Annotated in this window: 50 protein-coding genes and 1 tRNA gene (2 of these 51 only partly in view); 27 read left to right on the forward strand and 24 right to left on the reverse strand. The window is 72.7% G+C overall.

All coding sequences use genetic code 11. The features are described 5' to 3' along the window. Positions 1-1091, forward strand: the 3' portion of a protein-coding gene (locus tag O7599_RS21590; RefSeq protein WP_281617248.1) for a class I SAM-dependent DNA methyltransferase. 889 nt of this gene lie to the left of the window's left edge; the window shows 1091 of its 1980 coding nt (coding positions 890-1980); the start codon falls outside the window, past its left edge; it ends in the stop codon at positions 1089-1091. 307 nt (positions 1092-1398) lie between these two features. On the opposite strand, the gene O7599_RS21595 is transcribed toward O7599_RS21590, so the two are convergent. From O7599_RS21595 to O7599_RS21620, 6 genes are all read right to left on the reverse strand, one after another. Further along, the gene (locus O7599_RS21595; protein WP_281617249.1) at positions 1399-2079 is read right to left on the reverse strand and encodes a hypothetical protein; all 681 of its coding nucleotides are present in this window, start codon (positions 2077-2079) and stop codon (positions 1399-1401) included. Continuing rightward, the gene (locus O7599_RS21600; protein ID WP_281617250.1) at positions 2076-2636 is read right to left on the reverse strand and encodes a hypothetical protein; all 561 of its coding nucleotides are present in this window, start codon (positions 2634-2636) and stop codon (positions 2076-2078) included. Before O7599_RS21600 ends, O7599_RS21595 begins: the two co-directional genes overlap by 4 nt. 688 nt (positions 2637-3324) lie before the next feature. After that, a complete protein-coding gene (locus O7599_RS21605; protein WP_281617251.1) occupies positions 3325-4158 on the reverse strand; it encodes a hypothetical protein in 834 nt (277 codons plus the stop codon). Between the two features lie 89 nt (positions 4159-4247). Beyond that, complete coding sequence (locus O7599_RS21610; RefSeq protein ID WP_281617252.1) at positions 4248-4928, reverse strand: DUF488 family protein; 681 nt, start codon at positions 4926-4928, stop codon at positions 4248-4250. Between the two features lie 243 nt (positions 4929-5171). Next, positions 5172-5245, reverse strand: a tRNA-Pro gene (locus O7599_RS21615). A gap of 12 nt (positions 5246-5257) precedes the next feature. Continuing rightward, complete coding sequence (locus O7599_RS21620) at positions 5258-6229, reverse strand: metallophosphoesterase (protein ID WP_281617253.1); 972 nt, start codon at positions 6227-6229, stop codon at positions 5258-5260. A 97-nt stretch (positions 6230-6326) separates the two neighbouring features. Between O7599_RS21620 and O7599_RS21625 the strand changes: the two genes are divergently transcribed. Continuing rightward, positions 6327-6794 carry a GatB/YqeY domain-containing protein gene (locus O7599_RS21625; RefSeq protein ID WP_281617254.1) on the forward strand — a complete coding sequence of 156 codons (468 nt, stop codon included), beginning with the start codon at positions 6327-6329 and terminating at the stop codon, positions 6792-6794. Positions 6795-6848: 54 nt separating this feature from the next. Here O7599_RS21625 and O7599_RS21630 read toward each other — a convergent pair whose 3' ends face one another. After that, positions 6849-9143 carry a transglycosylase domain-containing protein gene (locus O7599_RS21630; RefSeq protein ID WP_281617255.1) on the reverse strand — a complete coding sequence of 765 codons (2295 nt, stop codon included), beginning with the start codon at positions 9141-9143 and terminating at the stop codon, positions 6849-6851. A 387-nt stretch (positions 9144-9530) separates the two neighbouring features. Between O7599_RS21630 and O7599_RS21635 the strand changes: the two genes are divergently transcribed. Then, a complete protein-coding gene (locus tag O7599_RS21635) occupies positions 9531-9887 on the forward strand; it encodes a WhiB family transcriptional regulator (protein ID WP_281617256.1) in 357 nt (118 codons plus the stop codon). A gap of 181 nt (positions 9888-10068) precedes the next feature. On the opposite strand, the gene O7599_RS21640 is transcribed toward O7599_RS21635, so the two are convergent. Beyond that, complete coding sequence (locus O7599_RS21640) at positions 10069-11265, reverse strand: ArsA family ATPase (RefSeq protein ID WP_281617257.1); 1197 nt, start codon at positions 11263-11265, stop codon at positions 10069-10071. After that, positions 11262-12245, reverse strand: coding sequence for an ArsA-related P-loop ATPase (locus O7599_RS21645; RefSeq protein ID WP_281617258.1), 984 nt, complete (start codon positions 12243-12245; stop codon positions 11262-11264). Before O7599_RS21645 ends, O7599_RS21640 begins: the two co-directional genes overlap by 4 nt. Before the next feature lie 96 nt (positions 12246-12341). On the opposite strand from O7599_RS21645, the gene O7599_RS21650 reads away from it, so the two are divergent. From O7599_RS21650 to O7599_RS21665, 4 genes are all read left to right on the forward strand, one after another. Further along, positions 12342-12497: a DUF4177 domain-containing protein gene (locus O7599_RS21650; RefSeq protein WP_181790812.1), complete on the forward strand. Its 156-nt coding sequence runs from the start codon at positions 12342-12344 to the stop codon at positions 12495-12497. Further along, positions 12497-12964, forward strand: a complete 468-nt coding sequence (locus tag O7599_RS21655) for a RidA family protein (protein WP_281617259.1) — start codon at positions 12497-12499, stop codon at positions 12962-12964. Before O7599_RS21650 ends, O7599_RS21655 begins: the two co-directional genes overlap by 1 nt. A gap of 152 nt (positions 12965-13116) precedes the next feature. Then, positions 13117-13998, forward strand: coding sequence for an NUDIX domain-containing protein (locus O7599_RS21660; protein WP_281623466.1), 882 nt, complete (start codon positions 13117-13119; stop codon positions 13996-13998). Positions 13999-14071: 73 nt separating this feature from the next. Beyond that, entirely contained in the window at positions 14072-14905 is an 834-nt protein-coding gene (locus O7599_RS21665; protein WP_281617260.1) for an MBL fold metallo-hydrolase, read from the forward strand. Between the two features lie 27 nt (positions 14906-14932). Here O7599_RS21665 and O7599_RS21670 read toward each other — a convergent pair whose 3' ends face one another. After that, positions 14933-15607 (reverse strand): Crp/Fnr family transcriptional regulator, encoded by a 675-nt coding sequence (locus O7599_RS21670; protein ID WP_181788951.1) that lies wholly within the window; start codon positions 15605-15607, stop codon positions 14933-14935. A gap of 422 nt (positions 15608-16029) precedes the next feature. Here O7599_RS21670 and O7599_RS21675 point away from each other — a divergent pair, with 422 nt between their 5' ends. Both O7599_RS21675 and O7599_RS21680 read left to right on the forward strand, forming a co-directional pair. Then, positions 16030-17034, forward strand: a complete 1005-nt coding sequence (locus tag O7599_RS21675; RefSeq protein WP_281617261.1) for an ATP-binding cassette domain-containing protein — start codon at positions 16030-16032, stop codon at positions 17032-17034. Continuing rightward, the gene (locus O7599_RS21680; RefSeq protein WP_281617262.1) at positions 17031-17858 is read left to right on the forward strand and encodes an ABC transporter permease; all 828 of its coding nucleotides are present in this window, start codon (positions 17031-17033) and stop codon (positions 17856-17858) included. Before O7599_RS21675 ends, O7599_RS21680 begins: the two co-directional genes overlap by 4 nt. Here O7599_RS21680 and O7599_RS21685 read toward each other — a convergent pair. From O7599_RS21685 to O7599_RS21695, 3 genes are all read right to left on the reverse strand, one after another. Beyond that, positions 17840-21316, reverse strand: a complete 3477-nt coding sequence (locus tag O7599_RS21685) for a BTAD domain-containing putative transcriptional regulator (protein WP_281617263.1) — start codon at positions 21314-21316, stop codon at positions 17840-17842. The genes O7599_RS21680 and O7599_RS21685 overlap by 19 nt on opposite strands. Before the next feature lie 230 nt (positions 21317-21546). Then, on the reverse strand, positions 21547-22401 hold the full coding sequence (locus tag O7599_RS21690; RefSeq protein ID WP_281617264.1) for a geranyl diphosphate 2-C-methyltransferase: 855 nt from the start codon (positions 22399-22401) through the stop codon (positions 21547-21549). Between the two features lie 191 nt (positions 22402-22592). Next, positions 22593-23789, reverse strand: a complete 1197-nt coding sequence (locus O7599_RS21695) for a family 2 encapsulin nanocompartment cargo protein terpene cyclase (protein ID WP_281617265.1) — start codon at positions 23787-23789, stop codon at positions 22593-22595. A gap of 223 nt (positions 23790-24012) precedes the next feature. On the opposite strand from O7599_RS21695, the gene O7599_RS21700 reads away from it, so the two are divergent. Both O7599_RS21700 and O7599_RS21705 read left to right on the forward strand, forming a co-directional pair. After that, positions 24013-24636, forward strand: a complete 624-nt coding sequence (locus tag O7599_RS21700) for a TetR/AcrR family transcriptional regulator (protein ID WP_281617266.1) — start codon at positions 24013-24015, stop codon at positions 24634-24636. Between the two features lie 198 nt (positions 24637-24834). Next, positions 24835-26358 carry an MFS transporter gene (locus tag O7599_RS21705; RefSeq protein WP_281617267.1) on the forward strand — a complete coding sequence of 508 codons (1524 nt, stop codon included), beginning with the start codon at positions 24835-24837 and terminating at the stop codon, positions 26356-26358. A 39-nt stretch (positions 26359-26397) separates the two neighbouring features. On the opposite strand, the gene O7599_RS21710 is transcribed toward O7599_RS21705, so the two are convergent. From O7599_RS21710 to O7599_RS21720, 3 genes are all read right to left on the reverse strand, one after another. Beyond that, complete coding sequence (locus O7599_RS21710; RefSeq protein ID WP_281617268.1) at positions 26398-27375, reverse strand: zinc-binding dehydrogenase; 978 nt, start codon at positions 27373-27375, stop codon at positions 26398-26400. Between the two features lie 156 nt (positions 27376-27531). Further along, complete coding sequence (locus O7599_RS21715; RefSeq protein ID WP_281617269.1) at positions 27532-28668, reverse strand: flotillin family protein; 1137 nt, start codon at positions 28666-28668, stop codon at positions 27532-27534. 10 nt (positions 28669-28678) lie between these two features. Next, the gene (locus O7599_RS21720; protein ID WP_281617270.1) at positions 28679-28930 is read right to left on the reverse strand and encodes a hypothetical protein; all 252 of its coding nucleotides are present in this window, start codon (positions 28928-28930) and stop codon (positions 28679-28681) included. Positions 28931-29078: 148 nt separating this feature from the next. On the opposite strand from O7599_RS21720, the gene nth reads away from it, so the two are divergent. The 3 genes from nth (at position 29079) to O7599_RS21735 (ending at position 32098) form a co-directional block, all read left to right on the forward strand. Further along, positions 29079-29909: an endonuclease III gene (gene nth / locus O7599_RS21725; protein ID WP_281617271.1), complete on the forward strand. Its 831-nt coding sequence runs from the start codon at positions 29079-29081 to the stop codon at positions 29907-29909. Between the two features lie 224 nt (positions 29910-30133). Further along, complete coding sequence (locus O7599_RS21730; RefSeq protein ID WP_281623467.1) at positions 30134-30886, forward strand: CoA pyrophosphatase; 753 nt, start codon at positions 30134-30136, stop codon at positions 30884-30886. Positions 30887-30898: 12 nt separating this feature from the next. Then, on the forward strand, positions 30899-32098 hold the full coding sequence (locus tag O7599_RS21735; protein ID WP_281617272.1) for a MarP family serine protease: 1200 nt from the start codon (positions 30899-30901) through the stop codon (positions 32096-32098). A gap of 411 nt (positions 32099-32509) precedes the next feature. Here O7599_RS21735 and O7599_RS21740 read toward each other — a convergent pair whose 3' ends face one another. The 5 genes from O7599_RS21740 to O7599_RS21760 form a co-directional block, all read right to left on the reverse strand. Then, the gene (locus O7599_RS21740) at positions 32510-33436 is read right to left on the reverse strand and encodes an alpha/beta hydrolase (RefSeq protein ID WP_281617273.1); all 927 of its coding nucleotides are present in this window, start codon (positions 33434-33436) and stop codon (positions 32510-32512) included. Then, positions 33433-34008 carry a phage holin family protein gene (locus O7599_RS21745; protein ID WP_281617274.1) on the reverse strand — a complete coding sequence of 192 codons (576 nt, stop codon included), beginning with the start codon at positions 34006-34008 and terminating at the stop codon, positions 33433-33435. The genes O7599_RS21740 and O7599_RS21745 overlap by 4 nt, the downstream gene beginning before the upstream one ends. Positions 34009-34037: 29 nt before the next feature. Continuing rightward, positions 34038-35435, reverse strand: coding sequence for a Na+/H+ antiporter NhaA (nhaA, locus tag O7599_RS21750; RefSeq protein WP_281617275.1), 1398 nt, complete (start codon positions 35433-35435; stop codon positions 34038-34040). A 262-nt stretch (positions 35436-35697) separates the two neighbouring features. Further along, positions 35698-37653 (reverse strand): acetate--CoA ligase, encoded by a 1956-nt coding sequence (gene acs / locus O7599_RS21755; RefSeq protein WP_281617276.1) that lies wholly within the window; start codon positions 37651-37653, stop codon positions 35698-35700. Positions 37654-37786: 133 nt separating this feature from the next. Then, positions 37787-40321, reverse strand: a complete 2535-nt coding sequence (locus tag O7599_RS21760) for a SulP family inorganic anion transporter (RefSeq protein ID WP_281617277.1) — start codon at positions 40319-40321, stop codon at positions 37787-37789. 450 nt (positions 40322-40771) lie between these two features. Here O7599_RS21760 and O7599_RS21765 point away from each other — a divergent pair, with 450 nt between their 5' ends. Beyond that, a complete protein-coding gene (locus tag O7599_RS21765) occupies positions 40772-41935 on the forward strand; it encodes a hypothetical protein (RefSeq protein ID WP_348652558.1) in 1164 nt (387 codons plus the stop codon). On the opposite strand, the gene O7599_RS21770 is transcribed toward O7599_RS21765, so the two are convergent. After that, positions 41923-42945, reverse strand: a complete 1023-nt coding sequence (locus tag O7599_RS21770) for an ATP-binding protein (protein ID WP_281617278.1) — start codon at positions 42943-42945, stop codon at positions 41923-41925. The genes O7599_RS21765 and O7599_RS21770 overlap by 13 nt on opposite strands. 86 nt (positions 42946-43031) lie before the next feature. On the opposite strand from O7599_RS21770, the gene O7599_RS21775 reads away from it, so the two are divergent. Further along, positions 43032-43892, forward strand: a complete 861-nt coding sequence (locus tag O7599_RS21775) for a Fic family protein (RefSeq protein ID WP_281617279.1) — start codon at positions 43032-43034, stop codon at positions 43890-43892. Positions 43893-44334: 442 nt separating this feature from the next. On the opposite strand, the gene O7599_RS21780 is transcribed toward O7599_RS21775, so the two are convergent. Then, positions 44335-45165 (reverse strand): HAD family hydrolase, encoded by an 831-nt coding sequence (locus O7599_RS21780; RefSeq protein WP_281617280.1) that lies wholly within the window; start codon positions 45163-45165, stop codon positions 44335-44337. A gap of 530 nt (positions 45166-45695) precedes the next feature. Between O7599_RS21780 and ssd the strand changes: the two genes are divergently transcribed. The 8 genes from ssd (at position 45696) to O7599_RS21820 (ending at position 51988) form a co-directional block, all read left to right on the forward strand. Then, positions 45696-46865, forward strand: a complete 1170-nt coding sequence (gene ssd / locus O7599_RS21785; RefSeq protein ID WP_348652559.1) for a septum site-determining protein Ssd — start codon at positions 45696-45698, stop codon at positions 46863-46865. Between the two features lie 296 nt (positions 46866-47161). Then, the gene (locus tag O7599_RS21790; RefSeq protein WP_281623469.1) at positions 47162-48307 is read left to right on the forward strand and encodes a TadA family conjugal transfer-associated ATPase; all 1146 of its coding nucleotides are present in this window, start codon (positions 47162-47164) and stop codon (positions 48305-48307) included. After that, positions 48304-49161: a type II secretion system F family protein gene (locus O7599_RS21795; protein WP_281617282.1), complete on the forward strand. Its 858-nt coding sequence runs from the start codon at positions 48304-48306 to the stop codon at positions 49159-49161. The genes O7599_RS21790 and O7599_RS21795 overlap by 4 nt, the downstream gene beginning before the upstream one ends. After that, complete coding sequence (locus O7599_RS21800; protein ID WP_281617283.1) at positions 49145-49966, forward strand: type II secretion system F family protein; 822 nt, start codon at positions 49145-49147, stop codon at positions 49964-49966. The genes O7599_RS21795 and O7599_RS21800 overlap by 17 nt, the downstream gene beginning before the upstream one ends. Before the next feature lie 37 nt (positions 49967-50003). After that, positions 50004-50204, forward strand: coding sequence for a DUF4244 domain-containing protein (locus O7599_RS21805; protein ID WP_281617284.1), 201 nt, complete (start codon positions 50004-50006; stop codon positions 50202-50204). Positions 50205-50280: 76 nt separating this feature from the next. Further along, on the forward strand, positions 50281-50601 hold the full coding sequence (locus O7599_RS21810; protein WP_281617285.1) for a TadE family type IV pilus minor pilin: 321 nt from the start codon (positions 50281-50283) through the stop codon (positions 50599-50601). Beyond that, on the forward strand, positions 50579-50947 hold the full coding sequence (locus O7599_RS21815; protein ID WP_281617286.1) for an Rv3654c family TadE-like protein: 369 nt from the start codon (positions 50579-50581) through the stop codon (positions 50945-50947). Before O7599_RS21810 ends, O7599_RS21815 begins: the two co-directional genes overlap by 23 nt. Before the next feature lie 54 nt (positions 50948-51001). Then, entirely contained in the window at positions 51002-51988 is a 987-nt protein-coding gene (locus O7599_RS21820; RefSeq protein ID WP_281617287.1) for an aldo/keto reductase, read from the forward strand. 68 nt (positions 51989-52056) lie between these two features. Here the strand turns inward: O7599_RS21820 and O7599_RS21825 are convergent, their stop codons facing one another. Continuing rightward, entirely contained in the window at positions 52057-54654 is a 2598-nt protein-coding gene (locus tag O7599_RS21825; RefSeq protein ID WP_281617288.1) for a DEAD/DEAH box helicase, read from the reverse strand. 158 nt (positions 54655-54812) lie between these two features. On the opposite strand from O7599_RS21825, the gene bldG reads away from it, so the two are divergent. From bldG to O7599_RS21840, 3 genes are all read left to right on the forward strand, one after another. Next, positions 54813-55154 (forward strand): anti-sigma factor antagonist BldG, encoded by a 342-nt coding sequence (bldG, locus tag O7599_RS21830; protein ID WP_018835875.1) that lies wholly within the window; start codon positions 54813-54815, stop codon positions 55152-55154. A gap of 121 nt (positions 55155-55275) precedes the next feature. After that, entirely contained in the window at positions 55276-55752 is a 477-nt protein-coding gene (locus O7599_RS21835) for an ATP-binding protein (protein WP_281617289.1), read from the forward strand. A gap of 574 nt (positions 55753-56326) precedes the next feature. Continuing rightward, on the forward strand, positions 56327-56523 hold the beginning of the coding sequence (locus O7599_RS21840; protein WP_281617290.1) for a sodium-translocating pyrophosphatase. It continues 2206 nt past the right edge of the window; only the first 197 of its 2403 coding nucleotides appear in the window; it begins with the start codon at positions 56327-56329; its stop codon lies beyond the right edge, outside the window.

A 56523-nucleotide genomic window follows, 5' to 3' on the forward strand; every position in this document is an offset into this window, starting at 1 on the left:
TGGTCGTCCCGTACGGCGTCCTTTTTCGGGGAGGGGTGGAAGGCGAGATCCGCCGGAGAATTATCGAGGACAACCGACTCGAAGCAGTGATCGGTATCGGCCCTAACGTCTTCTACGGCACCTCCATCCCTGCCTGTATTCTGGTATTTCGAGGAACGAACGGCCCCCCCGCGGATCAGCGAGGCCAAGTGCTCTTCGTCAATGCGGAGCATGAAGTGGTCACAGGGCGGTCGCAGAACTACCTGGAATCACAGAACATCGAGAAAATTGTGGGTGTTTTCCGCGAGTGGGACCAAATTCCTGGATTCTCACGGGCTGTCCGTATGGCTGAGATCGCGAGTAACAACTTCAACCTCAACGTCCGCCTCTACGTGGATGCTGGCCCGCCTGTCGAGCCACCGCTCGACGTCCATGCGGCGCTCTTCGGCGGTGTGCCGAGAGAAGAAGTTGAGGCAAAAATGGCAAGGTTTCATGCATACGGCATCGCCCTCGATGATCTGTTCCGTCTGAAAAACTCCAGGTATCTCGACTTCCCGAGCGGCGGCTGTGATGCGGCCGCAGCTCGTATCCCAGATCTCGCTATTGCCCGGGAGGAAGAGTTCATCGCCCGCTATGGCCGCTGGTGGAGGGAAACGGCGTCACGGTTGGCTGAACTAGCTGGTACCACCAGGCTGTTGGGGTTGTACCCACGGTTCATGGCAGCCTTCCGCGCGAGTCTGTTGCCGGGGAGGATCCTGGACCAATATCAGCTAAACGGAGCCTTTGCAGCGTGGTGGTCGGACCGGCACGATGACCTCAGAAGCCTCGACCTCTGGGGCTTCTCTAGTGTCATCGCCCGATGGGCCACTGATGATGCCAGGAAGCCTGCGTCTATTCCTCAGAAGCTGCCGCGCGAACAAGTGCTTGATGACCTTGGTAAGGATCTCCGCTCACGAGTGGAGAAGCTCATCGTCGCGGAGCGACAGGAACTGGTCGATATCTATCGTTCGTGGGGCGACCGATACGAGACGTCGCTCATGGACCTTGAGAGACAGAACGAGGTCACAGAAGCAAGACTTCGGGACCGCCTGGAGCAACTCGGTTACACATAGCCGTCCTGCATCCATCGAGTGCAGCCTGGCGGAAGGTAAGTCAACGGCTACACGAAGGTGAACTCCTCAACCCGGAGTCGGGTAGACCTTGGTGAAACTGGCGAGTCTGCGGTCCTCTACTTCCCATAGGTCCACCCGCACCAGATCGATGTCCAGGCCCATCTCAGAAACCAAACCGCCGAATGTGTCACCTGCTTGGAGAAGCTCACGGCGGTGATCACCTGCCGGGAGCGCAAGAGCAGCTCAGGGCTTCTTGCTCCGTCGTATCGGCTCGCGTGGATCTGTGGTGCGCGGCACTTCGGTGGATTCAGATAACCGTCGAGGGTGCGTGCTTGCTCAGGTAGCTCTTGAAGGTCTTTCTGATCTCTGCCTGGAGATAACCGGCCTGTGGCGAGTTGGGTACCACGTCGGGCTCGAAGCCTCTCTTTCGGGCATCGAGATACCGCACAATGTTCGATGACCGGGTGTTGGAAACGAAGAGCTCGCTCTGGGTGCGAATGTCGGCGCGCAGCCCCTCGAAGTTCCGCGCGAGACCGATGCCGAGGTTGGAGATGTAGTACTTGCACTCGACGATGAGGACGCACTGACTTCCTCGTGGTGCGAATCCCTGTGCTCGACTCAGGGCGGCTTCCTCGGCCGGCAGCACCAGCACATCACACTCGTGCAGCACGCCTGACGAGCCGGTCACATAGACGCCGAGATGGACCTCAAGGGCGGGAGCACCGTCGAATTCGATCACAGCGTGGGTGAAGGGCTGACTGTCGCTGGATAGATGACCCGGCCCTGTCCGGAAGACAAGGCTGCTGGCCTTCGCCCCGTAGACGTCCTCATAGGTGACAGAGGCACCGTGCCGACTCGCAGTGGCGACGATCTGGGAGAAGACGAAACCCTCGTAGACGTCGGACGGCTTCGAAGCGGAGTCGTACGACACCGCTCCTGCCGCCAGAAGGCTCTTGACCTCGTTGACGAGGTCATCGACGTTGCTCAACCGACGACCTCCCTCGTCACGTCGGCCACCAGTCGACTGACGCGTGTACGTCCCTCAGTCGGCATCCGATCTCCCCGGATCTCCGTTCGGCTACGGCGCGATTGAGCGCTCTCGTCCGGTTCGAACACGACCGCTTCGGCGACGCTCCGACTACCTGCGTCTCCTCCATGTTCGCTCCGGAGTGCCTTCAGCACCTCCAGTTCCATCTCAGGTAGCTCAACAAGGACTCGCCTCAGTGCATCCAGGAGGAGTCGGACGCGCTCTTCCTCTGTCATCGCTCGAGTCGCAATGACCAGCTTTCCGCGCTTGCGTGATGCCTCGAACTCAACGGGACCGAGCACGCTGCGGTCCACTACCTCGTACCGAAGCGCTGCCGCTGCTGGGGTCGCGGCAGGGGAGTCATCACCGTGGCGCTGTTGACGTCGGCGGAGGATCTTCTCCTCAGGTACTCCCGCCGCGATTGCTGCGTCCACGTCATCAATCACCCAACTCAGGGCGGTACCTTGCAGCGCTTCGCGGAGCTGTTGCTCCACGCGGCGTAGTTCGAACTGGTTCATGTGCCCCTCGTATCAGAAGTCCTCGTCTGGGATGGCCAGCCGGTCCACGGATTCTCTCCATGGGGTCTCCGAACGACCACGATCAGCCGTCGAGCAGGCGCCGGAGTGCGTCCAGTCGCTTCGCCACTGTCCGGGCCAGACGGCGAAGAGGCGGGATTCTCCGGCAACCGCTCGTTGATAGGCATCGGGCCCCGCGCCCTGGGTGACTCGGCCGCCCTCGTGAACTTCGATGTAGCACGTGGTGTCCAGCGTGTACGGGAAGTCCCTCCCGGCGGCGACAGCGCTTCTCGGTTCCATGGCCCCCCATCCCCTACTAACCGTGAGGCCACGCTACGGCAGGCCCAAGGGCGGCGCTGCAGCCTTCCTGAGTTCTGCCAGCGAGCGGCGGCCTGCTGAGTCGCGCAGCTCTGCCGCCTTCGCCTCGATGGCGCACGAACTGTCAGCGGACTCGCAAGATGTTCAGCGCCGGGCCGCCGCACGCTGCGGCGGCCCGGCGCGACTTAAGGACTTCCAGATCAATAACACGCCGATTCCGGTTCTGTGTCAGCGACTTGTGCTAACGACCGGATGACCAGCAGCGACGTAGCACCCAGCAAGCACTGAGGTCGACACTACCGAGGTTGTAAACAAGCGTGTTGTTGATCTGCGAGCCCTTAGAGTGGCGCCGTGGGGGCGTCAGCCTCGTGCGTTACTCGGGAAACAGACTGTCTTGCACGTACTCGACGACCTTCCGTTCCGGGTAGAAGATGGCTAGGAGCATGAAGGTCTTGGGGTGGGCTGCGATGTTGCCGACAAAGAAGTGGACGGCCCTGTTCGGGGAGCACATCTGGTTGTACCAAGTCTTGCGCAGTACCTCACGGACCCGGTGCTCGCCGTACTTGCGGAGGAACTTGCGGTACGACTGGCCGGCCTCCCAGTCCTTCAGGCCCATGTCGTGGGTCGGGCAGTCGTCGTCGGTACAGCGGAAGCTGTAGCGGAGGTCGAGTGGTATCCAGTCCAGCGGGTTCAGCTCCTGTTCGAACAGGTCGATTTGGTGAGCTAATGCGGCCTTGGAGACGGACCAGGGTTCGGCCGGCTCCATCCGGAAGCGGGTGATCTCGGCGGGCCGGAAGACGCCGAGGGAAGTTCCTCGCCTCTCCTGATCGCGCTTGATGGCACAGAGCGAGGGAGCGACCAGCGGCTCGATGTACCGGTACCGCTTCTTCCAGCCGCCGTCGGAGGGCACGTCGCCCACGATCTCCAACGTGTCGAGGTCGGGTCGGAGACTCTCCGGGCGGGGGTCTCTTTCCGGGCGGTGCGGTTCGACGTCGACTTCGATGATCGAGTACTTGGAGAACTGGGCGTCCTCGTTCAGGAGCCGGAAGGGCACCGGGAAGAGCCGTACGTGCTGCGGTTCACCCTGGTCCAGGCGTATGCCTGCCACGCAGCTCGTTTCGCGGTACTTGTTGGACAGCTCCGGGTACGTCTTGACCGTGATCACGATCCGGGCGCGCTGCCGTTTCTTGAATGCCGACGACGCCATCGTGTGCCCCCTCCATTGGTCTCCCCAATTCGATTGGAGGAGAGGCATGCACCGCTGGCAAGGGCGCCTGCGGGAGCCGGGGGGCGAAGTCAGGCCAGGCGGTTTACGGGGACCGAGACTCGGTTCCGGATCGCCTCAAGGACGACCTGTCGGTGGCAGCGGCTCTCGTCTTTCTCGAAGCACAGCACCGCGACCCGCGATGCTTGGGCGTGCACTGCGAGGCGGTCAAGGTCGGCCTGGGCTTCGTCGGACCGCAGAAGGCTGCGGAAGCGTGCCCGCCCCACTTCGACGCGGCCGTCCCAGAAGGGCTCCCGGTTGTCCTTCGGGTTGCCCAGGCCACGCAGGTGTGTGTACTCGATGCCGGCCTCGGCCAGGGCCTCCTTGAGGCGCGTCTTGCTGAAGCCCTTCTTGCGGCTGATCGGGGTGAGCCGTACGTCCGCCACGATGCTGACAAGGCTATCTACGAGCGCGGCGACGAACGAGTCGATGTCGCGTCCTTCGTATCCGGCTGACCAGAGACCGGGCGTGACCTGGGCCGCCTGGAAGAGATCGTCGAGAGAGGCCGCAAGAGCCTCGGCCACCGCGCCGACGGTGAAGAAACCTGGCTGGATCGCCCCCTCGCTCTCTAGACGGCCCAGCGTCCCGACGGCGATGCCCGCTTCCTTGGCCAGTCGTTCACGCGACCACCCGCGGTCCTCCCGCAATGCCCGTACCCGCCGGGCGAGCGCACGGGCGTGGTCGTGTGGAGGCACTGAGCGATGACCTGCCATGTGCGGTGTTCCTCACGACCGTTGGGGCGGCCCGCCGCGGTGTTCCTGGTCGGCTACGAGCCCTGGATTCGCGAATGCGCAGGTTCCGGGAGGCGCGAGCGCCGCTGTTCCTGCGGCACTGGAGACTGCTCCTGAGAGAAGCCGACCAAGATCTTCTCCCAGATTTCTCCCAAGCGGTCTCCAGGAACCACTCAGGGGCCCGATCCATCAAGCGGATCAAGCCCCTGACCTGGTGCTTTGCTGTCGGGGTGGCGGGATTTGAACCCACGACCTCTTCGTCCCGAACGAAGCGCGCTGCCAAGCTGCGCCACACCCCGTGACTGCGAGGACTACTGTAGCCCACCCGGGCGGGTCGGGTGAAATTCGTTTCCGGGGGTGGGGACCAGGGTGAGGAGCGTGGCTTCCGGGGGGCAGGCGAAGCGGAAGGGGGTGTAGCGGTTGGCGCCGCAGCCGGCGGAGACGTGGAGGGCTGCGCGGCGGGAGCCGGCGGTGTGGGTGGAGAGGCCCTTGACGCGGTTGGTGTCCAGGTCGCAGTTGGTCACCAGGGCGCCGTAGAAGGGGATGCAGAGCTGGCCGCCGTGGGTGTGGCCGGCGAGGATCAGGGGGTAGCCGTCGGCCGTGAAGGCGTCGAGGACGCGCAGGTACGGGGCGTGGACCAGGGCGAGGGAGAAGTCCGCGTCCGGGTCGGGGCCGCCGGCGACCGCGGTGTAGCGGTCGTGCTTGATGTGGGGGTCGTCCAGGCCCGTCAGACCGAGCACCGTGCCGCTGTCCAGCTTCAGCCGGCCGCGGCTGTTGTCCAGGCCCACCCAGCCCGCCGCCTCGAAGGCGTCGCGCATGCCCTCCCAGGGGTTGCGGGGGACGTTGTGGCGCAGGCGGTCGCGGCCGTTGAGGCCGTGTATGCCGCGGGCCTTCTCGATCAGGTAGCGGCCGGGGTTTCGGAACGTCGGCGCGTAGTAGTCGTTCGAGCCGAAGACGTACGTCCCCGGGAACTCCATCAGCGGGCCCAGCGCGTCCAGCAGCTCCGGCACCGCGTCGGGGTCCGACAGGTTGTCGCCCGTGTTCACCACCAGGTCCGGACGCAGGCCCGCCAGCGAGTGCAGCCAGCGCCGCTTCGCCTGCTGGCCCGAGACCATGTGGATGTCCGAGATCTGCAGGACCCGCAGCGGGTGCATGCCCTCCGGCAGGACGGGGACGGTGATCCGGCGGAGCCGGAAGGCGCGGGGTTCGACCGCGGCGGCGTAGGCGACGCCGCCGGCCGAGAGGGCGGCCAGGCCCAGGGGCACTCCGTATCGCGCGCGCATCCTCCTATCGTCGCAGAGGTGCGGGGCACGGGGCTCCCGGGGCGCCCGTGCGCGTTCTGTCGGCGGGGTGCCGGGTGCGGCATGGGAGACTCCGGGCATGACCACGCTCAAGTCGAAGCTGCAGGACGACCTCACGGCCGCCATCAAGGGCCGCGACGAGCTGCGCGCCGCCACCCTCCGTATGACGCTCACCGCGATCACGAAGGAGGAGGTCGCGGGCAAGGAGGCGCGCGTGCTCTCCGACGACGAGGTGCTGAAGGTGATCACCCGCGAGGCCAAGAAGCGGCGTGAGGCCGCGGAGGCCTTCGCGCAGGGTGGTCGTACGGAGTCCGCCGAGCGGGAGCGCGCCGAGGGGGAGGTCCTCGCGGACTACCTGCCGAAGCCGCTCGGTGACGAGGAGCTGGGTGCGCTGGTCGACGAGGCCGTCGCCGAGGCGAAGGCGGCCGGGGCCGAGGGGCCGCGGGCCATGGGCGCCGTGATGAAGATCGTGAACCCCAGGGTCGCCGGGCGGGCCGAGGGCGGGCGCGTGGCCGCCGCCGTCAAGCGCGCCCTGGGCCAGGGGTGACCTACTGCGGACGCTGAGTCCGGGTGCGGGGGCCGGCCGCCGTGGCCGGCCCTCTCACCTGTCCGTCCAGCCGCCGTTCCCGCCGTCCGCCCAGCCGCCGTCCAGCGCGCCGCCGTCGAGGCTGCCCCCGTCGAGGGTGCCGCCGCCGGTGCCTCCGCCCCCGATGCCACCGCCGTTGCCGCCGTTCCCGCCGCCGTTCCCGTTATTGCCGCCGAGGAGGCCGCCCAGCGGGTCGTCCGGCCTGTCGTCCTCGTCCTCGTCGTCGTCCTCGTCCCTGTCCGGGCGGTCCGCCGCCACCGGGACCTTGTACAGCGCCGGCGACGTCGTGCCCGCCAGGGCGCCGTCCATGGCGTCGCGCCAGATGGGGCCCGGGACCGCGCCACCGAAGACGCGGGCGTGGTACGTGGGGCCGATCTGGATGTTCTCCATGGAGACGTCGTCCGTCGGGCCGCCGACCCACACCGCGCCGGCGAGGTCCGCGGTGTAGCCGACGAACCAGGCGGCCTTCCGCTCGTCCGTCGTACCGGTCTTGCCCGCGTTGTCCCGCCCGGTCAGCCCCGCCTCCTGGCCGGTGCCGTCCTCGACGACGCCCGACAGCAGGGTGTTCATCGTTCCGGCCGTCTTCTCCGACATGACGCGCTTGCACCGCGACTTCGGCACCGGGATCCTCTTGCCCCTGGCGTCCTTGATCGACTCGATGGCGACCGGGCTGCAGTACTCGCCGCGGTTGGCGAAGGTCGCGTACGCGTTGGCCATCGCCAGCGGCGCGATGGTCTGGCCGCCGAGGGTGAGCGAGGGGGACTCCTCCAGCTCCTTGCCGTCGCCCCGGTGGACGCCCATGCTCTGCGCCAGCTCCTTGACCGGGCAGATGCCGATGTCCGAGATGAGGTCGACGAAGTAGGTGTTGATGGACTTGGCGGTGGCCTCGCGCATGCTGTACGGGCCGACCTCCTCCTCCGTCTCGTTCGCGACCTCGGAGCCCTCGGTGTTGACCCAGTCCTTGCCGTCCTCGCACGTGTCCACCGGGCTCGGGTACGGCATCTCGTTCGGCGACGGGTACACCTTCGTGTTCGGCACACCCTGTTCCAGTGCCGCCGCCGCCGTGAAGGGCTTGAACGTGGAGCCGACCTGGAAGCCGTAGTTGGACCCGTTCATGGACTTCTCCACGGACAGGTTGATCATCAACTCGTTCTTGCCCGAGCCGTACGGCCTGGACTGCCCCATCGCGCGGATCTTGCCGGTGCCGGGCTCCACCATGGTCACCGCGGTGGCGACGGTGTCGTCCTGGTAGACGTGGCTCTGGATCGACTCGTTGGCGGACTTCTGCGCCGTCGGGTCGAGCGTGGTGCGGATGGTCAGGCCGCCGCGGTTCCAGCGCTTGAGGCGCTGTTCCGGCGTCTTGCCGAAGCGCTTGTCCTTGAGCAGCACCTCGCGCACGTAGTCGCAGAAGAACCCGGCGCCGCTGACGGCGGTGATGCACCCGCTGCGCGGCTGGCTGACCTTGAGGCCCAGCGGCTCCTGCATGGCCTTGTCGGCCTCGGCCCGGGTGACGTGGTCATTGCTGACCATGCGCCGCAGCACGGTGTTACGGCGCTTCTCGGCCTCTTCCGGGTCGTTGACCGGGTCGTACCGGCTCGGTGACTGCACGATGCCGGCGAGCATCGCGGACTCGGCGAGGGTCAGCTTGTCGGCGGACTTGCTGAAGTAGCGCTCGGCGGCGGCCTCGATGCCGTACGCCTGCTGGCCGAAGAAGGCGATGTTCAGGTAGTTCTCCAGGATCTCGTCCTTGGTCAGCTCCTTCTCGACCTGTATCGCGTACTTCAGCTCCTGGATCTTGCGCCCGAGCGTCTGCCGGGTGGCCTCCGCGACCTTCTCCGGGTCGTCGCCCGCCTCTTCGACGAAGACGTTCTTCACGTACTGCTGGGTGAGCGTGGAGGCGCCCTCGGAGACCTCGCCGGACTGCGCGTTGGTGTTGAGTGCGCGCAGGATGCCCTGCAGGTCGACGGCCCCGTGCTCGTAGAACCGCTCGTCCTCGATCGCGACGATCGCCTGCCGCATCACCGGCGCGATCTCGTCGAACTCGACCACCGTGCGGTTGCGCGAGTAGACGTCGGCCAGGTGGCCGCCCTCGCTGTCGAGGATGGTCGTCTTCTGGCTGAGCGGCGGGCGCTTGAGGTCGGCGGGGATGTCGTCGAACTCCGAGACCGTCCCCTTGGCCGTCAGGCCCAGCAGGCCGGCGGCGGGCAGCGCGAGGCCCGCGAGCACGGAGCCGGCGAGGACGCTGACGCCGAGGAACTTCGCGGCTTGCTGCGTGGCGGTGAGTCCGCCGCCCGGGCGCTTGTAGGCCATGGGGCCCACCCTAACTTCTGATTCCCCGGACAGCCGCCCGTCTGTTCGCCTACGCTGTTTTCGGCCATCACCACCGGCCACGGTTCACCTCGCTCACTCGTTCACTCCTGTGGGTGATGAGGCTTGACCGAATTGACAACATGTGACGCCCGCGATTCCGAGTGCAAGCCGGCGAACTGCCCGCTTTGACCGGATCGCCCCTGGCTGGGAGGGCTCACTCCGGTGGGTGATCTGCCGCGTACGCATAGTCCGTTCGGGCCATTCAACTTTGGGCCTGACGGGGGTGTTGCGTTGGCGCACTCCTTCCGTAACGTCCTCAACTGGCAACGGTGCATATGCCCTTTGCCGCCGTGGGGGAGCCTCAATTCGGGAGAGGACGGCGCCAGCATGAGCTGGGTTACCGACTGGAGCGCACAGGCAGCCTGCCGCACTGCCGATCCGGACGAACTGTTCGTGCAGGGCGCGGCACAGAACAGAGCCAAGGCGGTCTGCACCGGATGCCCGGTGCGCACCGAGTGCCTCGCCGACGCGCTCGACAACCGCGTCGAGTTCGGCGTGTGGGGCGGTATGACCGAGCGCGAGCGGCGGGCGCTGCTGCGCCGCCGGCCCACGGTCACGTCGTGGCGCAGACTGCTGGAGACGGCGCGCGAGGAGTACGAGAGCGCGGGGACGCCGCTGCACGAGGGCGCCCTGCACGAGGAGGCGCTGCGCGCCGCGGAGGAACTGCCGGTCGCCGCGGGCTGACTCCGCCGGGCTCCGGGGCCCCGGGCCCCGCCTAGAGCCGCCGTGTGCCCGTCGTAAGCCTGGCGCAACCCCCGCCCGTGAGCCTCCCTGACCCCGTTGCTTACGGGCCGACCACCGGCCGCGCGCCGTACCCCCCGGCTACGCCCCCACGCGTGCCCCTACCTCCGCGGTCGGCGTCTTCCTACGTGCCCGGCGTCTCCTGCGCCGTCAGCCGCCCGGCCACGTCCCGCAGCCCCGCGAGGTCGTGCACATCCCCCGGCAGCGCGGTGACCTGAGTGACCGGAACCTCCGGGTGCAGCGCCGCGAAGCGGTCCCGCGTACGGCGCTCGTGCGCCAGCACCTGCATCCGCTCCGCATGCAGCCGCAGCAGCGCCGCGGCTTCCGCGCCCGCCGCGCCCGCCGCCCCCGCGCTCTTCGCGCCGGAGCCCGCGTCGTCCACGCCCCGCTCGTCCAGCGCCTCCGCCGCCGCCAGCGCGCGCTCTGCGCTCAGTTGCGCCGCGTCGCTCTCATGCACGCGGTTGAGCACCAGTCCCGCCAGCGGCATCCGGTCCGCTTCGAGCCGTTCGACAAAATATGCCGCCTCCCGCAGCGCGTCCCGCTCCGGGGTCGCCACCACCAGGAACGCCGTGCCCGGCGCCTGCAGCAGCCGGTACGTCGCCTCCGCGCGCGTGCGGAAGCCGCCGAAGAGCGTGTCCATCGCCGCGACGAACGTCTGCACGTCGCGCAGCAGGGACGCACCCAGCAGCTTGCCGATCGTGCCCGTCATCATCGACATCCCGACGTTGAGGAACTTCATCCCCGCCCGGCCGCCGGCCTTCGCCGGCGCGGTCAGCAGTCTGATGAAGCGCCCGTCGAGGAAGGAGCCCAGCCGCTTCGGCGCGTCCAGGAAGTCCAGCGCGGAGCGGCTCGGCGGGGTGTCCACGATGATCAGGTCCCAGGAGTCCCGGGCCCGCAACTGGCCCAGCTTCTCCATCGCCATGTACTCCTGCGTGCCGGCGAAGCCGGCCGACAGCGACTGGTAGAAGGGGTTCTCCAGGATGGCGCGGGCCCGGTCGGCGTCCGCGTGCGCCTCGACGATCTCGTCGAAGGTGCGCTTCATGTCGAGCATCATGGCGTACAGCTCGCCGGACCCCTCGATGCCCTCGACCCGCCGCGGGCTGTTGTCCAGGGCGTCGATGCCCATGGACTGCGCCAGCCGCTTCGCCGGGTCGATGGTGAGCACCACGACGCGGCGGCCGCGCTCCGCGGCCCGTACGCCGAGGGCGGCGGCCGTCGTCGTCTTGCCGACGCCGCCGGCGCCGCAGCAGACGACGATGCGGGTCTGCGGGTCGTCGAGGAGCGCGTCGGCGTCCAGCCGGGGCGCGGTGTCGAGGCTCATAGGGACCACTGCTTTCCCAGCTCGCCGGAGAGCCGGTAGAGGCCGGCCAGGTCCACTCCCTCGGTGAGCAGCGGCAGCTCGTACTGCGGCAGCTCCAGCCGCGCCAGCGCGGCCCGTTGCGTACGTTCCAGGGCCAGCCGCTCCGCGTGCTCACGTGCCTGCCGCAGCAGCGGCGCGACCAGCCGCTCCGCCCGGGCGCCCCGGCTCGCGCCGCCCAGTCCGGCGGCGGACAGCGCGGCGGCGAGGGCAGCCGGGTCGGTCGCGGCGCGTTCCAGCTCGGCTTCGTCCATCAGGGCCGGGCGCACCATGTTGACCACCGCGGCGCCGACCTGCAGCCCGGCCTCGCGCAGTTCGGCGACGCCGTCGACGGTCTCCTGCACGGGCATGTCCTCGAGGAGGGTGACGAGGTGCACGGCGGTGCGGGCCGAGGTCAGCACCCGCATCACGGACCGGGCGTGGTTGTGGATGGGTCCCGCCTTGGCCAGCCCGGCGACCTCGGCGTTGACGCCCAGGAAGCGCGTGATGCGGCCGGTCGGCGGGGCGTCCATGACGACCGCGTCGTACGCGTGCCGCCCGTGCTTGTCCTGGCGGCGGGCGGCCTCGCACGCCTTGCCGGTGAGCAGGACGTCGCGCAGGCCGGGGGCGATAGTGGTGACGAAGTCGATGGCGCCGAGGCGGCGCAGTGCGCGCCCCGCGCTGCCCATCCGGTAGAACATCTGCAGGTAGTCCAGCAGGGCCTGCTCGGCGTCGATGGCGAGCGCGTAGACGTCGCCGCCGCCCGGCGCGGAGGCGATGCGCCGCTCTTCGTACGGCAGCGGCTCGGTCTCGAAGAGCTGGGCGATGCCCTGCCGCCCCTCCACCTCGACGAGCAGGGTGCGCCTGCCGTCGGCGGCCAGAGCCAGCGCCAGGGCGGCGGCGACGGTCGTCTTGCCGGTCCCGCCCTTGCCGGTCACCACGTGCAGCCTTTGGAGCCCGCTCATGTCCGCGAGCCTAATTCCTCGGACCGCGACTCAGCAGACCGCCTCCGCCCGACGGCCCCGAGCGGCCGCCGCCGGCGGCGGGCTAGAGTCTGGCCCATGACGAAGTGGGAATACGCGACCGTGCCGCTGCTCGTACACGCCACCAAGCAGATCCTGGACCAGTGGGGCGAGGACGGCTGGGAGCTGGTCCAGGTCGTGCCGGGGCCGAACCCCGAGCAGCTCGTGGCGTACCTGAAGCGGGAAAAGGGCTGATGGCCGGGCGGGTCGAGGCGAAGCTCGCGGAGCTGGGGCTCAGCCTGCCCGAGGTCGTGCCGCCGCTGGCGTCGTACGTGCCGGCGGTGCGCAGCGGGCCGTACGTGTTCACCGCGGGGCAGCTCCCGATGGTCGACGGCGCGCTGCCGCTGACCGGGAAGGTCGGGGCGGAGGTCACGCCGGAGGAGGCCAAGGAGCTGGCGGCGCGCTGTGCGCTGAACGGGCTGGCGGCGATCAAGTCGGTCGCCGGGGACCTCGACCGGGTCGTACGGGTGGTGAAGGTCGGCGGCTTCGTCGCCTCGGCGCCGGACTTCACGGGGCAGCCGGGTGTCGTCAACGGGGCGAGCGAGCTGCTGGGCCGGGTGCTGGGCGAGGCCGGGGTGCACGCGCGGAGTGCGGTGGGGGTCGCGGTGCTGCCGCTGGACGCGCCGGTGGAGATCGAGTTCCAGGCGGAGCTGGGCGAGTAGGCGGAGTGCGGCTGCTCCCGGGCGGGCGGGCGAAGCCGGGCGCGGGCGTCGGCGTGGTCGGAGTTGTCCACATGCCGCGGGTTGTCCACAGGCTGCGGATCGCCCACTCGAACATGGCGTCGGCAGCCCGTAGGCTCCCGGTCATGTCCGAAATGAACGCCGCGAACGCAGCGACCGGGGAGAACGTCCGGTGGGTTCCGCCCGCCGAGCGCATCCGCGCGCTCGCCCGCGGCGAGCTGACGCCGGTCACGCCGCGCCGCGCGGCGACGGTGCTGCTGCTGCGCGGCACGGCGCCCGACGGCCCGTGGGTGTACATGCTGCGGCGCAAGACCTCCATGCCCTTCGCCGCCGGTGCGTACGCCTATCCGGGCGGCGGCGTCGACCCGCGGGACGAGCGCCCGCTCGACCGGGCGGCCTGGGCGGGGCCGTCTCCGGCGCAGTGGGCGGCGCGGCTGGAGGTGGCGGAGCCCGTGGCGCAGGCGGTGGTGTGCGCCGCCGTGCGGGAGACGTTCGAGGAGGCCGGTGTGCTGCTGGCCGGGGTCTCGGCGACGGAGGTCATCGCGGACACCACGGGGGCGGACTGGGAGGCGGACCGCGCGGCGCTGGTCGCCCGCGAGCTGGGCTTCGCCGACTTCCTGGCGCGCCGGGGGCTGGTCGTACGGACCGATCTGCTCGGCGCCTGGGCGCGCTGGATAACCCCCGAGTTCGAGACCCGGCGGTACGACACGTGGTTCTTCGTCGCCGCGCTCCCCGAGGGCCAGCGCACGCGGAACGCCTCGACGGAGGCCGACCGTGCGGAGTGGGTCAGGCCCGCGGAGGCCGCCGCGGGGTACGAGCGGGGCGAGCTGGCGATGCTGCCGCCGACGATCGTGATGCTGCGCGGGCTGCGGGAGTACGGATCGTCGGCCGAGGCGCTGGGCGCGGCGGGGGAGCGGGATCTGTCGGCGGTGCTGGTGAAGGCCAGGATGGAGGGGGACGAGGTCGTGCTGAGCGCTCCGGGGCACGAAGAGTTCACGCGGAGGCTGCCGTCATGAGGGCGGCGATGCCCGTGAGTCCTGTGATTCCGGTGAGTCCTGTGATTCCGGCGGAGACGGCGGGGGTGGTCGTATGACGGACGCGGCGGCGTTGCCCGGGCAGCCGCGCGGCGGCGTGCTCGGCGGACCGGCCACCGCCCGGGCGACGTGCGTGCTGGCGCCCAACGCCTCTCCCATGACGCTCGACGGTACGAACACGTGGATCGTCGCCGAGCCGGACGCGGAACGCGCCGTGGTGATCGACCCCGGGCCGCTGGACGAGGGCCATCTGGCGGCGGTCGTGGCCACCGCGGAACGGGCCGGCCTGCGGGTGGCGCTCACGCTGCTCACCCACGGGCACGCGGACCACGCCGAGGGCGCGGCCCGCTTCGCGGAGCTGACGGGGACGAAGGTGCGGGCGCTGGACCCGGCGCTGCGCCTCGGCGGCGAGGGGCTGGCCGCGGGGGACGTGATATCCGTCGGCGGGCTGGAGCTGCGGGTCGTACCCACGCCGGGACACACGGCGGACTCGCTCTGCTTCCACCTGCCGGCCGACGCCGCCGTGCTCACCGGTGACACGGTCCTCGGCCGCGGCACGACGATGGTCGCCCACCCGGACGGCCGGCTGGGCGACTATCTCGACTCGCTGCGGCGTCTGCGGTCGCTGACGGTGGACGACGGCGTCGCGACGGTGCTGCCGGGCCACGGGCCGGTGCTGGAGGACGCGCAGGGCGCGGTGGAGTACTACCTGGCCCACCGCGCGACGCGGCTGGCGCAGGTCGAGACGGCCGTCGAGAACGGGTACCGCACTCCGGCGGACGTGGTGGCGTATGTGTACGCGGACGTGGACCGCTCGCTGTGGCCGGCGGCGGAGCTGTCGGTGCGCGCCCAGCTCGCCTACCTGGAGGAGCACGGCCTGATCAGGTAGCCGGGGCCGCCCGGCGGCGGCCCGGTGTCAGCGCGAGCGCTTGGCGAGCCGCTCCACGTCGAGCAGGATCACGGCCCGCGCCTCCAGGCGCAGCCAGCCGCGGCTGGCGAAGTCCGCGAGCGCCTTGTTGACCGTCTCCCGGGAGGCGCCGACGAGCTGGGCCAGCTCCTCCTGCGTCAGATCGTGCACCACGTGGATGCCCTCGTCCCCGGGGACGCCGAAGCGCCGCGAGAGGTCCAGCAGGGCGCGGGCGACGCGGCCCGGGACGTCGGAGAAGACCAGGTCGGACATCTGGTCGTTGGTGCGCCGCAGCCGGCGGGCGACCGCCCGCAGCAGCGCGGAGGCGACCTCGGGACGGGCGTTCAGCCAGGGCTGGAGGTCGCCGTGGCCGAGGCCCAGCAGCTTGACCTCGGTCAGCGCGGTGGCGGTGGCCGTGCGGGGGCCCGGGTCGAACAGGGACAGCTCCCCGATCAGCTCGCCGGGGCCGAGCACGGCCAGCATGTTCTCGCGCCCGTCGGGGGAGGTGCGGTGGAGCTTGACCTTGCCCTCGGTGACGACGTACAGCCGGTCGCCGGGCTCGCCCTCGTGGAAGAGCGCGTCACCGCGCGACAGCGTCGCCTCGGTCATGGAGGCACGCAGCTCCGCGGCCTGCTCGTCGTCGAGCGCGGCGAAGAGCGGCGCGCGCCGCAGAACGTCGTCCACGAGTTCTCTCCTTGTCGGGGTGCCCGGGCGACCGCGGGCCGTTGCTCGGTCGGCCCGTTCGCTTTCCATGATGCCGGACAGTAAAACAGTGCGATCAGTCACAAGTTTGACGTACCGCAGGGTGAACCGTACGCCAGGGGTCCGATTGGCGGCACTTTTCCCGTGCTCAGCGGTGGGCGCCCGGGGGTCGCGCGGGGGCGCGCGGTTGCGCGTGGAGGCCTGGGCGGGGGCTCAACGAGCCGGTCGGGGCGCCGTCGTGCGCGACGCGTGGGTTGACCCGTACGGCCCCATTCCGCTCTCAGCGAACGCACCTCCCGCAACCCGATAAACCGGACATCACACCGCCGTGACAGTGCGCTGTGCGCACCGTGCCAGCGGCTCCCGGCACGCTCCTTCCCGCAGACCGAGAAGGAGACACCCGCATGAGCTACGCATTCAGGGCCGAGGGCCTGGTCAAACGGTTCGGCGCGACGACCGCGCTGGCCGGCGTCGACCTCGCGGCCCGGCAGGGCACCGTCCTCGGCGTCCTCGGCCCCAACGGTGCCGGCAAGACCACGGCCGTACGCATCCTGGCCACCCTCCTCAGCCCCGACGAGGGCACGGCGACCGTCGGCGGCCTCGATGTCGTACGCGACGCCGGCGAGGTGCGCCGGCTCATCGGGCTCACCGGCCAGTACGCCTCCGTGGACGAGGACCTGACCGGCACCGAGAACCTCGTGCTCATCGGCCGCCTCCTCGACATGCGCGGCGCCGCCGCCCGGGCCCGCGCCCGGGAGCTGCTCGCGCACTTCGAGCTGACCGAGGCCGCCGCCCGCCCCGTGCGGACGTACTCCGGCGGCATGCGCCGCCGCCTCGACCTCGCGGCCTCCCTCGTCGGCCGGCCCGACGTCATCTACCTCGACGAGCCGACGACCGGCCTGGACCCGGTGCGCCGCGAGGACGTCTGGGGCATCGTCCGCTCGCTCGTCCGGGACGGCGTGACCGTCCTGCTCACCACCCAGTACCTGGAGGAGGCGGACGCGCTCGCGGACGAGATCTCCGTCATCGACCACGGCCGCGTCATCGCCCACGGCACCCCCGCCGCGCTCAAGCAGCGCGTCGGCGGACGCCACCTCGACCTGCGTCCGCTGGACCCGGCGCGGCTGCTGGAGTCGGCCCGGATCCTCGCGGCGGTCGCCGGCACGGAGCCGGAGTCGCCGGCGCGCGGCACGCTGACCGTCCCCGTCGAGGACGACGGCATGCTCACCGCGGCCGTACGCCGCCTCGACGACGCCGGGATCGCGGTTTCCGAGCTGGCGCTGCGGCTGCCCGACCTGGACGACGTGTTCTTCACCCTCACCGGCCACGGCACGGCAGCGCCGGCCGGATCCGTCACCGAGGCCGCGGGCGAGGCCCGTACGGCGCAGACCGAGGAGGCCGTCCGATGACCACGACCACGCTCACCTCCCCCGAGCGCGCGGCCGTGCCGTCCCGCCGCAAGGACGCCACGCGCCCCTTCGCGCTCGTACGGCACAGCCTCGCGCTCGCCGGCCGGAGCCTGACCAAGACCGTGCGCACGCCCGAGCAACTGATCGACGTGACGCTGCAGCCGATCCTGTTCGTCGTCATGTTCCTGTACCTGCTCGGCGGCGCGGTCGCCGGCTCGACCCAGGAGTACCTCCAGACCCTGCTGCCCGCGCTCATCGTGATGAGCACGGTCTTCGCCTCCATCCAGACCGGGATCAACCTCAACGACGACATCAAGAAGGGCATCTTCGACCGCTTCCGGAGCATGCCCATCGCCCGTTCCGCCCCGCTGATCGGCTCGGTGCTCGGCGATCTGATCCGGTTCGTCGTGCTGATCACGGTGCAACTGGGCTTCGGCTACGCGGTGGGCTTCCGGATCGAGACCGATCCGCTGTCGGCGCTGGCGGCCTGCCTGCTGGTCATCCTCTTCGCGTTCTGCCTGACGTGGGTGTTCGTGCTGATCGGGATGCTGGCACGGGAGCCGGGGGCGGTGCAGGGCATCGGCTTCATGGCGATGTTCCCGCTGACCTTCGGGACCAACGTACTGGTGCCCACCGACACCCTCCCCGGCTGGCTGCAGGCGTGGGTCGACGCCAACCCGGTGACGGCGGTGATGGAGACGGCCCGCGGGCTGATGGTCGGGGGCGCGGTCGCGGGGCCGGTGCTGGAGACGGTGCTGTGGAGTGCGGGGGTCCTCGCGGTGTTCTTCCCGCTGGCGGTGGCGGCCTACCGGCGGCGGGCCTGAGGGTCCGGGGCGTCGCTGACGTACGCGCGGAGCAGTCCGATGGCGTCGCCCTGCTTGAGCGCGGCGCCGCGGGACCGGGCCGGGTCGAAGTCCGCGCCGAGGGCGCGGCGCAGCCGGGCGGCCAGTTCCGCGGCGTCCGGCAGCGCCACGTCGCCGACCCCGCGGACGGCGTCGGCCGCGCCGAGCAGTTCGGCGGCGCGGGTGAGCCGCGAACGTTCAAGTCCGGGTCCGGCGGACGCGGCCCCTGCCCCGGTGCCCTCGTCCTCCGCCAGCGTCGCCACGCCGACCCCGACGATCGCGACCACCGGCATGTCCTTGACCGCGATGGCGACGTCGAGCGCCGTCGCCATCTCCGTACGCGCACCGGCCACGTCGCCCCGTACGCACGCCAGCAGCGCTCGCCCTGTCCGTACGATCGCCTCGATCTGCGGCACCGCCACGCCGCCCCGCCGCAGCGTCGCCAGCGCCTCCTCGTACCACCGCGCCGCCTCGTCCCCCTCCCCCGCCCAGCGCGCGAGGTCGCCCAGGACGTCGCGGCAGAGCGCCGCGACGTGCGAGCGGCCGTCGCGCGCCGCCGAACGCAACACGCGGTGCAACTCGGCGCGCGCCTCCTCCGTGCGCCCCTGCGCGGCATCGAGCTGGGCGAGCCGGGTGCGCAACTGGCCCACGTCGTCCTCGGCGTGCACCTCGTGCATCAGCCGCAGCGCCTCCTCGAACCCCGCCCGCGCCCGTTCCGCCTCCCCGAGCAGCGCCCGGTACTCGGCGAGCTGGTGCAGCGCCATCGCCAGCCCCCACCGGTCGCCGATCTCGCGGAACTCCGCCGCCGCCACCTCCAGGTCCTCCACCAGCCCCGGCCCGTACCCCCGGTTCTCCCGGAAAGCGGCCCGCATCATCCGCAGCAGCGCCCGCGCCCACGGGTCCGGGTGCCCCAGCCGCGTCTCGATCACCGCGAGCCCGCGTTCCTCGTCGTCCGTGAACACCGCGATGCCCGGTTCCAGCAGTGCCAGCATCGGGTGCCCGCCCTCGGGGTCGACGCGGGCCGCCAGTGTCCTCAGCTCCTCGACGGTCTCCGCGCTGGGCTGGCTGCGGCCGGTGGTGGCGGAGTTGATCAGGTAGAAGCCGAGGGCGACCGCGTGCGGTTCGAGCGGCCGGTCGCCGGGGACGTCGAGGGCGAGGCGCAGCCAGTCGGCGGCCTCGGTGTGGTGCCCGAGGATCGTCCAGTAGATGCCGAGGGCGGCGGCCATGCGGACCGAGGTGTCCGCGTCCGCGGCGTCGATGGCGTGCCGCAGGGCCGCGAGGAGGTTGTCGTGTTCGGCGTCGAGCAGGGCGATCCAGCCGAGCTGTTCCCGGCCGCGTACGTGCGGGTCGGCGGTCTCGGCGAGCCGCAGGAAGTACGCGGTGTGGGCGGCCCGTACGCGATCCAGGTCACCGGCCTCGGCGAGGCGGTCGCGGCCGAACTCGCGGATGGTCTCCAGCATGCGGTAGCGCGGACCGGCGCTCGGCGCGCCTTCCGCGCCCTGCGGTGCTTCCGCACTCTGCATCTGCAGCAGGGACTTGTCGGCCAGCGCGGCGAGCAGGTCGAGCGCGGTGACGACGTCCATACCGCACACGCCCGCGACGGATTCGGGGGTCGCGCCGCCCGGGAACACCGACAGCCACTCCGCGAGCCGCCGTTCCTCCTCGCCCAGCAGCTCCCAGCTCCAGGCGACGACGGCCTGGAGCGTACGGTGCCGGGGCAGCGCGGTCCGGCTGCCGCTGGTCAGCAGCCGGAACCGGTCGTCCAGACGGGCCGCGACCTGTTCGACGGGCAGTGAGCGCAGCCGGGCGGCGGCCAGTTCGATGGCCAGCGGCAGGCCGTCGAGGCGGCGGCAGACCTCCGCGACGGCGGCGGCGTTGGCGGGGCCGACGGCGAAGTCGGGGCGGGCGGCCCGGGCGCGGTCGGCGAAGAGGCGGACGGCGGGGGCGGCGGCGAGGGCGTCCGAGGCGTCCGGCGTGTCCGGGGCGTCCGGCGCGGGCAGGCCCAGGGGCGGGACGGGGCAGAGGGTCTCGCCGTCGGTGCCCAGCGGCTCGCGGCTGGTGGCGAGCACGCGCAGCTCGGGGCAGCGGCGCAGGAGATGGTCCACGAGGTGGGCGGCGGCGGAGACGACGTGCTCGCAGTTGTCGAGTACGAGCGTGGTGGGCGCGGCGGCGAGGGTCTCGGTGAGCCGGGTCAGCACGTCGCGCGGGGGCAGGTGGCGGTTGTCGAGCACGGCGGTCTCGCGCTGGCCGAGGGCGCCGAGCACGGCGAACGGGACGTCGTCGCCGCCGGTCACGGGCGCGAGCTCGACGAGCCACACGCCGCCGGGGGAGGTGTCGAGCAGCCCGGCGCCCACGGTGGTGGCCAGGCGGGTCTTGCCGGCGCCGCCGGGTCCCGTGAGGGTGACGAGCCGCGAGGCGTCGAGCAGCGCGTGCACCCGGCGCAGCTCGTCGGCGCGGCCGACGAAGCTGGTGAGGGCCGCGCGCAGGTTGGTGCGGACCGGGGGCGCGGGCTCGTCGGGGGCGGGCTCGTCAGGGGCGGGCCGCCCGGCGTCGGCGCCGCCGCCCGTCCGCGTACGGTCCGGACCGGCGGCGCCGCCCGGGCGCGTACCGAGCGTCCCGCCGGCGCCTATCGGCGTCGCGCCGTACGGCCCGGCAGAACCGGCGCCGCCCCACCCCGGCACCTCGCCCCGCAGCACCGCCACGTGCAGCTCCCGCAGGTGCTCCGACGGGTCCGCGCCCAGCTCCTCCGCGAGCAGCGCGCGGTACTCCTCGAACGCCGCGAGCGCCTCCGGCTGCCGGCCCGTCGCACACAGCGCGCGCATCAGCAGGGCGCGCGGGCGCTCGCGCAGCGGGTGCGCCGTCGTCAGCGCCTCCAGCTCGGGGACCGCGGCACCGGGGCGCCCGGCCCCCGGGCTGCCCGCGGCGAGTCCGGCCTCGGCGAGTCCGGCCTCGATGCGGTCCTCGGTGGCCGCCAGCCGCAGCTCGTCCAGCCGGTGCGCGGGCGCCGCCGCGAACGGCGCGTCCGCCACGTCCGCGAGCGCGGGCCCCCGCCACAGCCCCAGCGCCTCCTCCAGCAGCCGCCGCGCGGCCACGGGGTCGCCGGCTGACAGCGCCTCGCGCCCGGCGTGCGCCTGCCGCTCGAAGCGCACCGCGTCCACCGCCTCCGGGGGCAGCGCGAGCCGGTAGCCGGCGGGCCCGTACGCGAGGGCGTCGGCCCGGCCGAGCGCCCGGCGCAGCCGGGAGACGAGGGACTGCAGCGCGTTGCCGGGGTCGGCGGGGGCGGCGTCGCCCCACAGGTCGTCGGCGAGCAGTGCCGTGCCGACGTACTTCCCGGGGTCGAGCGCGAGCCGGACGAGCAGCGCGCGCAGCCGGCCGCCGGTGATCTCCACGGGCACCCCGCCGGCGGCCACCTCCAGCGGACCCAGCACCCCAATGCGCACGACGCCAGCCTCTCACGCACCCCGTGAGCGGCCGATCTCCTTTTACCCGCCCCTGACCGCGGGCCCCCGCTCCCTCCCCACGGGTATTCGGGACCCGGGACCCCAGACGCGAGATCCCGGACCCCGTCCCCCGGATCCCGGCGCCGGTGCGGACGCGGACACCGGCGCCGGGCCGTCCCGGTGGGTCCCGCCGGCCGCGGGTGCCCACCGGGCGAACAGGTCGGATCCGATCAGACCCGATCCGCGGCGATCAGCAGGTACTGGAAGCTCCCGCTGCGGTACGCCGTGAGGAACACGTCCTCGATCCCCGTGGCCACCGAGGACTTCGTCCGCAGCTCCCAGTACGGGATCGTGGCCTCGGTCAGGTCGATGACCGCCGCGGGCACCAGCCGGTGCGCCACCAGTTCCCTGAAGTACGTCGACCGCGGGTGCACGTTGCAGATGTAGTGCGCGTTGATCTGGCTGACCGCGCGGGACGGCAGCCCGTAGGCGTCGTTGTAGCAGCCGGTGATGGTCACGTACCGGCCGCCGCGGGTGAGGAGCCGCGCGTGCTCCTCGAAGAGCTGGGCCAGCTCCACGTACATCGTGCTCTCGTTGTTCCAGATCCCGCGGAACGCGCCCGTCTCGAAGCCGGTGTCGAGCATGTTCTTCAGGTGGAAGCGCACCGCGCTCCCGATGCCGCGGCGCTGCACCTGGTCGTTGGCGAAGGCGACCTGGGACTGGGAGATCGAGATACCGTCGACGCGGCAGCCGAATCGTTCGTGCGCCATGAAACTCGTGCCGCCGCGGCCGGAGCCGGCGTCCAGCAGCCGGGCGGCGGGGCCCGGGTCGCCGAGGTGGTCCAGCAGGAGGGTGGCCTGCGCGGTCTCCAGACGGTGCATCTCCGCGATGATCCGCGCGTCCCTGGTCTCCTCCGGGCCCGCCAGCACGGACTGGTCGACCTCGCCGATGCCGTAGTGGTGGTGGTACGTCCCGCTGACGTCGCCGAGCCTGAGGTTGACCGGGTCCTTCTCGCGGTTCCAGTAGTCGGCGATGGAGTGCTGGTACGGGCTGGTGAGGACCTTCGTGTCGGCGGCTGCCGCCATGGTCGTTCTCCTTCTGAGGCGTGCTGAGAAGTGCAGAGGCTGCTGAGGCGTGGTCGAGGACGTGCCGGCGCGGGACGCGTGGGGGCGTCGGGCGGACATGCGGGCACGTCAGCGGACATGCGGGTACGTCAGGGGGACTGGCGGCGGGCCCGGCGGCCGCGATGTCGGGAGGGCCGGGCGGGCCGGGCGGGTCAGGCGGTCTGGTAGCGCGCGCTCGTGGCGTGCCACTCCTTGCAGCCGCCCATCCAGGCCCACACCCCGGCCAGGAAGCGGCCGAGCTGCGGGGAGCCGGCGGCGGTGAGGGCCGCGGCCTCCGCCTCGTAGGTGTGCATCAGCTCGTCGTGGATGAGGGCCGTCCGGTCCACGGCCTCCTGGAGGGTGCAGCCTTCCTCGGCGGCGATCAGGTTGGGCAGGTTGGTGTCCGTGGGGTCTTCCTTTCCCATCGAGTACAGATCGTTGAGGAGCACGCTGGCGGTGCCCGCGTAGAGGTAGGTGCGGCGGACCCGGGCGTCGGCGAACTCGTCGGGCGGCAGCTCGTACCCGCCGACGGGGTCCACGAGGACCATGCAGGGGAAGAACGCGTTCTCGTAGCGGTGCAGCAGGTACTCCCACACCGCGGGGGTGCGCTCCGAGGCGCGCCACTCGGCCTCCTGGCCGTACCCGACGAACATGACGGCCAGCTCATGCCGCAACCGGGCGACCTGCGTGGGGCCCGCGTACCGCGAGAGGTGCGCGAGGGCGGAGCGGAACGCGCGCAGCACCGGCTCGCGCTGGACGGTCTCCTCGAACTGCGGCATGTAGCGCGCGGGGAGCCGCACGGGGTCGATGACCGCGTGCGCCAGCGCCATCCGCTCGCCGAGCAGGGCGGGATCCGCGTCCTCGCCCTCGTCCACCCAGTGGTCGTCGACGGACCACTCGGCCAGGCCGCACTTGGCGGCGGCCAGCAGCCGGTCCGCGTCGTCGCAGTCGGGGTGGGCGAGCATGAAGAGGCGGCCGAACTGGTGGGAGCGCAGACGCTCGATGCGGCCGGTGAAGATGCCGATCTCCTCGGCCCACTCGACCAGGCGCTCGTTGACCTCCTCGCCGAGCGCGGGGTCGTTGCGAACGGCGTCCGGGCAGTACAGCGGCGGGATCCGCAGGCCGCCCCGCTCGGTGCCGCCGTCGGGCGGGGGCGCGGTGCCGGACTCGGGCCCGGCGGGGGCGTCGGCTTCGGGCCCTGAGCCGGATCCCGGCTGCGGACCGGCATTCGTATGGGCGGGGGGCTCCGCCTCGCGGGGCGGGGCGGCCTGCGGTACGCACCCGGACAGCGGGCGCGCGGCGGCGGTGCCCAGCCCGGTGGGGGCGAGGGGGAGGAGGGCGCGGAGTGCTTCGGCGGGTGCTCCGGTCATGCGCGACACCCGGCCTGGGCGGAGGCCGGCGAGGAGATCGTCATACTTCGACGCTAGGCATCTGCGCCGAGTGCGGCAATCGCTCGAAAGAGTAGGCATAAAAGGGGGATTGGCCGGGTGGAGATCCCTCCGAGAAGTCGTCGGGTGAAACGGTTGCGTTTCTCCCGTGCGGGATCTAGCGTGGACATCAGGAAACAATTCTGTATGAAAGGGACCGACCGTCATGTCCGGCAGCCCCGTCGGCCCACTCCCCGGCCAGCCCGCCGGCGCCCGGATCCGCCGCCCCCGGATGACGCCCGAGCGCGAGCGCGAGCTGCTGGAGGCCGTGCTGGGCGTGCTGCGCGAGTCGGGGTATGAGGCGCTGTCGATGGACCTCGTCGCGGCCCGCGCGCGCTGCAGCAAGGCGACGCTGTACCGGCAGTGGCACAGCAAGGCGGAGATGGTCGTGGCCGCGATGATCGCGAACCGGCCCGTGGACCCGGGCGCCGTCGACACCGGCTCGCTGCGCGGCGATCTGATCAGCCTCGTCGGGGAGTTGTCCACCACGGCGGAGAAGGACACCGCGCTGATCGCCGCGATACACCACGCCGCGCTCACCGACGGCGACCTGGCCGCGACGCTGCACACGTCGCTCGCGGACTACGAGTTCACGCATCTGACCGGGCTGCTCGACCGGGCGGTGGAGCGCGGCGAGCTGCAACGGCGGCCGGGCGCGGCCGAGTTCCTGCCGCAGTTGCTGTTCGGCGCGGTCGTCACCCGTCCTCTGATAGACGGGGCGTTCGCCGACTCCACGTATCTCGCCCGGTTCGTCGACCTGGTGGTGCTGCCGGCACTGCGCCACTCCTGACCCGTAAGGCGCCCTCGACCCTCACCGGCCGCCCCGCGCCGTCCGCAGCCCGCTTCGGCTGCCGGCTGCCGTACGCCGTACGCCGTCCTCCGACCGTCACCCCCGGGCCCGGCCCGTACCGCACCGACCCGCGTCCGCACGCGGCCCCGCACCGGAACCCGGCCCTCCGCGCATCTGACCCCCCACACGGAGCCCGCCATGTCCCGTACCCGTGCCGAAGCCGGCGGCGACCCCGGCGACGCCGACGCGTCCGACGCCGAGGCGTCCCAGGCCGAGCGCGCCCACCGCCACCGCTGGCTGATCCTCGGCGTCCTCGGCCTCGCCCAGTTGATGGTCGTCCTCGACGTGACCATCGTGAACATCGCCCTGCCGTCCGCCCAGGACGACCTCGGCTTCGACAACGGCGACCGGCAGTGGGTCGTCACGGCGTACTCGCTGGCCTTCGGCAGCCTCCTGCTCCTCGGCGGCCGGATCGCCGACCTCGTCGGCCGCAAGGTCACCTTCCTCGTCGGCCTCGTCGGCTTCGCCACCGCGTCGGCCGTGGCCGGCGCCTCCGTGAACTTCGAGATGCTCGTCGTCGCCCGCGCCTTCCAGGGCGCCACCGGCGCGCTTCTCGCCCCGTCGGCGCTGTCGCTGCTGACGACGACGTTCACCGACAAGGACGAGCGGGCGAAGGCGTTCAGCGTCTACGGCGCCGTGTCCGGCGCGGGCGGCGCCATCGGCCTGCTCCTGGGCGGCCTGCTCACCGAGTACCTGGACTGGCGCTGGACGCTGTACGTGAACGTGCTCCTCGCCGTCGTCGCCTTCGGCTTCGCCTTCGTGCTGCTGATCCGTACCGCACGGGACCGGAGCGTCACGCTCGACGTGCCGGGCACGGCCCTGGTCACCGCCGGGCTGTTCTGCGTCGTCTACGGCTTCTCCAACGCCGAGCACCAGGACTGGGGCGCGCTGGCCACCTGGGTGCTGCTGATCGTCGGTGGCCTGCTGCTCGTGGCGTTCGTCCGGTGGCAGGAGCGCAGCCCGCACCCGTTGCTGCCGTTGCGCATCCTCGCCGACCGCAACCGCGGCGCGTCCTACCTCGGCATGCTGATCGCCGCCGCCGGCATGTTCGGCGTCTTTCTGTTCCTCACGTACTACCTGCAGACCGGTATCGGCTACACGCCGATCGAATCCGGTGTGGCCTTTCTGCCGATGGTCGGCGCCCTGGTGTTCGCCGCAACGCTCGCCACCAACGTCCTCCTGCCGCGCTTCGGGCCGCGGCTGGTGCTGCCGGCGGGCATGGCGGCCGCGACCGCCGGGCTGGCGTGGATGACGAGCCTGGACTTCAACAGCTCGTACGCCGCGCACATCCTGCCGATGACCTTCGTGGCCGGCCTCGGCCTCGGTCTGATCGTGGCGACGGCGATGAGCCTGGGCACGCTGGGCGTCTCCGTGCACGACGCGGGCGTGGCCTCCGCGACGGTCAACGCCATGCAGCAGGTGGGCGGCTCCATCGGCATCGCGTTGCTCAATACCATCTCCGCGAGCGCCGCCACCGACTACGTCTCCGGGCGCAACCCCAGGGACCCGGCCGTGCGGGCGCAGGCGGCGCTGGAGAGCTACCACACCGCGTTCTGGTGGTCGGCGGGCTTCTTCGCCGTCGGCGCCGTGGTGACCGTCCTCCTGTACCGGTCCGGCGTGCCCGAGGAACTGAAGGGCGGAGCGCCCACGATCCAGACGTGAGCGGCCCGCCCGCGACCTACGCCACGCCCGCTCGCCCGCTCACACGACGAGCAGCGACTTGCCCACGGTCGCGCGCCGGGCGAGCGAGTCGTGCGCGTCCACGGCGCGCGCCAGCGGGTACGTCGCGCCGATCACCGGCCTGATGCGGCCCGCGGCGGCGAGGTCCAGGGCCTCGACGAGCGCGGCCCGCGCGACGGACGCGGGGGGCGGGCCGCCCGCCAGGAGGTCGGTCACCCGTACCCCCCGCTCCGCGGCCGCGCGCGGGTCGATCTCGGCGAAGCCGCCGTCGGACGTCCCGTACGTCGCGAACCTGCCGCCCCGCGCCACGGTCCGGAACACCTCCCGGCCCAGCTCGCCCCCGGCGCCGTCGAAGGCCAGGTCGACGCCGTCCCCGCCGGCGGCCTCGCGGACCCGGTCCTGCCAGCCGTCCTCTGAGTAGTCGACGGCGTGCGCCGCGCCCAGCTCACGTGCGAGGGCGAGCTTGCGCTCACCGCGCGCCGCCGCGACGACGCGCGCCCCCGCGTCGCGCGCCAGTTGCAGCACCAGCGACCCCGCCCCGCCGGCCGCCGCCGCCACGAGCACCGTCTCGCCCGCGCGCGCCTGCCCCGCGCGGGCGAGGAGTACCGCGGTGGTGCCGTCGTGCAGCAGGGCCGCCGCCTCGGCCGTGCCGAGCGCGTCGGGGACGGCGGCGATCTCCGCCACCTCGGCGACGACCTGCTCCGCGTACCCGGCGGAGGCCGGGGCGACCACGCGCCGCCCGACCCACGCCGCGTCGACGCCCTCGCCGACGGCCAGCACGGTCCCGGCGCCGCCGCCGCCCGGCACGTACGGCGGCCGCACCGGAAAGATCTCGCCGCCCCAGCCGGCGCGCAGCAGGGTGTCCAGGTAGATGACGTCCGCCATCTCCAGCCCCACCACGACCTGCCCCGCCCCGGCCACCGGCTCCGGCACCTCCGCCGGCACCAGCACCTCGGGCCCGCCGAACTCCCGTACCTCGATCGCACGCACCGCGACCACGCTCCCGTCCTGATCGACTCGACGCGGCCAACGTAGGAGTTCAACAAAGGTTCAGGTCAAGCGACGTCCCCCGGGGTCCCGGGCGGCGGGGTCGTTCGCCCGTACGGCCGGCCTCCCCCCGGCCGTACGCGTACCGCGTACGGCCGGGGGAGGGGGTCAGGACGTCCGGACGGACGTGCCCTCGTGGTCCAGCCGTTCGTCTTCCGGGGATCTGGGCTGGGGCATGGTGTTCCTGACGGAGTCCAGGATGGTCAGTCCCTGGCCCACCAGCCCCGCCGTGAGCTGACCGAGGCCGTCGGCCCCGTTCAGCACGTTGATGTTCGCGCCCTTCAGGCCGGCCGCGGCCCGCTCGACGATGTTCGGGAGCTGGTCGATCAGCTTCTGGTCCAGCGCCACCCTGTCGTACGAGGACGCCGCCTCGGCCTGGATCTTCATCCGTTCCGCCTCGGCGAGCGCCAGCACCCGGACCCGCTCGGCCTCCGCCTCGGCCGGCTTGACCACCTCCGCCTGCAGTTCCTGCTGGCGGAGCCGGGCCGCGCGCTCGGCCAGCTCGGTCTGCGCCGCGAGGACGTCCTGCTGCGCGTGCGCGTGCGCCAGCGGCCCGGCCTGCGCCGCCTCCGCCTCGACCCGGCTGACCTCCGCCTGGTACTGCGCCCGCACCATGGCGGTCTGCCGGGCGTACTCGGCCTGCTTCCGCGCGGACTCCTGCTCCGCCTCGGACGCCTTCTGCGCCGCCCGCGCCTCGGCGATCTTCGCCTCGCGCTGGATGGCCGCCTGGTGGGGAGCCGACATCGCCTTGATGTAGCCGGTGTCACCGTCGTCGATCGACTGGATCTGGAACGAGTCGACGATCAGGCCGATCCTGCCCATCTCGCTCTTGGAGGTCTCCACCACCTCGGAGGCGAGCTTCTGCCGCTCCGTGACGATCTCCTCGACCGTCATCGAACCGATGATGGCCCGCAGGTGGCCGGCGAAGATCCGCCCGGTCAGCACCGACATCTCCTTCTGCTCGGAGAGGAAGCGCTGCCCCGCGTTGACGATGCTCTCGATGTCGTTGCCGACCTTGAAGGCGATCACCGACCGTACGGTCAGCGGGATGCCCTGCCTGGTCACGCAGTACTCGGCGACCTCCGACTCGTGCATCGCCAGCGACAGGAAGCGGGTCTTGCGGAAGATCGGTAACACGAACCTGCCGTGCCCGACGACGACGCGGAACGGTGCCCCGTCCCGCCGGCGCCTGCCGCCCGACACGAGCATGGCCTGGTCGGGGGCCGGAACGCGATAGCCGAACATGCTTACCTCCTCACTCCACGGTGCCGATGCCGCCGGTCAGTTCGTCCAGCGGATCGGCCCACGCGATCACGGTGACCTGGCGACCGCCGCAGTACTCGGTGACGAGTACCTCCGCTCCCTGCGGCAACGGCTCGGCGGACCAGGCGAGAAAGGTCTCGGTGCCACCCCGGACCCGCACCAGCACCTCGCCGGGGCCGGCGGACCCGCGGGTGGGGATGACGAGCACGCCCAGACAGCCGATCACGGCGTCGTCAGGCACCATCGATGGATTCCCCTCCATCACCCTGCTCGCGACGTTCATGCGTACCCTACTCACGACGACGGTCACTCAATCTTGGTTTCGCCCGCCCGGGAGGGGGCCCCGGCGGTTTCGCTCTTGGGTGTCAGTCGGGGCCCGTAGGCTGGCCCCCATGGCGAAGAGTGGCGAGGCAGCGCCCGCGGCCGGGGGCCGCGCGGTGGTGCGCAAGGCGAAACCGGCGCCGACACGGACGGGGCTGGTGCGGCAGGCCCGGCGGATCTACCGCGAGCTGGCCGAGGTGTATCCGTACGCGCATCCGGAGCTGGACTTCGAGAACCCGTATCAGTTGCTCATCGCCACGGTGCTCTCCGCGCAGACCACTGACCTGCGGGTGAACCAGACGACCCCAGCGCTCTTCGCGAAGTACCCGACGCCCGAGGACCTGGCCGCGGCCAATCCGGAGGAGGTCGAGCAGCTCATCCGGCCCACCGGGTTCTTCCGCGCCAAGACCAAGTCGATCATGGGCCTTTCGCAGGCCCTGCGGGACGACTTCGGCGGCGAGGTCCCGGGGAATCTGAAGGACCTGGTCAAGCTGCCGGGCGTGGGCCGCAAGACGGCGTTCGTCGTGCTGGGCAACGCCTTCGGGGTCCCCGGCATCACGGTCGACACGCACTTCGCCCGGCTCGTGCGGCGCTGGAAGTGGACCGAGCAGACCGACCCCGACAAGATCGAGCAGGAGGTCGGGTCCCTCTTTCCGAAGAAGGACTGGACGATGCTCTCGCACTACGTGATATTCCACGGCCGGCGCATCTGCCACGCCCGCAAGCCCGCCTGCGGCGCCTGCCCCATCGCCCCGCTCTGCCCGGCGTACGGCGAGGGGGAGACGGACCCGGAGAAGGCGCGCAAGCTGCTGAAGTACGAGAAGGGCGGCATGCACGGCCAGCGCCTCAAGCCCCCGCCGGACTACCCCGGGAAGCCCGCGCCGCCGCTGGGAGCCGCATGACGCGCTCACGCGGTACGCCCGGCCGGCCGGGCGGCGGTGCCGCCGCGGGTGCGGCGCGGGACACGGCGGAGGAGGCGGCGGCCGGCGCTTCGGCGCGCGCGGGGGCGGTTGAAGCGCGCGGTGAAGCGGGCGGGGGCGCGCGCGACGGCGCGGGAGCCCATGGCGCCGCGGACGGGCGCCCCGAAGGCGCGGATTCCGCCCGTACGTCCGTGGGCCGTACGCCCGTGTCCCGTACGCCGGTGTCCCCCACACCCCCGTCCCGTACGCCCCCGTCCCCTACCCCGCCGTCCCGCACGCCCCAGTCCCGTACACCCGTCGCCGTCAGCGACGCCGGGCTGCCCGGCTGGCTGGGGCCGGTCGCCGACGCGGCCCGCACCGTACGGCCGGAAGAGCTGAGCAGCTTCCTCCCGCCCGACGGCGACGGCGGCCGGCCCGCGGCCGTGCTCGTCCTCTTCGGCGACGGCGACGACGGCCCCGAGCTGCTGCTCACCGAGCGCGCCAGCTCGCTGCGCTCGCACGCCGGCCAACCCTCCTTCCCCGGCGGCTCCCTGGACCCGGAGGACGGCGATCCCGCCGGCGAAGGGCCGCTGCGCGCCGCGCTGCGCGAGGCGCAGGAGGAGACGGGGCTCGACCCCGCGGGCGTGCAGGTGTTCTCCGTGCTGCCCCGGCTGTACATCCCGGTCAGCGGCTTCGTCGTCTCCCCCGTGCTCGGCTGGTGGCGCGAGCCCAGCCCCGTCCGCGTCGTCGATCCGGCCGAGACGGCACGGGTGTTCAGCGTCACCGTGGCGGATCTCACCGACCCGGCGAACCGCGCCATGGCCGTCCATCCGCGCGGCCACCTCGGCCCCGCGTTCCTCGTCCGCTCCACGCTGGTCTGGGGTTTCACCGCCGGCGTGATCGACCGCATCCTGCACCTGGCCGGCTGGGAGCGCCCGTGGGATCGTGACCGCCGGGTGCCGCTGGACTGGCGCACATGAGACGGTGACCGGGTGAACGTGCTGGACATCCTGCTGGTGGCGGCGGCCGTGTGGTTCGCCGTGGTCGGCTATCGCCAGGGCTTCGTGGTCGGCATCCTGTCCGTGTGCGGGTTCGTCGGCGGCGGGCTGCTGGCCATCTATCTGCTGCCGGTCGTCTGGGACCTGGTCACCGACGGCGCCGCCCTCGGCCCGACGGCCGCGTTCGGTGCCATCGTGCTCGTCCTCATAGCGGCCTCGGTGGGTCAGGGACTCACCACCCACCTCGGCAACCAACTGCGGCAGTACATCACCTGGTCCCCCGCCCGCTCCCTCGACGCCACCGGCGGCGCGCTGGTCAACGTCGCGGCGCTGCTGCTCGTCGCCTGGCTGCTCGGTACGGCGCTGGCGTCGACGACGCTGCCGACCGTCGCCCGCGAGGTGCGCGCGTCGAAGGTGCTGGGCGGCGTGGCCGAGGTGATGCCGAAGAGCGCCGACACCTGGTTCGACGAGTTCAGTTCCGTGCTGTCGGAGAACCGCTTCCCGCAGGTCTTCGCGCCGTTCCAGAGCGAGCGGATCACCAACGTCCCGGCGCCGGACCCCGCGCTGGTGGGCAGCCCGGTGGTGGAGCAGGCCCGGGACAGCATCGTCAAGGTCGTCGGCACGGCCCAGTCCTGCGGCAAGGTGCTGGAGGGCACCGGCTTCGTCTTCGCGCCGCAGCGCGTGATGACCAACGCCCACGTCGTCGGCGGGGTCGACGAGCCCACCGTGCAGATCGGCGGCGAGGGCCGGCTCTACGACGGCGAGGTCGTGCTCTACGACTGGGAGCGGGACATCGCCGTGCTGGAGATCCCCGAACTGGACGCCCCCGCCCTGCCGTTCGACCAGGAGGACGCGGGCCGCGGCGACGACGCCATCGTCGCCGGCTTCCCGGAGAACGGCGGCTTCGACGTACGGGCGGCGCGCGTGCGCGACCGCATCACGGCCAACGGCCCGGACATCTACCGCCGCGGCACGGTCAACCGCGACGTCTACTCGCTCTTCACCCTCGTCCGCCAGGGCAACTCCGGCGGCCCGCTGCTCAACCCCGAGGGCGCCGTCGTGGGCGTCATCTTCGCCAGGTCCATGGACGACCAGGACACCGGCTACGCGCTGACCGTCGACGAGGTGCGCGACGACATCGAGCGCGGGCGCACGGCGACGCGGCGCGTGGACAGCGACAGTTGCGCCATGTGAGACGCCCGGGGCGGACCCGGGTGTGACAGAGGGGGCAGGGCCGGTGCACGCACCCCGGCGGGCGCTAGTGCACGCGCCGCAACCGGGCGCTCATCCAGCGGGCCCGGCGGCGGAGAATGTGCGGGATCCCCAGATGGAGGTCCACTTCGCGATGCGCCGCAGCGCCCTGGAGCGGTCTGGCGTCCGGGGCGGGGGAGCGGTGGGTTCCTACGTCGTTGTAGTCATGCATCCAACCCATACCCCGGATCCTCCCCCCACCGGGCGGCCGGTAATCGCCCTTTCTCGAGTCCGTCGGCGTATGCAGGGTGCAAGTGCCGGGTGCGGTTGCCGCGCCGACGGTGCCGGGCCCGCGTCGCCCGGTCGGCGGAGGATGCCGTGCGGGCCGTGGACCGGTCGCTGACCTGCGGTGGTTCAGCGGTCGGGCTCGGGATCCCGCAGCCAACTGACGAGTTCGGTGGTGAACGCGACCGGGTCCTCCTCGTGCGGGAAGTGCCCGAGACCGTCGAAAAGCCGCCACCGGTACGGCGCTTCCACATACGCCACCGACCCGGCCGCACTCCGCGTGCGCATCACCGGATCGAGGGACCCGTGCAGATGCAGCACCGGCACCCGCACCGGCAGCTTCATCCGGCGGTAGAACTGTATGCCGTCCGGCCGCCCCAGCGACCGTACGAGCCAGCGGTACGGCTCCACCGAGCAGTGCGCCGTCGAGGGCACGGTCATCGCCCGCCGGTAGACCTCCAGCGCCTTGTCGTCCGGCTGCCGCGGCCCGGACCACGTGCGGATCAGCCGGCCGACCAACGCGGCGTCGTCGGCGACGAGTTGCCGTTCGGGCAGCCAGGGGCGCTGGGCGCTCCAGACGAAGGAGCCCGCGGCGCTCTGCCGCGGGTCGGTGAGCATCGCGGAGCGCCAGCGGCGCGGGTGCGGCATCGAGGAGACGGTCAGCCGGCGGATCAGCTTGGGCCGCATCACGGCCGCGGTCCAGGCGAGATAGCCGCCGAGGTCGTGGCCGACGAGCGCGGCGTCCGGCTCGCCGAGGGAGCGGATCACCCCCGTGACGTCGAGGGCGAGGTTCGCGGGGTCGTAGCCCCGGGGCGTACGGTCGCTGCCGCCGACGCCGCGCAGGTCCATGGCCACCGCGCGGTACCCGGCCTCGGCGAGCGCCGGCAGTTGATGCCGCCAGGTCCACCAGAACTGCGGAAACCCGTGCAGCAGCAGCACCAGCGGTCCTTCGCCCATCTCCGCGATGTGGAAGCGGGCGCCGTTCGCCGCGACCTCCCTGTGGACCCAGGGACCCTCGAGGTGGACTGCCGGATCGACTGGCGACGGTGCCGTCATGACTCCGAGCGTGCCACGTCCACGGCCGGCTTGCGTCGGTCCGCCGGATGACTTCTGCCGCGCAGCGAGTCGGACAGGACGCTGGCCGTCTCCTTGGTGGAGTTCATCGCGCGCTCGGGCTTGCGCATCTGGCGCATCTTGGCGATGCCCCAGAGGGCGGCGAGCGCGCCGAGGACCAGGTGGGCGCCGAAGACGATGAGGAACGACCAGCCGAGGGCCAGCCCCAGCGCGTGCAGCCCGTACGCGGCGGCGAAGCCGAGCATCGGGATGCCGAAGAGGACGAGGACGGCGGCGGCGCCGAGGGCGGTGCCGCCAGCACCGGCGCGCTTGATGTCCTCCCGGGTCTCGGCCTTGAGCAGGGCGATCTCGTCGTGGAGCAGCGCGCTCAGCCCGGTGGTGGCGGTCGAGACGAGCTGCCCGAGGCTCTGCTGGCCGTCGAGGTGGACGTCGGCGTCGAGGTCGGTGACCGTGACGCTCTTCGTGGTGCCGCTCTTCGCCGTGCTGACCTTCGCCGTGCCGCTCGCGTCCGCGGCCGTCCGGTTTCCTGCCGCACCGTCACCGGCTGCGCTCATCGTCCGTCCCTTCGCCGCCCGGAGTCACATCATGCCCGACGGTCACCCGACTCGCCGGGCGGGTGCCGCGTTTCGGCACGCCTCCGGTGTTCCGCGGCCTTTGCCTCGTAGATCACGGCCATCCGGAGGTGGTACTCCGGATCATCCTGCTGGTAGATGTCCGGTATACGGTCCTGGTCCTCGTCGCGCTCCTCCTCCTCCCAGATCGTCTTGTAGCGATTGTCGCGGATCTTGAGCATGAAGCACGCGATCACGGCGGCGATGAAGGAGCCCGTCAGCACCGCCGCCTTGGTCTCCTCGGCGAGCCCGCCGTCCTCGGCGAAGGCAAGCTCGCTGATGAGCAGCGAGACCGTGAAGCCGATGCCGGCGAGGGTGGCGACGGCGAAGACGTCGGGCCATCTCAGCGCCGGGTTCAGCTCCGCCCGGGTGAATCGGGCGGCGAGCCAGGAGCCGACCGAGATGCCGAGGACCTTGCCGAGGACGAGGCCGAGGACGACGCCGAGGGGCTCGGGGTCGGTGAACACCCCCGCCATCGAGTCGCCGTTCACGGCCACGCCGGCCGCGAAGAACGCGAAGACGGGGACGGCGAGGCCCGCGGAGAGCGGGCGTATCTGGTGCTCGATGCGCGCGCCGGGTGAGACCTCTTCGCCCGGTCGGGTGGTGACGCGCAGCATCAGGCCCATGGCGACGCCCGCGATGGTGGCGTGCACGCCGCTGGCGTGCATGAGCGCCCAGATGACGAGGGCGAGCGGGAGGTACACGTACCAGCCGCGTACCTCGCGGCGCTGGAGGAACCAGAAGAGGACGAGCCCGGCGAGGGCGCCGCCGAGGGCGACGAAGTCGATGCTGGCGGTGTAGAAGATCGCGATGATCAGGATCGCGAAGAGGTCGTCCACGACGGCCAGCGTCAGCAGGAAGGCGCGCAGCGCGGCGGGGAGGTTGCTGCCGATGACCGCGAGCACGGCGAGCGCGAACGCGATGTCGGTGGCGGTGGGGATGGCCCAGCCGCCGAGGTCGCCGCGGCCGGCGTTGACGGCGACGTAGAAGAACGCGGGGGTGACCATGCCGCAGAGCGCGGCGATGATCGGCAGCGCGGCGGCCCGCGGGTCGCGCAGCTCCCCGTCGACCAGCTCGCGCTTCAGCTCGACGCCGACGACGAAGAAGAAGATCGTCAGCAGCCCGTCCTTGGCCCAGTGGGCGAGATCGAGGCGGAGGTCGAGTGCGGAGGGGCCGAAGGTGAAGCCCTTGATGTCCTCGTACGTGCCGCTGAGGCCGCTGTTCGCGAAGACGAGGGCGACGACGGCCGCGGCCAGCAGGATCAGTCCGCCGACGGTCTCCGTACGCAGTGCCTCGGCGACGTACGTGCGCTCTCTGAGCGACGGCCGGCGCAGGAACTGGGACTGCTGCGGGCGCTGGGGCGCGGTCACGACGGGGCCTCCCGGGCGGTGGACGGCGGATACACGAGTGCTGTGTGCCGACCAGACTTCCCGGCGCGCCTCAGGGTTTTATCGCTCTCTTTACGTGTCTCCGCCACCCTACAGGCCGTCGCCGGTCGATCAACCTGGGGTCAGATTACGGGCAAAAAGGAGGTGTGGCGCGATCGGGCGGCGGGGGCTGCCGGCGGCGGGGTGTCCCCACCGCCGGCACCGCTCACCGCGCGCCCGGCCGCCCGGGCCGGCCGCCCGCGGCTCAGTCCTCCGAGGCCGCGGACGGCAGCTTGGCCTGGATGAGGTCCATGACCGTGGTGTCCGTCAGCGTCGTGACGTCGCCCATCTCGCGGTTCTCGGCGACGTCCCGCAGCAGCCTGCGCATGATCTTGCCGGAACGGGTCTTGGGCAGCTCCGCGACCGGCAGGATCCGCTTGGGCTTGGCGATCGGGCCCAGGGCCTTCGCCACGTGCGCCCGCAGCTCCTCCACCAGGCCGTCAGCCTCCTCCGCGCCTCCGCGCAGGATCACGAAGGCGCAGATGGCCTGCGTGGTCTGCGGGTCGGTGGCGCCGACGACCGCGGCCTCGGCGACCTTGGGGTGCGAGACGAGGGCCGACTCCACCTCGGTGGTGGAGATGTTGTGCCCGGAGACGAGCATGACGTCGTCGACCCGGCCCAGCAGCCAGATGTCGCCGTCGTCGTCCTTCTTGGCGCCGTCACCCGCGAAGTACCGGCCCTCGAAGCGGGACCAGTACGTGTCCTTGTAGCGCTGGTCGTCGCCCCAGATGGTGCGCAGCATCGACGGCCACGGCTCGGTGAGCACCAGATAGCCGCCCGACCCGTTCGGCACCTCGCGCGCCTCGTCGTCCACGACGGTGGCCGCGATGCCGGGCAGCGGCACCTGCGCCGAGCCGGGCTTGGTGCTCGTCACGCCGGGCAGCGGGCTGATCATGATGCCGCCCGTCTCGGTCTGCCACCACGTGTCCACCACCGGCGTACGGCCGGCGCCGATGTGGTCCCGGTACCAGATCCACGCCTCGGGGTTGATCGGCTCGCCCACCGAGCCGAGCAGCCTCAGGCTGCTCAGGTCGAACTTGGCGGGGATCGAGTCGCCCCACTTCATGCAGGCGCGGATCGCGGTGGGGGCGGTGTAGAAGATCGAGACCTTGTACTTCTGGACGATCTCCCACCAGCGGCCCTGGTGCGGGGTGTCGGGCGTGCCCTCGTAGAGCACCTGGGTGGCGCCGTTGGAGAGCGGGCCGTACACGATGTACGAGTGGCCGGTGACCCAGCCGACGTCGGCGGTGCACCAGAACACGTCGGTCTCGGGCTTGAGGTCGAACACGGCGTGGTGGGTGTAGGAGACCTGGGTGAGATAGCCGCCGGTGGTGTGCAGGATGCCCTTCGGCTTACCCGTCGTGCCCGAGGTGTAGAGGATGAAGAGCGGGTGCTCCGCGGGGAACGCCTCGGGGGTGTGCGTCTCCTCCTGCCGGTCGACGACGTCGTGCCACCACACGTCGCGGCCCTCGGTCCAGGCCACCTCCTGCCCCGTACGGCGCACCACGAGGACGTTGCGCACCTGGTCCGTACGCCCCACCGCGTCGTCCACCGCGGGCTTCAGCGCGGACGGCTTGCCCCGCCGGTAGCCGCCGTCGGCGGTGATGACCACGCGCGCGTCCGCGTCGGCGATCCGGGTGGCGAGCGCGTCGGCGGAGAAGCCGCCGAAGACCACCGAATGGGGGGCGCCGATGCGGGCGCAGGCCAGCATGGCGACGACCGTCTCGGGGATCATCGGCATGTAGATGGCGACGCGGTCGCCGGTCTGCACGCCCAGCTCCACGAGCGCGTTGGCCGCCTTGGCGACGTCCCGTTGCAACTCGGCGTAGGTGATCGTGCGGGAGTCGCCGGGCTCGCCCTCGAAGTGGACGGCGACGCGGTCGCCGAGGCCGGCCTCGACGTGCCGGTCCACGCAGTTGTACGCCACGTTGAGCGAACCGTCCTCGAACCACTTCGCGAACGGCGGGTTCGACCAGTCGAGCGTCTTGGTGGGCTCGGTGGCCCAACTGAGCCTCCGGGCCTGCTCCGCCCAGAAGCCCAGCCGGTCCGCACGTGCCTGCTCGTACGCCTCCGCCGTGACGTTCGCGTGCGCGGCCAGCTCGGCTGGCGGCTCGAACCGGCGCTCCTCCTTGAGCAGGTTGGCCAGGCTTTCGTTGCTCACGACATCTCCCTTTCCAGGATGTCCGCCTCAGTCCCGGGCCTAGCTCATCAGTCGCGGGGAGGGCGTGACAAGGGCCTGGGGATAAAATGGTTTAGACCTGTGGGCGGCCGAAGGCGCCGTGTGCTATCGGACATCACGCCGGAGCTGACCGCTTCCGCCGGCCTGCGGGCCCGGGGCGTACGGCGTCGAAGTCGCCCTGCGCTCCCAGCACATAAGCCTGCGCCTCACCGACGTGGAAGTACATGCCGTGCAGGCTCAGCGTGCCGTCAGCCAGCCGGCGGCGTACACACGGGTGCCGGCGCAGATGGTCCAACTGCTGCGCGACGTTGGCGAGGCTCACCCGCTCGGCGTCGTCCGCGTACGGCCGGCAGGCGATCCGGGGGCCGCCGGCCTGCGCCCGCGCCAGGCTCGGCAGCCCGTGCCGCAGCCAGCGCCGCAGCGGAGTGGGCGGCCCGCCGGCGGGCCCGGCGTCCCGGTGCGCTGCCTCCTCGTCGAGCAGCGCCTGCACGGCGCCGCAGCCGGAGTGCCCGCACACCGTGATCGACTCGACCTTCAGCACCTCGACGGCGAACTCGATGGCCGCCGCGACGGAGTCGTCGGGCAGGGCGGCGTCGGCCAGGGCGGCGTCGGCGGCACCGTCCCGGTCGGCACCGGTCCCGCCGTCGGCGCCGCCGCCCGCGTCCGTGCCGTCGCCGGTTCCGTCCGGCAGCGGCACCAGGTTTCCCACGTTCCGTACCGTGAACAGATCGCCCGGCCCGCTCGACGTGATCATGCTCGTGACCACCCGGGAGTCCGCGCACGTGAGAAAGAGCTGGGTCGGCCGCTGCCCCTCGCGGGCCAGCCGCGCCAGCTCGTCGCGCACCCGCGGCGCCGTGTTGCGCTGGAAGTTGCTGATCCCGCTGAGCAGCCGGTGCGCCGGGCCGTGCCGCTCCGGGGCCGGGACGCAGCAGTGGTTGCGCCACGGCGTCCAGGGGTGGCAGTGGTGCGCGGTGGCCGGCTCGGCGATGCGCAGGCCCGCGGCGGTGGTCAGCTCCGCGACGCCGCCGTGCGCGGCCTGCGCCTTGCGCCATTCCTGCAGCGTCTCGTACGCGGCGTGGTCCATGAAGGAGCCGGTCAGCTCCACCTGCGCCGTCGCGTCGGGCGGCACCTGCGCGAGCGCCCGGCTCAGCCGCGGGACGGCAAGGAACGTGAGCTGGCCGTGCACCTGCACGTGGTACGTGTCCCCCGCCGGGCCCCGGCCCTCGCCGTCCGCGCCCGGGGCCGCACCCCGGGCGGCGGCCCCGTCGCGCCGCTCCAGCGTCACCCGCGTACGGGACAGCCGGTGCAGCGACACTGCCACCGCCACCGCGATCCCCACGGCGACGCCCTCGAGCACGCCCAGCACCACGACGCCGGCCACGGTCGCCGCGTAGACGAGGATCTCGCGGTGCCGCCGCACCGACCGCACGTGGCTGATCTTCACCATCTGGATGCCGACCACCATCACCAGCGCCCCCAGCGCCGCCAGCGGGATCAGCTCCAGCATCCCCACCAGGAGCAGCGACGCCAGCACCAACCACACGCCGTGCAGCACGGCGGACCGGCGGCTGACCGCCCCCGCCGCGACGTTCGCCGAGCTGCGCACCGCGACCCCGGTGACCGGCAGCCCGCCGAGCAGGCCGGCGACGAAGTTGCCGGCACCCTGCGCACGCAGCTCCCGGTCGAGGTCGGCCCGCGGCAGGGGCCGCTCGTCGCCGCGCGCCGCCGCCAGCTTGTCGACCGCCACCGCGGACAACAGCGACTCCACGCTGGCTACGAGCGTGATCGTCAGTACCGCGGCGGCCAGCCCCAGCGCCGGCCCGTCCGGCATCCCCGCGAGGGCGTGGCTGCTCCAGGACGGCAGGTCGACGCGCGGCAGCCGCAGCCCGGTGAAGGAGGCGAAGCCGGTCGCGAGCACGATGGCGGCCAGCGCCCCCGGTACGTACCGGAGGGGACCCGTGCCCCGCCCGCGCAGCCACGGCCAGCCGAGCAGCACGACGACGACGACGGCGCTCACGGACACGGCACCGAGGTGCAGGTCGGCCAACTGGCCGGGCAGCGCCAGGGTGTTGTCGACCGGTGAGCTCTGCGGGCTGCCGCCGAGGACGACGTGCAACTGGGCCAGCGCGATGGTCGCGCCGATGCCGGCGAGCATGCCGTGCACGATGGCCGGGCTGACGGCCAGCGCGGCCCGGGCCACCTTGATCGAGCCGAGCGCGAGCTGGGCGAGCCCCGCGAGGGCGGTGATGGCGCAGGTGGTGCGCCAGCCGTACTGCTGGATGAGGTCGGCGGTGACCACGGTCAGCCCGGCGGCCGGTCCGCTGACCTGCAGCGGTGCCCCGCTGATGAGGCCGACGACGATGCCGCCGACGGCCGCGGAGAGCAGCCCTGCCTGCAGCGGGGCGCCGGTCGCGAGCGCGATGCCGAGGGAGAGCGGCATGGCGATGAGGAAGACGGTCACGGAGGCGGAGAGATCCGCGGCGAAGGGCCGCCTGGCGGCGGTGCGCTCCGCGGGCTTCGCGGGGCCGGGGTCTGCCGTCTGTTCCGGGAGGGTTTCCGGGCTGGGGCCGGGGTCGTGTTCCGGGTGGTCCGGGTCCTTCGCGCGCTCGGCGGAAGGGCTTCCCAGGGGCGTCGGGCGTCCTGCGGGCATGTGGCGTCTCCTCGGTGCGGAGGGGGCGTCTTGCAGCACGGGCACACGGGTTACGTCACTCAGTGTGACGGTACGGTGACCCTCAAGGGTGAGTAAATGAATCGTAATGCCACGTAAAGAGTGAGCGAAGCGTTTTGCGCCGGTCGGCCCACTTCTCCCATCCATCGAGTGAATACGGAGAGATAATCTGAATTCCCGGTTATCCCTCTTTCCGAGCGTGCGGCGAGAAATCGCGCGTGCATTCGGCTATTCGAGTCGGCACGTCCCTTGCGGCGTCGGGAAGAGGTGGGAGCTTTGTTCGGAACATGGCGGGCGACCGTGGGAATCTGCGGCGTCCTCGCACTGGGGGGTGTGACGGTCGCAAGCTGTTCCCCCGGGACGGGCCCCGACGGCGATACAGGGCGTTCGGATAACGGCCGCACGGCCGACGACGCCGGCAAGGGCCGGCCGATGAAGCTCATCGGGGACGGCTCCACGGCCTACACCGGCCCCCAGCCCAACCAGCCCACGATCAGCCGGATGACGGCCGGCGCCAGGCCGCCGCAGTTCGTCGTCTTCTCCTGGGACGGCGCCGGCGAGGACGGCCAGCGGCTCTTCTCCCACTTCCGCAAGGTGGCCCGGGAGAACGACGCGGCCATGACCTACTTCCTGAGCGGCGTCTATGTCCTGCCCCGGGGCAAGCGCATGGAGTACGCACCCCCCGGCCACCCCCGCGGCGCCTCCGACATCGGCTACCTGGACGAGGAGGAGGTCGGCGCCACCCTGCAGCAGGTACGCGGCGCCTGGCTGGAGGGCAGCGAGATCGGCACCCACTTCAACGGCCACTTCTGCGGCCGTACGGGCGTCGCGAGCTGGTCGAAGGAGGACTGGAAGAGCGAGATCGCGCAGGCCAAGCAGTTCGTGCAGCACTGGAAGACGAACACCGGCCGGAAGAAGGCGGATCCGCTTCCCTTCGACTACGACAAGGAGCTGGTCGGCGGTCGCGCCCCCTGCCTGGAGGGGCAGAAGAACCTCATGAAGGCCGCGAAGGAGATGGGTTTCCGCTATGACACCAGCGGTGTCAGCAGTCAGGTGTGGCCCGAGAAGAAGGAGGGCATCTGGGATCTGTCGCTGCAGGAGGTCCCGTTCCCCGGCCGCTCCTTCGAAGTCGTGAGCATGGACTACAACTTCATGGCCAACCAGTCGGGCACCGCCTATGCGCCCCCCGCCCAGCACGCGGCCTACGAACGGCAGATGCGCGAGGGACTACTGGCGGGTTTCGAGCGCGCGTACACGACCAACCGCGCGCCCCTCGTCATCGGAAACCACTTCGAGAGCTGGAACGGCGGCGCGTACATGCGCGCCGTAGAGGACACCATCAAGACCGTCTGCCCCAAGAAGGACGTGCACTGCGTCTCCTTCCGGCAGTTGGTGGACTGGCTGGACGCCCAGGACCCGGCGGCGCTCGCGAAGCTGCGCACGCTGGACGTGGGCGAGCGGCCGGCGAAGGGCTGGGAGAAGTTCCTGGCGGAGACGGCGAAGCGGGGGAGCGCCAAGCGCGCCGGTGGGCCGGTGAAGGCCGAGCGGAAGGACCACGCCGGCACCGCGAACGCCAGGCAGCCTCAGGCGGGCTGAGGGGCGGCGGCCGTGCCCCGCGCGACCGGCCGGGGCTCCGGCGGCGCGGTCTCGCCCAGGACGAAGCCGGGGTCGATCTGGTCCGTCAGGTCGGCTCCGGTCTTCGCGTTGCCCCAGCTCTCGGCGTTCCTGCGGTGGAAGTGCACCATCTGGGCGGTGTAACGGGCCCAGTCACGCCGCTCGTACGACGCGTCCACGGCCCCGTACAACTCCCGCAACACCTGCGCGGCAGGCTCCTCCAGCGTCGCGAACGCCGGCGGGCGGCCCTTCTCCATCGACCGCACCCAGGCGGAGTGCGGGAACGCGGCGAGCAGGTCGGGGCCCACCTCCGTGTGCAGGAACTCCAGGTCCTCCGGGCTCTCCACCTTGTTGCCGACGACGCGCAGCGCGATGTCGAAGTCGCGCGCGTACTCCTTGTACTGGCGGTAGACGGCGACGCCCTTGCGGGTGGGCTCGGCGACGAGGAAGGTCATGTCGAAGCGGGTGAACATCCCGGAGGCGAAGGAGTCGCTGCCCGCCGTCATGTCGGCGACGACGTACTCCTCACGCCCGTCGACCAGGTGGTTGAGGCACAACTCCACCGCGCCGGTCTTGGAGTGGTAGCAGGCGACGCCGAGGTCGGCCTCGGTGAACGGGCCGGTGACCATGAGGCGTACGGAGCCGGTGTCCAGCCGCACGGGGCGGGCGCATGCGGCGTACACCGGATTGTCCCCGGTGACCGTGAGCAGGCGGGAACCGGTGCCGGGGGGCGTCGTCTTGATCATGTCGGCCGCGTCCGCGATCCGCGGGTTGTCGCCGCGCAGGTGCTCCTTGATCAGCGGGAGATGCGCGCCCATGGCGGGCAGCCGGGCGGCCTCCTCCTCGTCGAGCCCGAGTGCCGCCCCCAGGTGCTGGTTGATGTCCGCGTCGATGGCCAGCACGGGTCGACCGGTGGCGGCGAGGTGCCGGACGAAGAGGGACGACAGGGTGGTCTTGCCGCTGCCGCCCTTTCCCACGAAAGCGATCTTCATGTTCAGAAACGGTAGCGGGATCTTGCGTCGCGGTCAGCGAAAGGGCTGGACAAGTCCACCCCATCGGGTTGCGTAGTCTCGTACGCATGACAAGCGTGACCGACCCGCTGGCGGCCCTGAGCACCCTCCCCGGAGTGGAGGAGGCGGTGTCCTCTGTAAGGAGGGCGGTTGATCGCGTGTACGGGCACCGGGTGATGCGGCGGCGCAGCAACGAGGTGTCGGCGGAGGCGGCGCTGCGGGGCGCGCGGGCGTCGGCGGCGCTGTCGGGGGCGGACTGGGCGCTGGAAGAGGTACGGCGGCGCAGCGACTTCTCCGGCGCGGGGGAGCCGCGGACGGTGGGTGGGGCGCTGCGGGTGAACGCGGAGGCGGGGCAACTGCTGAGCATCTGGCGGCAGTCGCCGATGCGGGTGCTGGCGCGGCTGCACGTGATGGCGTCGGGGGGTGCTGGGGCGGAGAGTGCCCTCGCGGCCGCCGCGGGGGACCCCGGCGACGGGGTCGGTCGGCCGCGGCTGGCAGGCGAGAGCGTCACGGAGCCGGGTGCAGCGCTGCCGGAGCCGCTGCCGGACGCCGACGAGACGGCGGCGCGGCTGGACGCGCTGGCGGCCCTGGTGGTCGCGGGCTCGTCCGCGCCGGCGCTGGTCATGGCCGCGGTGGTGCACGGCGAGTTGCTGACGCTGCGGCCGTTCCATACCGGCAACGGGCTGGTCGCGCGGGCCGCCGAGCGGATCGTGCTCGTCGGTAGCGGGCTGGACCCGAAGGCGGTCTGCCCGGCCGAGGTGGGGCACGCGGAGCAGGGGCGCGGGGCGTACGAGACGGCGCTCGCGGGCTACGCGAGCGGGACGCCGGAGGGCGTCGGGGGATGGATCGCGCACTGCGGCAGGGCGGTTGAACTGGGGGCGCGCGAGAGCACGGCGGTGTGCGAGGCGCTGCAGCGCGGGGCGGCGTAGCCACGCGCGGGACGTGCGCCGGGGCCGCCCGGCTCGTACGGCCTGCTGGGCGCGATGTGCGCTGGACGCAGGGGTGCGGCTGGACACAGAGGTGCGGCGGCGCCCGGGGGCGCCGCCGCCATCTCATGTCCGCCGGGGTACCAGTGCGTGCAGAATTCTTTGCCCATCAGGCCCGGCACCCGTCCGTTGCCTGGTGTGGCGGTCCCTATTCGAGGGATCGGCGTCGCGTGGGTTCCCGACTTCCATGTGCGGTCCGCGGGGCCGTGGTTGCTGGGGATCCTCCTCGGATGCCCTGGTCTCGCGGGCCGTAATTCCTTTGTACTCCTGTCCGCGGGGAGAGGGAAGCCCAGCGCGTAGATATTTACTTTCACCTGCAAATGCTAGCGAAGGTTAATTATCGGGCGAAACGGAAAGTCTGCAGGTCGGGGCCGGATGCGGGCCCTCAGGCCGCCTGGAGGCGGCGGCGGTACGCGTACCAGACCACCCCGGCCGCGGTCGCCGCCGCCAGCCCCGCGGCGGCCGCGGCGAGCACCGGCCGGGAGGGCAGCGAGAACTGCGGCAGCCGCTGCTTCAGCCGTACGGGACGGGCGAACGACAGCACCGGCCAGTCGCGCTGCTCCGCCTCACGGCGCAGCGCCCGGTCGGGGTTGACCGCATAAGGGTGGCCGACGGTCTCCAGGAGGGGCACGTCCGTGATCGAGTCGCTGTACGCGTACGAGCGCACCAGGTCGTACCCCTCGGCCGTGGCCAGCTCCCGTACGGCCTCCGCTTTGGCGGGCCCGTAGGCGTAGTAGTCGATCTCGCCGGTGTAGCGGCCGTCCTCGACGACCATCCGGGTGGCGATCGTGCGGTCCGCGCCGAGCAGTTCCCCGATGGGCTCGACGACCTCGGCGCCCGAGCTGCTGACGATGACGACGTCGCGGCCGGCGAGATGGTGGTCCTCGATGAGGGACGCGGCCTCGTCGTAGATGATCGGGTCGATGAGGTCGTGGAGGGTCTCGGCCACGATGTCGCTCACGTGGGCCACGTTCCAGCCGCGGCAGAGGTTGGAGAGGTAGGCGCGCATGCGCTCGGTCTGCTCGTGGTCGGCGCCGCCCAGGAGGTAGATGAACTGCGAGTAGGCGGATCGGAGTACGGCCCTCCGGTTCATCAGCCCACCGTGGTAGAACGGCCGGCTGAAGGCCAGCGTGCTCGACTTCGCAATGACCGTCTTGTCCAGATCGAAGAAGGCGGCCGTCCTGGGCAACGAGTGGTTTTCCACGAGTGCGAGCATAGGCGCCCACCATTCGGCGTAAGGTGTGGCGCGTGGGTTTGCCTGAGAAGGCTCTCGGGTACACCATGGAAGTCACGGATCGTTCGCGACCGTGCTAACCCGGACCGGCTCCTCCCCCCCCGAGTCGGCCGTGGGGACGACCCCCGCTCTCCCCCCCGGCGGGGGTCGTCGCATGTCCGGACTCCGGTTTTTCTCGTCTTTTCTCCGGTCGCGTCGGATCTTCTTCCGCTCTTCCCGGTCGCACCTTGCTTCGGGCCGTCCTTCGGGCTGTCTTCATCACCGTCGTGGAACTAGACGCATCACCGTGGGTAACCGTTGCCCTGGATCTGCATACTCCCCCGATCGGGTGACGGAGTTGTCCACAACCGGTGGGTTGTCCCCAGATTCTCACCAAGATCCCCGAGGGGTGGGGCGGTGGGGGCACGGTGGGGGTCGGAAGCGGGCCGGGCGCCGCCGCGGAAGGCGGTGGCGCGGGCCGGAGGGGACGGCGTGCCGGGTGGCGCGGCGGAGGAAGCGGGGGAGGCGGCGTCATGGGCCGGGTGTGGAGCGGTGTGCTGCGTGAGGGGAGCGCGGCTGCTTGTGCCGGGGGTGTTGCCGGGAGTGTTGCCGAAGACGGCGCCGGCGGGCGGCCGTTGGTCGTCACGGAGGACGAGGACCTTCTCGACGACCTGCTGCGCCTGTGCGCGGCGGCGGGTACGCAGGCGGAGGTCTCGCACGCTCCGGGGCGGCCGGACTGGGCCGCGGCGCCGCTGGTGCTGGTCGGGGACGACAGCGCCGCGCGGCTGGGCGCGGCGGGGCCGGCCCGGCGGGACGGGGTGGTGCTCGTCGGCCGGGATCAGGACGAGCCGGGGGTGTGGGAGCGGGCGGTAGCGGTCGGGGCGGAGCAGGTGCTCGTGCTGCCGGACGGGGAGACGGCGCTGGTGGACCGGATCGCCGACGCCGCGGAGGGAGTCGGCGCGCAGGCCCGCACGGTCGGCGTCGTCGGCGGCCGGGGCGGCGCCGGGGCGTCCACGCTGGCCTGCGCGCTCGCGGTGACGGCGGCGCGGGCCGGGCGGCGGACGGTGCTGGTCGACGCGGATCCCCTGGGCGGCGGGCTCGACGTGCTGCTCGGCGGCGAGGAGGCGGAGGGGCTGCGCTGGCCGGCCCTCGCGACCTCGCGGGGGCGGATCGGCGGAGCCGCGCTGGAGGAGTCGCTGCCGCGGCTGCACGAACTGCGGCTGCTGAGCTGGGACCGGGGCGGCGGCGATCCGGGGGCGGCCGCGGTGTCCCCGGAGGCGATGCGCTCGGTGCTGGCGGCGGCCCGGCGGCGGTGCGGGGTGGTCGTGGTCGACCTGCCGCGGCGGGTGGACGAGCCGGTGGCCGAGGCGCTGGCCCAGGTGGACGTGGGGCTGCTGGTGGTGCCGGCGGAGCTGCGCGCGGTCGCGGCGGCGCACCGGGTGGCCGATGCGGTGCGGATGGTGCTGGGCGATCTGCGGGTGGTGGTCCGGGGCCCGACGCGGGGCGGCCTGGTGGCCGGGGACGTGGCGGAGCTGCTGGGCCTCCCCCTGGCGGGTGAACTCCCGGCCGAACCGGGCCTGCCGCAGGCCGCCGAGACCGGTGGCCCTCCCCCGGGCGCCCGCCCCCGAACCCCGCTGTCCCGCTTCTGTACGGACTTCTGGACCCGGGCCCTCCCGGGCGCGGGCCAGGAGGTGACGGCATGAAGGGGACGGAGCAGGCCGCGGAGCGTCTGGTCACGGGCTCGGGGCGGACCTTGCCGCAGCGCGGCCGCGGGCGGGGCGCGGAGGGCGACAGGGGAGCGGCGGCCACCGCCGCGGTCCGTACGGCCGCCCGGCCCACCGGTCGGCCGGGCCGGGGGCCGGTGGGTGCGCCCTCGCGTGGGGGGCCGGAGGCGGTGCTCGCCCGCGGCGCCCGGCCCCCGGAGTTCGTACGGGGACGTCCGCCCGCGCCGCGGCGCTCCGGCGGAGGTGCCGGGGAATCGGGCGCCGTGTCGGGGCAGTTGGTGGGGGCCGTGCGGCGGCGGTTGGCGGAGGACGGCGGGGAGCCGACGCCCGCCGGGGTGGCCGCCGCGCTGCGGCGGGAGGGGCGGCTGCTCGGCGACACCGAGGTGCTGGCCATCGTGGGCGCGCTCCGTTCGGAGATGGTCGGAAGCGGGCCGCTGGAGCCGCTGCTGGCCGAGCCGGACGTCACGGACGTGCTCGTCACCGCGCCGGACGAGGTGTGGGTGGACCGGGGGCGCGGCCTGGAGCGGGTCGACGTGCGGTTCGCGGACGGCGACGCCGTGCGGCGCCTTGCGCAGCGTCTCGCCGCCGTCGCCGGGCGCCGGCTCGACGACGCGCGCCCGTGGGCCGACGCCCGGTTGCCCGACGGCACGCGGCTGCACGCGGTCCTGCCGCCGGTGGCCGTGGGCTCGGCCTGTCTGTCGCTGCGGGTGGTGCGGCGGCGGGCGTTCAGCCTCGCGGAGCTGGCCGCCGCCGGGACGGTGCCGCCGGGCGGCGAGGGGCTGCTGCGCGGACTCCTCGACGCCCGGCTGTCGTTCCTGGTGAGCGGCGGTACGGGCAGCGGGAAGACGACGTTGCTGAGTGCGTTGCTGTCGCTGGTGCGACGGGACGAGCGGATCGTGCTGGCGGAGGAGTCGGCCGAGTTGCGGCCGGATCACCCCCACGTCGTACGCCTCGAGGCCCGTCCCGCGAACCAGGAGGGTGTCGGCGAGGTGACCCTCCAGGACCTCGTGCGGCAGGCGCTGCGGATGCGCCCCGACCGGCTGGTCGTGGGCGAGGTGCGGGGCCGGGAGGTCGTCGATCTCCTGGCCGCGCTGAACACGGGCCACGAAGGGGGCTCGGGCACCGTCCACGCGAACGCGGCGGGCGACGTGCCCGCGCGGCTTGAGGCGCTGGGCGCGGTCGCGGGCCTGGACAGGCCCGCTCTGCACAGCCAGTTGGCCGCGGCGGTGTCGGTGCTGCTGCACCTGGTGCGCGACCGGCGGGGGCGACGGCGTATCGCGGAGGTGCACGTGCTGGAGCGGGACGGCGCGGGGCTGGTGACGGCGGTGCCCGCGGCGGTCTGGGCGGCCGGGGGGTTCGCGCGGCGGGCCGGGTGGCCGCGACTGGAGCGCCTGTTGGAGCGGGGCGGGGGAGCGGAGTGAGTGGGGAGGTCACGGCGTTGGCGCCGGCGTGCGGGGCGGCGATGTGCGCGGGAGCGGCCGTCGTGCTCGCGGGCGGGCGGAGGCCCGCGGTGCGGCGTGCCCGCGCGCTGCTGGGGCCGCCGGGGAGCGCGGAGCGGGCGGGCGCGTGGCGGCGGGTGGCCGCAGTCGTACGGACGTGGGGTGGGCGCCGCGAGTGGTGGTGCCTGCCGGCCGGGGGCGCGGTGGCGCTGCTGGGGGCGTCGTGGCTGCCGTTGCTCGCGGGAGCGGTGGCGGTGCCGCTCGTCCGGCGGCGGTTGCGCCGCCGGGAGCGGCGCGGTGCGCAGGCGTGCCGGGCGGCCGCCGTGATCGAGCTGTGCGCGGCGGTGGCGGGAGGGCTGCGGGCCGGCCGGCAGCCGGCCGCGGCGCTGCTCACCGCGGCGCCCGGCGGTCCCGCGGGCGGTCCCGAGGTGCTGGCCGCCGCGCGGTTCGGCGGCGACGTGCCGGGTGCGCTGCGTGCGGCGGCCGGCGCCCCCGGCGCGCAGGGGCTCGCGGGGATCGCCGCGTGCTGGCAGGTGGCCGCGAGCGGCGGCGCCGGGCTCGCGGACGGGCTGGACCGGGTGGCCGCGGCGCTGCGCGCGGAGCGGGACGAACGGGACGAGTTGCAGGCCCAGTTGGCGGGCCCGCGGGCGACGGCGCTGCTGCTGGCGCTGCTGCCCGGCTTCGGCCTGCTGATGGGTTCGGCGCTCGGTGCAGCGCCGCTGCGGGTGCTGCTGCACACGCCGGCGGGGCTGGTCTGCCTGGTCGCGGGCGGTCTGCTGGAGTGGGCGGGGCTCGCCTGGGTGGGCCGGATCGTGCGGGGTGCGCATGCGCGCTGAGTTCATCCACAGCCTGTGGACGGCGCTTTCCGTCCTGGCCGCCGCGTACTGCGCGGCGGACGCGGCTCTCGCGTCCTGGCGTGCACGCGCCTCGCGGCGACGGTTCCCCGCCGTGCTGGGCCCCGTGGCGCCGGCCGCACGGCCGGGGTCGCCCGGGCGGTCCGGCGGCGGGCCGCGGCCGGCCGTGATGCGGCTCCGGGAGACCGCGGTGCGGTGGGTGCCGGGTCTGCTCGCGGGGGTCGCCGTGCTCATCTTCGTCGGCGGGGCGGTCGGCGCCGTGGCGGGACTCGCCGCGGCGTACGGCATACGGCGGTGGCAGCGCCGCGCCGCCACCCTCGCGCGACGGGACGCCGGCATACGCGCCGGCCCCGACCTCGCCCTGGCCGCCGACCTCCTCGCCGCCTGCCTGGCGGCGGGCGCGGGTCCGCGGGACGCGGCCGCGGAGGTGGGCCGCTCGTTGGGCGGTCCGGTCGGGGAACGCCTGGCGCGGGGCGCGGCGGAGCTGCGCCTCGGCGCCGCGCCGCACGCGGCGTGGGCGCCCCTCGCGGAACTCCCGGGCGCGGCCCGGCTGGCCGGCTGGCTGGAGCAGGCGGGCCACACGGGCGTACCGGTGGTCGACGCGGTCTCCCGGCTGGCCGCCGAGTGCCGGGCGGAGGAGACGCGAGCGGCGGCGGCCCGTGCCCGCAGGGCGGGCGTCAAGGTGGCGGGCCCGCTGGGGCTGTGCTTCCTGCCCGCGTTCCTGGCGGTCGGGGTTTCGCCGGTGGTGATGGGCCTGGCGACTCGGTTGCTGGGCGGCAGTGCATGACGGACATGGACACGGACACGGAGACACGGGGGTCGAGATGGTCGGCAGGTTCGCCCGGAGGGTGCGCGCGTACGCGCGGAGGCTCGGCGGGGACGCGGGGATGACCACGTCCGAGTACGCGGTGGGCACGATCGCCGCGGTCGCGTTCGCGGCGATCTTGTACAAGGTGGTGACGAGCGATGCGGTCGGCGGCGCGCTGCAGGCGGTGGTGGAACGCGCGCTGGACGTCCCGTTCTGACACGGGCGACGCCGGGGCGCGGACGGATGCGGAGTCCGCCGGGCGCGCTGTCCGGGGGCGCGGGGACGCGGGGGTCGTGACCGCGGAGGCGGCGGTGGCCGTTCCGGCGCTGGTGTTCCTCGCTCTCGGGCTGGTCTGGGCGCTGATGGCCGCCGCCGCGCAGATCCAGTGCGTGGACGCCGCCCGCGCGGGCGCGCGGGCGGCGGCCCGGGGTGAGCCCGCGGCCGACGTGCGCGGGGCCGCCCTGGCGGCGGCTCCCCGCGAAGCGGCCGTGACGGTGGCGCGGGACGGCGATCTGGTGCGCGTACGGGTACGGGCGGCGGCGCCGGGACCGGGGTCACTCTCCCTCGACCTCGGCGGGGAGGCGGTCGCCCTTGCGGAAGAGACCGTTCGATGACCGGGGCGGGGCGACGGTGTGGTCGGCGCTGGCCTGCTTCGCGCTGTGCGCGGTGTTCGCCGCCGCGCTGGGGCTGGGGCAGGCGGTGCACTCCCGCCACCGCGCCGGCGGGGCCGCCGACCTGGCCGCGCTGGCGGCGTCGGACCGGGCGCTGCTCGGCGAGGCGGCGGCTTGCCGGGCGGCCCGGCGGGTGGCGGCGGCGCAGGACGCCCGGCTGCTGCGGTGCGCCGTGTCCGGCGAGGTCGCGGACGTCGTGGCGGCGGCCCGTACCGGCCGCTTCACCGCAGAGGTCCGCTCCCGGGCCGGCCCGCCGTCCCCGGCCGGCGACCGCCCGGGGTTGCGGTAGAGCGCGCTCCAGCCTTCAGACTCCGCCCGTGGCAGACACACGAAAGGACTCCGCATGAAGTACCGCACGATCGGTGCCGACCCGCAGAACCGGCGCGAGGTCAGCGTGCTCAGCCTCGGCGCCATGCTCTTCGGCTCCCGGACCGACGAGGAGACCTCGTTCGCGATCCTCGACCGCTACGTCGAGGCCGGCGGCACGTTCGTCGACACCTCCGACAACTACGCGTTCTGGGTGGACGGTTCGCAGGGCGGCCAGAGCGAGAGCCTGCTCGGGCGGTGGCGGCGCAGCCGGGGGATCGGGGACGAGGTGGTCGTCGCGACCAAGCTCGGCGCCCGGCCGCTCGCCCCCGGCACCTCCTATGTCGACAACGCCGAGGGCCTGTCGGCGAAGGTGATCCGGCAGTCCGCGGACGAGAGCCGGCAGCGGCTCGGAATGGAGAAGCTGGACGTTCTCTACGCGCACATCGACGACATGACGGTGCCGCAGGAGGAGACCGTCGAGGCGTTCGGCGCCCTCGTGGCGGAGGGTTCCGTCGGGCTGCTGGGCGTGAGCAACCAGTGGGTCTGGCGCGTCGAGCGGGCCCGTGCCCACGCGGCGTCGGCCGGCCTCGCCGGGTACGAGCTGCTGCAGTACCACCACACCTACCTGCGCCGGCGGACTGACCGCCCGAGCGAGATCGACCCGGACGGTTCACCGGGCGGCGTGGACGGGGCGATGCTCAGCTACCTGCGCCACCACCCGGGGCTCACGCTCGTCGCGTACTCGCCGCTGCTCGCCGGCGGCTACGTCCGCGCGGACAAGCCGCTCGGGCACGAGCTGGACCACCCGGGGACGCCGGCGCGGCTGGCGGCGTTGCGGGCGGTGGCGAAGGAGGCCGGGGCGACGGTCAACCAGGTGGTGCTGTCCTGGCTCATCGGCGGGGAGGTGCCGGTGATACCGCTGGTCGGCGCCTCGTCGGTGGCCCAACTGGACGAGAGCCTCGCCGCGGTGGACCTGGAGCTGACGGAGGACCAGCGGGCGCGCCTCGACGCCGCCGGCTGATCCTTTACGGGACCGGGTGTCGCCCGCCGGGCGCGGCCAGGGGGCCGGGTGCGGTTCGCCGCAGCCCGTCAGCCCCCGTCCGCCGCCCGGGTCGCCGGCGGCACCTCCCCCGGCACCTCCCCCGGCTCCGCCCGCGGCTCCGCCGCCGCCAGCAGCGTCGTCAGCAGGCGCAGCGCCGCCGCCTTGTCCAGCGGGTCGTTGCCGTTGCCGCACTTCGGGGACTGGACGCAGGACGGGCAGCCGGTGTCGCACTCGCAGGCGGCGATCGCCGAGCGGGTGGCGCTGAGCCACTCGTGGGCGACGCCGAAGGCGCGTTCGGCGAAGCCCGCGCCGCCGGGGTGGCCGTCGTAGACGAAGACCGTCGGCAGCAGGGTGTCGCCGTGCAGGGGTATGGAGACGCCGCCGATGTCCCAGCGGTCGCACGTGGCGAAGAGCGGCAGCATGCCGATCGCGGCGTGCTCCGCCGCGTGCAGGGCGCCGCCCAACTGGTCCTGGGCGATGTCCGCCGCGTCCAGTTGGTCGTCCGTGACGGTCCACCAGACGGCGCGGGTGCGCAGCGTCCGCGGCGGCAGGTCGAGCTTCGTCTCGCCCATGATCTCGCCGGTGATCAGCCGGCGGCGCAGGAAGGAGACCACGTGGTTGGTGACCTCGACCGACCCGAAGCAGAGCCGGGCGTCGCCCCACGGGATCTCGCGTTCGGTCTCCAGCACGGAGACGGAGGTGGTGTCGCGGGCGACGGTGGTGTACGGGGGGTCGGCGCGCTCCACGAGCGCCACGTTGTCCTCCAGGTCCAGGGTGCGGACCACGTAGGTGCGGCCCTGGTGGAGGTGGACGGCGCCGGCGTGGACGGTGGTGTGGGAGGCCGCGGCGTCGACGGTGCCGAGCAGGCGGCCCGTGCCGTCCTCGACGACGTCGACGGGGCGGCCGCCCCCGCCGCGGATGTCGGTGAGGTCGCAGGCGCGTTCCCGCCGGGTCCAGTGCCAGGCTGCTGCCGCGCCGCCGCCGCGCCGCCGCAGCAGCCCGCGGTCGGCGAGCTGCGGCAGCAGCCCGGCGGCCTCGGCGCCGAAGTACGCCGTGTCGCCGGTGAAGTCGGCGTCGGTCAGCGGCAGTTCGGCGGCTGCGGCGCACAGGTGCGGGGCGAGCACGTACGGGTTGTCCGGGTCCAGCACCGTGGACTCCACCGGCCGGTGGAAGAGCGCCTCCGGGTGGTGCACCAGGTACGTGTCCAGCGGGTCGTCCCGCGCAACCAGCACCGCCAGCGCGCCCTGCCCGGACCGGCCCGCGCGTCCGGCCTGCTGCCAGAGCGAGGCCCGGGTGCCGGGGTAGCCGGCGATCAGCACGGCGTCCAGCCCCGACACGTCCACGCCCAGCTCCAGCGCGGACGTCGCGGCCAGCCCCAGCAACTCGCCGGACTGCAGCGCGGCCTCCAGGGCCCGCCGCTCGTCCGCCAGATAGCCGCCGCGGTAGGCGGCGACCCGGTCCGCCAGCGCCCGGTCGACGGCCGCCAGCCGGTCCTGGGCGATCATCGCGACCAGCTCCGCGCCGCGCCGGGAGCGGACGAAGGCGACGGTTCGTACGTCCGCGACCGCCAGGTCCGTCAGCAGCTCGGCGCACTCAGCCGTGGCCGTGCGCCGCACCGGCGCGCCCCGCTCGCCGTGCAGCTCCGTCAGCGGCGGCTCCCACAGGGCGAACGCGACCTCCCCGCGCGGCGACGCGTCGTCCGTGACCTCCGCCACGGCCCGCCCCGTCAGCCGCTGCGCCGACAGCCCCGGCTCGGCCGCCGTGGCGGAGGCGAGGAGGAACACCGGGTCCGCGCCGTAGCGGGCGCAGAGCCGGCGCAGCCGCCGTACGACCTGGGCGACGTGGGAGCCGAAGACGCCGCGGTAGGTGTGGCACTCGTCGATCACGACGTAGCGCAGGGCGCGCAGGAAGGAGGACCACCGGGAGTGGGCCGGGAGTATGCCGCGGTGCAGCATGTCGGGGTTGGTGAGGACGAGGTTGGCGTACAGGCGCACCCACTCGCGCTCCTCGGCGGGCGTGTCGCCGTCGTAGACGGCCGGGCGCACGGCCTTGCCGAGCGGGGCGGCCAGCGCTTTGACCGCACGCAACTGGTCGGCGGCCAGCGCCTTCGTCGGCGCCACGTACAGGGCCGTCGCGCCCCGCCCGTTGGGGGCCTCGGAGCCGTCGAGCGCCGCGCTGAGCACGGGCGCCAGATACGCCAGCGACTTGCCCGACGCCGTGCCCGTGGCGGCGATCACGGACTCGCCCGCGAGCGCGTGCGCCGCCATCCGCGCCTGATGGGCCCACGGCCGCTCGATCCCGGCGGCCTCGATGGCGCCGGTCACCTCCGGCCGGATGCCCGCAGGCCAATCGGCATGCCGGCCGCCGCGCGGGGGCAGGTGCTCCGTATGGGTGATGCGAGCGGCGCGGTCCTCCCGGGCGGCGAGCCGGCGCAGCGCGGTGCGGGGCGAGACATGCGCCGGACCGTCCGCGGTGCCGTCCGCCGCCGTGCGGTCGGCCGTGCCTCGCATCCGCCCGTCCGGCCGTGCGGCCGGTGTGACGTGGGGTGCACCGGACCGCGCGCCGGGCCGGCCGACCGGCCGGGTGCCCCCGGCCGCGGGGGCCGCCCCCGGCTCGTTCGCGTCCCCCCACTCGTTCGCGTCCATCGGCACGAGTGTGTCACCGACGCGACGGACAATGCCCCCAAGGCGTCGTGCACGCCCTGGGGTAAGTGATTGAATGCCATGGCGGATGCCGATCCGTCTCCGGCCGGACGGCGGGGGACGCCCGGGGCAGCCGCTCGCTGAAAGGTGCTGGAGGATCCGTGGACCTGTCCCTGTCGACGCGTACCGTGGGCGACCGCACGGTCGTCGAAGTCGGTGGCGAGATCGATGTGTATACCGCCCCCAAGCTGCGCGAGCAGTTGGTCGAGCTGGTCAACGACGGGAGCTACCACCTGGTCGTCGACATGGAGCGGGTCGACTTCCTCGACTCCACCGGCCTGGGTGTCCTCGTCGGCGGACTCAAGCGCGTCCGGGCCCACGAGGGCTCGCTGCGGCTGGTCTGCAACCAGGAGCGCATTCTGAAGATCTTCCGTATCACGGGCCTGACCAAGGTGTTCCCCATCCACACCTCGGTCGACGAAGCCGTCGCCGCGAAGGACTGAGACGGGACGCCGCACACGGCGGAGGGACCGGGCCGCGCGCCGGGTCCCTCCGCGGTTGGCTCCGGTACGGATGCTTCCCGTGGCGATACGGGATGGCGTGGGATGACGTGAAGGGGATGGCATGCCCACCGTTGAATTGCGCTTCAGTGCCCTTCCCGAGCACGTCCGCACGGCCCGCCTGGTGGCGGCCGCGGTCGCGCGCAGGGCGGGTGTGGACGAGGCGGTGCTCGACGAGGTGCGTCTCGCCGTCGGCGAAGCCTGCCTGCGCGCCGTCGGGCTGCACCAGCACAACGGGATTTCGGGGCCGGTGCGGGTGGTGCTCACCGAGGAGGAGAAGAAGTTCTCCATCGAGGTCGGCGACGACGCGCCGACGGCCCCCGGCCACGTGCCCGCGGCCCGCAGCACCGCCGAGACCCACCCGGACCCGGACGGCGACGGGAACGCCAGCGGCCCGGGCGGCGACGAGTCCGGCATAGACGACGAGATGGGCCTCGCGGTCATCAGCGGCCTTGTCGACGACGTCGAGGTCACCGCGGGCGAGTCCGGCGGCACGATCCGGATGAGCTGGCCGGCCGCCTCCGCCGCGGCGGGCGCCTGACGCCCGTACGGACCTTCCGACGCCCGTACGGCCCCTCTGACGCCGGTACGGCCCGTCTGACGCCCGTACGAGGACTCCGACGCCCGTACGGCAGGGGCCGCGCCCCCGCGCCGGCCCGCACCCCCACGGCGGCCTGACGTCGACGGCCGGCCTTCTCCGCGCAGGGCCCCGACCCGCGAACGCCCGGCCCGGACCGATCGACTCCGGCCAACCGCCGATCCACCCGCCCCGCCGCCCCCGGCTCTCCCCTCACCCACCCCTTGACCCGGGCATTTCAAGATCAATGCGCTTCTGATCAGCGCTTTCCCCGGGCTTCGAGATCATTTTCAGGCCATTGCCCCGCCGTTCCCACATCCCTCTTTCGAGCGAATTGACGGACGCGCTTCGCCGCGTTGATCGTCGTCGGAGCCGAATTCCCCCGGGGACGCTCTGTTTTGTTCTGGTTCCGCTCCCTACAATCCGTCCACAACTTGCAGCTCAGGACGCCTGAGCGCTGCGGCCGCCCAAACCCCGACCGCCGAAACCCGCAGTCGGGGCTGCCGCGCGCCCATGTGCCGTACGTCAAGGAGGACGAATGGCGGGGCATTTCACCCCACTACAGCAGGACCACCTACTGGCCGTGGAACTCACCGGCGGCAACCGTGCCATCGTGGCGATCATCGCCGTGATCGCGGTCGCCGCACTCGCGGTCGCCGTGGTGCTGCTCCGTCAAGTACTCGCCGCCGGCGAGGGCACGGACAATATGAAGAAGATCGCGGCGGCGGTACAGGA

Origin of the sequence: Streptomyces sp. WMMC500 (genome assembly GCF_027497195.1) — a bacterium.
Taxonomy (GTDB): Bacteria; Actinomycetota; Actinomycetes; order Streptomycetales; family Streptomycetaceae; genus Streptomyces.

What these genes read in the sequence shown, in the direction of transcription:
- O7599_RS21600 (WP_281617250.1), bottom strand. Translation starts at nt 2,636, where the DNA reads ATGAACCAGTTCGAACTACGCCGCGTGGAGCAACAGCTCCGCGAAGCG.
- O7599_RS21605 (WP_281617251.1), bottom strand. Translation starts at nt 4,158, where the DNA reads ATGGCGTCGTCGGCATTCAAGAAACGGCAGCGCGCCCGGATCGTGATC.
- O7599_RS21610 (WP_281617252.1), bottom strand. Translation starts at nt 4,928, where the DNA reads ATGGCAGGTCATCGCTCAGTGCCTCCACACGACCACGCCCGTGCGCTC.
- O7599_RS21620 (WP_281617253.1), bottom strand. Translation starts at nt 6,229, where the DNA reads ATGCGCGCGCGATACGGAGTGCCCCTGGGCCTGGCCGCCCTCTCGGCC.
- O7599_RS21625 (WP_281617254.1), top strand. Translation starts at nt 6,327, where the DNA reads ATGACCACGCTCAAGTCGAAGCTGCAGGACGACCTCACGGCCGCCATC.
- O7599_RS21630 (WP_281617255.1), bottom strand. Translation starts at nt 9,143, where the DNA reads ATGGCCTACAAGCGCCCGGGCGGCGGACTCACCGCCACGCAGCAAGCC.
- O7599_RS21635 (WP_281617256.1), top strand. Translation starts at nt 9,531, where the DNA reads ATGAGCTGGGTTACCGACTGGAGCGCACAGGCAGCCTGCCGCACTGCC.
- O7599_RS21640 (WP_281617257.1), bottom strand. Translation starts at nt 11,265, where the DNA reads ATGAGCCTCGACACCGCGCCCCGGCTGGACGCCGACGCGCTCCTCGAC.
- O7599_RS21645 (WP_281617258.1), bottom strand. Translation starts at nt 12,245, where the DNA reads ATGAGCGGGCTCCAAAGGCTGCACGTGGTGACCGGCAAGGGCGGGACC.
- O7599_RS21650 (WP_181790812.1), top strand. Translation starts at nt 12,342, where the DNA reads ATGACGAAGTGGGAATACGCGACCGTGCCGCTGCTCGTACACGCCACC.
- O7599_RS21655 (WP_281617259.1), top strand. Translation starts at nt 12,497, where the DNA reads ATGGCCGGGCGGGTCGAGGCGAAGCTCGCGGAGCTGGGGCTCAGCCTG.
- O7599_RS21660 (WP_281623466.1), top strand. Translation starts at nt 13,117, where the DNA reads ATGAACGCCGCGAACGCAGCGACCGGGGAGAACGTCCGGTGGGTTCCG.
- O7599_RS21665 (WP_281617260.1), top strand. Translation starts at nt 14,072, where the DNA reads ATGACGGACGCGGCGGCGTTGCCCGGGCAGCCGCGCGGCGGCGTGCTC.
- O7599_RS21675 (WP_281617261.1), top strand. Translation starts at nt 16,030, where the DNA reads ATGAGCTACGCATTCAGGGCCGAGGGCCTGGTCAAACGGTTCGGCGCG.
- O7599_RS21680 (WP_281617262.1), top strand. Translation starts at nt 17,031, where the DNA reads ATGACCACGACCACGCTCACCTCCCCCGAGCGCGCGGCCGTGCCGTCC.
- O7599_RS21690 (WP_281617264.1), bottom strand. Translation starts at nt 22,401, where the DNA reads ATGGCGGCAGCCGCCGACACGAAGGTCCTCACCAGCCCGTACCAGCAC.
- O7599_RS21695 (WP_281617265.1), bottom strand. Translation starts at nt 23,789, where the DNA reads ATGACCGGAGCACCCGCCGAAGCACTCCGCGCCCTCCTCCCCCTCGCC.
- O7599_RS21700 (WP_281617266.1), top strand. Translation starts at nt 24,013, where the DNA reads ATGTCCGGCAGCCCCGTCGGCCCACTCCCCGGCCAGCCCGCCGGCGCC.
- O7599_RS21705 (WP_281617267.1), top strand. Translation starts at nt 24,835, where the DNA reads ATGTCCCGTACCCGTGCCGAAGCCGGCGGCGACCCCGGCGACGCCGAC.
- O7599_RS21715 (WP_281617269.1), bottom strand. Translation starts at nt 28,668, where the DNA reads ATGTTCGGCTATCGCGTTCCGGCCCCCGACCAGGCCATGCTCGTGTCG.
- O7599_RS21720 (WP_281617270.1), bottom strand. Translation starts at nt 28,930, where the DNA reads ATGGTGCCTGACGACGCCGTGATCGGCTGTCTGGGCGTGCTCGTCATC.
- nth (WP_281617271.1), top strand. Translation starts at nt 29,079, where the DNA reads ATGGCGAAGAGTGGCGAGGCAGCGCCCGCGGCCGGGGGCCGCGCGGTG.
- O7599_RS21740 (WP_281617273.1), bottom strand. Translation starts at nt 33,436, where the DNA reads ATGACGGCACCGTCGCCAGTCGATCCGGCAGTCCACCTCGAGGGTCCC.
- O7599_RS21745 (WP_281617274.1), bottom strand. Translation starts at nt 34,008, where the DNA reads ATGAGCGCAGCCGGTGACGGTGCGGCAGGAAACCGGACGGCCGCGGAC.
- O7599_RS21760 (WP_281617277.1), bottom strand. Translation starts at nt 40,321, where the DNA reads ATGCCCGCAGGACGCCCGACGCCCCTGGGAAGCCCTTCCGCCGAGCGC.
- O7599_RS21765 (WP_348652558.1), top strand. Translation starts at nt 40,772, where the DNA reads ATGAAGCTCATCGGGGACGGCTCCACGGCCTACACCGGCCCCCAGCCC.
- O7599_RS21770 (WP_281617278.1), bottom strand. Translation starts at nt 42,945, where the DNA reads ATGAAGATCGCTTTCGTGGGAAAGGGCGGCAGCGGCAAGACCACCCTG.
- O7599_RS21775 (WP_281617279.1), top strand. Translation starts at nt 43,032, where the DNA reads ATGACAAGCGTGACCGACCCGCTGGCGGCCCTGAGCACCCTCCCCGGA.
- O7599_RS21780 (WP_281617280.1), bottom strand. Translation starts at nt 45,165, where the DNA reads ATGCTCGCACTCGTGGAAAACCACTCGTTGCCCAGGACGGCCGCCTTC.
- ssd (WP_348652559.1), top strand. Translation starts at nt 45,696, where the DNA reads ATGGGCCGGGTGTGGAGCGGTGTGCTGCGTGAGGGGAGCGCGGCTGCT.
- O7599_RS21805 (WP_281617284.1), top strand. Translation starts at nt 50,004, where the DNA reads ATGGTCGGCAGGTTCGCCCGGAGGGTGCGCGCGTACGCGCGGAGGCTC.
- O7599_RS21820 (WP_281617287.1), top strand. Translation starts at nt 51,002, where the DNA reads ATGAAGTACCGCACGATCGGTGCCGACCCGCAGAACCGGCGCGAGGTC.
- O7599_RS21825 (WP_281617288.1), bottom strand. Translation starts at nt 54,654, where the DNA reads ATGGACGCGAACGAGTGGGGGGACGCGAACGAGCCGGGGGCGGCCCCC.
- O7599_RS21835 (WP_281617289.1), top strand. Translation starts at nt 55,276, where the DNA reads ATGCCCACCGTTGAATTGCGCTTCAGTGCCCTTCCCGAGCACGTCCGC.